The sequence below is a fragment of the Serratia sp. 201 genome (genome assembly GCF_037027545.1).
Classification (GTDB): Bacteria; Pseudomonadota; Gammaproteobacteria; order Enterobacterales; family Enterobacteriaceae; genus Serratia; species Serratia bockelmannii.
In genome coordinates this window covers 1-57,103 of record NZ_JAXCHC010000005.1, presented here as the reverse complement: position 1 = coordinate 57,103, position 57,103 = coordinate 1, and the positions used below count along the sequence as shown (strand labels likewise).

Genomic DNA, 57,103 nt, shown 5'->3' with positions numbered 1-57,103 from the left:
GGCGGCACCGTGGAATTGGTGCCGGGCGATGCGCTGAACGCCGAACTGGCGGGGGAGCAGGCCGCACGCGAACAGGGAAAAACCTATATCTCGCCGTATAACGACGAGCAGGTGATCGCCGGCCAGGGCACCTGCGGCATGGAGCTGGTTGAACAACTCACCGATCTGGACGCGGTGTTCGTGGCGGTGGGCGGCGGTGGCTATATCGCAGGTATCGGCACCGTTCTGCGGCAACTGTCGCCGAACACGCAGCTTATCGCCTGCTGGCCGGAAAACGCCACCAGCCTGTACAGCGCGTTGGAAGCGGGCCATATCTTCCCGGTGGAAGAGCAAGAAACCCTGTCCGACGGCACCGCCGGCGGCGTCGAGCCGGGCGCCGTGACCTTTCCGCTGTGCCAACAGCTGATCGACCGCAAAGTGCTGGTTAGCGAGGCAGAGATCAAACACGCGATGCGCCGGATCGCCGCCAGCGATCGCTGGATTATCGAAGGCGCGGCCGGCGTGGCGCTGGCGGCGGCGATCAAACTGGCGCCGGAATACCAGGGTAAAAAGGTGGCGGTGGTACTGTGCGGCAAGAACATCGTGCTGGAGAAATACCTCAAGGCCATCGCCGATGCACATCCTTAATCGGCAGCAAATCCTCGCCGCGTTCGACGCCGAGACCATAACGCCGCTGCTGAAGCAGGGTTTTATCGCCTACTCGCAACAGCGAGTGCAACAACCGCCGGTGCAGCATTTCCTGTTCGAGCGTGCCGCCGGCGACTGCTGCATCAAGTCCGCCTGGCTGGAAGGTGACGAACTGTTCGTGGTCAAGATCTCCGCCGGTTTCTATCGCAACGCCGAACACGGTCTGCCGAGCAATCAGGGGCTGGTGATGGCGTTCTCCGCCCAGACCGGCGAACCGCAGGCGCTGCTGCAGGATGAAGGTTGGCTGACCGCGTTGCGCACCGCCCTGGCCGGCCGCATCGCCGCCGAGCTGTGCGCACCGCCGCATATTCAGGCGATCGGCATGGTCGGCACGGGTCTGCAGGCGCGGCTGCAGCTGCAATGCCTGAAACCGGTGACCGATTGCCGAGACGTATGGGTGTGGGGACGAGACGAACAGGCGCTGGCGGCGTATCGGCGCGATGCCGAAGCCGAGGGTTTTCGGGTGCGGGTTACGCAGAATGCGGCGGAACTGGCAGCGCACTGTCGGCTGATCGTGACTACCACGCCCAGCCGCGAACCGATATTGCAGGCGGCGGATATTCGGCCCGGCACGCACATCACCGCCGTGGGCGCCGACGCGCCCGGCAAGCAGGAACTGGCGACCGATTTGGTGGCCAACGCAGACGCGCTGCTGGTCGATGCCCTGACGCAGTGCGCGGACTATGGCGAGATCGCGACGGCTTATCGGCAAAACAGGCTGATTTCAACGCCAATCGTCGAAATGGGCGCCGTCTTGGCGCAGGGAGGGCGGGTACGACGCGAGCCGCAGCACATCACCATCGCCGATCTCACCGGCTTGGCGATTCAGGATCTGCAGATCGCCAAAGGGGTGTTGGCGAAAGTATAAAGGGGCGCCGCAGCGCCCACGCGTTATCAGGCGTTGAGCACGAACTTCTCGATAGCGCGCGCCACGCCGTCCTCTGTATTGGCGCTGGTGACAAACTGCGCCACCGCTTTCAGTTCGGGAATGGCGTTGCCCATCGCTACGCCGACGCCGGCATATTCGATCATCGCCGTATCGTTGGCCTGATCCCCCAGCGTCATGATGTTTTCCCGCGCCACGCCCAAATGCTCGGCCAGCATTCTCACCCCGGCGCCCTTATCGACGTTCTTGTGCAGGATCTCGAGGAAATAAGGCGCGCTTTTCAGGATGGTATAACGCTCGCGCGTTTCCGCCGGGATGCGCGCGATAGCGCGGTCCAACAGCTCCGGCTCGTCGATCATCATCACTTTAGGGAAACGCATCTGGCGATCCATCTCTTCCACGCTGCGGTATTTCAGCGGAATACCGGTCATTTCCGCCTCGTGTATGGTGTACTTGCCGATATCCTTGTTCGGGGTATACAGGGTATCGAAATCAAACGCCTGGTAGTGAACGCCGAACTCGCGCGCCATCTGCTCAAAGTGCAGATAATCCTCAAAGCCCAGCGTTTCTTGCAGAATGCAGGCGCCGTCAACCGCACGCAGCACCAGCGCGCCGTTATAGGTGATACAGAAATCGCCGGGGCCCTGAATGTCCAACTGGCGCAGATAATCCTGCACGCCGACATAAGGCCGCCCGGTGGCCAACACCACGTGCACCCCTTTGCGCCGCGCCGCCGCGATAGCCTGCTTTACCGCCGGCGTGATTTGGTGCTGCGGATCCAGCAACGTGCCGTCCATGTCGATCGCAATCAGTTCAATAGCCATTCAACGCTTCTCCCAGTGGTTTTTTCCCATGCTAACGCGTTTCAGCCTCGGCTGTCAGCGCCAAAAAAGGCGCAAAAAAAATCCGCGCGGGTCGCCCGGCGCGGATTTTCACAGCCATTAACGCATCAGATATCGATGTTCGCCGCTTTCAGGGCGTTTTCTTCGATAAAGGCGCGGCGCGGTTCAACCGCATCGCCCATCAGCGTGGTGAACAGCTGATCGGCAGCGATGGCATCCTTGACGGTCACGCGCAGCATACGGCGGCTTTCAGGATCCATGGTGGTTTCCCACAGCTGCTCCGGGTTCATCTCGCCCAGACCTTTATAACGCTGCACCGACAGGCCGCGGCGCGACTCTTTCACCAGCCACTCCAACGCCTGCTCGAAGCTGTCTACCGGCTGACGGCGTTCGCCGCGCTCGATGAACGCGCCCTCTTCGACCAGCCCGCGCAGCTTCTCGCCCAGCTGACAGATCTTGCGGTATTCGCCGCCGTGGATGAAGTCGAAGTCCAGCTTATAGTCGGTATCCACGCCGTGGGTGCGGATGCGCAGCGCCGGCTCGAACATCTGGCGCTCGCGGTTCTCGAAGATAACGAAGTCATAGCTGCTGCCGTGCTGCTCTTTGTCGTTCAGCGCCTGCACCAGCGAAGCAATCCAGGTTTTCACCTTGGCTTCATCGCTGAGATCGCCTTCGTTCAGCGTCGGCTGATAGATCAGGCTGTTCAGCAGCGCGCGCGGGTAGCGGCGCTCCATGCGGCCGATCAGCTTCTGCACGCCATAGTGCTCAGCCACCAGTTTTTCCAGCTGTTCGCCACCCAGCGCCGGTGCGCTGGCATTGGTGTGCAGCGTAGCGCCGTCCATCGCAATAGCGATCTGGTACTGATCCATCGCCTCGTCATCTTTGATGTACTGCTCTTGCTTACCTTTCTTCACCTTGTACAGCGGCGGCTGTGCGATGAACACGTGGCCACGCTCGATGATTTCCGGCATCTGGCGATAGAAGAAGGTCAACAGCAGCGTACGGATGTGCGAACCGTCGACGTCGGCATCGGTCATGATAATGATGCTGTGATAACGCAGCTTGTCCGGGCTGTACTCGTCGCGGCCGATGCCGCAACCCAGCGCGGTGATCAGCGTCGCCACTTCCTGCGAGGAGAGCATTTTGTCGAAACGCGCTTTCTCGACGTTGAGGATTTTCCCCTTCAGCGGCAAGATAGCCTGGTTCTTGCGGTTGCGCCCCTGCTTGGCAGAGCCGCCCGCGGAGTCCCCTTCCACCAGGTACAGTTCGGACAACGCCGGGTCGCGTTCCTGGCAGTCCGCCAGCTTGCCCGGCAGGCCGGCCAGATCCAGTGCGCCTTTGCGGCGGGTCATCTCACGCGCTTTACGCGCCGCTTCGCGCGCGCGCGCCGCGTCGATGATTTTGCCGACCACGATTTTCGCGTCGCCTGGATTCTCCATCAGGTAATCCACCAGCTTCTCGTTCATCAGCGTTTCAACCGCGGTTTTCACCTCGGAAGAGACCAGCTTGTCCTTGGTCTGAGAAGAGAACTTCGGATCCGGCACCTTCACCGAGACCACGGCGATCAGGCCTTCACGTGCGTCATCGCCGGTGGCACTGACCTTGGCCTTCTTGCTGTAGCCTTCCTTCTCCATGTAGCTGTTCAGCGTACGGGTCATCGCGGTACGGAAACCGACCAGGTGCGTGCCGCCGTCGCGCTGCGGGATGTTGTTGGTGAAGCAGTAGATGTTTTCCTGGAAACCGTCGTTCCACTGCAGCGCCACTTCCACGCCGATGTCGTCTTTCACGGTCGAGAAGTAGAACACGTTCGGGTGGATCGGGGTTTTGTTCTTGTTCAGGTACTCGACAAACGCCTTGATGCCGCCTTCGTAATGGAAGTGGTCTTCACGGTCGGTACGCTTGTCCTTCAGGCGGATAGACACGCCGGAGTTGAGGAAGGACAGCTCGCGCAGACGCTTGGCCAGAATGTCATACTCGAACTCGGTCACATTGGTGAAGGTCTGGTGGCTCGGCCAGAAGCGCACCATGGTGCCGGTCTGCTCGGTTTCGCCCACCACGTTCAGCGGCGCCTGCGGCTCGCCGTGGCTGTAAGTTTGTTCGTGCACTTTGCCTTCGCGGCGGATCACCAGCTCCAGTTTCTCCGACAGGGCGTTAACCACCGAGACGCCCACGCCGTGCAGGCCGCCGGAAACTTTATAGGAGTTGTCGTCGAATTTACCGCCGGCGTGCAGCACGGTCATGATGACCTCTGCGGCTGAAACCCCTTCTTCAGGGTGAATGCCGGTCGGAATGCCGCGGCCGTCATCCTGCACCGATACCGAGTTGTCGGCATGGATGGTGACCTGAATGTCACTACAGTGGCCCGCGAGCGCTTCGTCGATAGCGTTGTCCACAACCTCGAATACCATGTGGTGCAGACCGGTGCCGTCATCGGTATCGCCGATATACATGCCCGGGCGCTTGCGCACCGCATCCAGCCCTTTTAATACCTTGATACTTGAGGAGTCATAAGAATTCGACATCAACGTTTCTCGCTCATTTTAGTCCTGTGGTTGAACCTCTATTTTACCCTGTTCCACGCGGAACATCTTGCCCTTTTCACCGGCCATGTCGGTCACTTGTTCAGCGCTGACTGCGCTGACAAAAACCTGGGCCTGGGTGGCTTTCAGGCGATCGGCCAGCAACCGGCGACGGCCGGTGTCCAGCTCAGAGGCAAAATCATCAATCAGATACAGGCAACGCCGCCCGCTCTGCCGGGTGAGAAACTCACCCTGCGCCAAGCGCAACGCGCACATCAGCAGCTTAAGCTGACCGCGCGATAACAAATCCTCTACCGGCGTGCCGTCGGCACGAATGCGAAAGTCCGCTTTATGCGGCCCCACCGCGGTATAGGTCAACGCCCTGTCGCGCTCAAACTGGCGCTCCAGCAGCTCGCCGTAGTCGCTCTCTTTGTCCCAGCCGCGTTGGAAGGAGAAGCTCAGGCCGAATTCAGGCAGAAACTGCGCACAGGTCGCGGTGATATCCGCGGCGATCGCGTCGCTGTATTCCGCCCGCCATTCGCTGATGCGCTCCGCGAGCGGGATCAGTTCCTGATCCCAAGCGCGGATCTGCGCATAGCGACTCACCTGGCGCAGCGCGGCATTGCGCTGCTTCAGTAACCGTTTCAGGTTGCTCCAGGCGGTGAAAAAACCGGGTTCGTTATGAAAACAGCCCCAGTCCAGGAAGGCGCGCCGGAATTTCGGCCCGCCGTTCAGCAGGGTAAAACCTTCGGGGGTGATCAGCTGCATGGGCAGCAGCTGCGCCAGCTCGGCCACCTTGTGGCCGTCGCTGCCATCGATGCGTACTTTGCTGTCACCCTGACGGCTCTTACTCAATCCTACCGACAGCTCGCGCTCCGCACCTTCGATGCGGCCATGCAACACGAACTCCGGTTGGTCGTGGCGAATCACCCGACCAGCCTGCAGGCTGCGAAAGGCACGGCCGTGGCCGAGCGTATACACCGCTTCCAGCACGCTGGTCTTGCCGCTGCCGTTGGCGCCAACCAGGAAGTTGAATCCCGGCGCTAGCGCCAAATCCGCCGCCTCGATATTGCGGAAATCTTTAATCAATAAACGCGTCAGAGCCATGCAATCTCTTTACCGATGACGGTGCTGTAATTCAAGGTAACGAGACTACAACCGCATTGGCATGACAACGTAGGCCGCCGCCTGGCTGGCGCCGTCTTCGATCTGCACGCTGGAGACCGAGTCGGTCAACAGCAGGCGCACGTCTTCACACTTGAGCGCGTTCAACACATCCAGCACGTAGCTGACGTTGAAACCGATCTCCATCTCCGCGCCGTCGTAGCTGACGTCGAGGATCTCTTCCGCCTCTTCCTGTTCGGGGTTGTTGGCGGTGATCTTCAGCTGGTTCTGGCTGACGTACAGCCGCACGCCGCGGAATTTCTCGTTCGAGAGAATGGCCGCACGGGCAAACGCCTGCTTGAGCAGATCGCAGCCGGCTTCCAGCGTTTTATCCGGGTTCTTCGGCAAGACGCGACGATAGTCCGGGAAACGGCCGTCAACCAGCTTCGACGTGAAGATGAAATCGCCGACGTGGGCGCGAATGTTGTTGCTGCCGATCTGCAACTGCAGCAGCGAATCGCCGCCGTCCAGCAGGCGCACCAGCTCCATCACCCCTTTACGCGGCACGATCACCGAATGCGACGGCAGCTGCTGGCCGATCGGCATCGAGCACACCGCCAGGCGGTGGCCGTCGGTCGCGACGGTGCGCAGCTCTTCGCCTTCGGTTTCAAACAGCATGCCGTTCAGGTAGTAACGCACGTCCTGATGGGCCATCGAGAACTGGGTAGCTTCGATCAGGCGCTTCAGCGTCGCCTGCGGCAAGGTGAACTCCACCTCGCTCTGCCAGTCGTCCAGGTTCGGGAAGTCCGCCGCCGGCAGCGTAGACAGTGAGAAACGGCTGCGGCCGGACCGCACCAGCATGCGCTCGCTCTCCAGCGTGACGGCGATCTCCGCCCCTTCCGGCAGGCCACGGCAGATATCAAAGAATTTGCGCGCAGGCACGGTGGTCGCGCCCGGCTCATGCGGTTGGGACAGGGCGACGCGCGCCACCATCTCCATCTCCAGATCGGTGCCAGTCAGCAGCAGGGAGCCTTCCGTCACCTGCAACAGCAGGTTGCCCAGGATCGGCAAGGTCGGGCGGCCGCCCAGCGGGCTGCTCACCTGTTGCAGCGGTTTTAGCAGATGCTCACGTTCAACGATAAATTTCATAGCGCTATGAAGATAATGTTCTGATTAAATTGGAGAAATCTTCTTTGATGTCGTGACTTTCCTCACGCAGCTGCTCGATCTTCCGGCAGGCGTGCAACACCGTGGTATGGTCGCGGCCACCAAACGCATCGCCGATTTCCGGCAGACTGTGGTTGGTGAGTTCCTTCGCCAGCGCCATCGCCATCTGGCGCGGGCGGGCAACGGATCGCGAACGCCGCTTGGACAGCAAATCCGCGACTTTAATCTTGTAATACTCCGCCACCGTCTTTTGGATATTGTCGATGGTGACCAGCTTTTCCTGCAGCGCCAGCAGATCGCGCAGCGCTTCGCGCACGAAATCAATGGTGATAGCCCGGCCGGTAAAGTTGGCGTTGGCGATCACGCGGTTCAATGCCCCTTCGAGCTCACGCACGTTGGAACGCAGGCGCTTGGCGATGAAGAACGCCACTTCGCCCGGCAGGCGAATGTCGTTTTCGTCGGCCTTTTTCATCAGGATCGCCACGCGGGTTTCCAGCTCCGGCGGCTCGATCGCCACCGTCAGCCCCCAACCGAAGCGGGACTTCAAGCGATCTTCCACCCCGTTGATCTCTTTAGGGTAGCGATCCGAGGTCAGGATGATCTGCTGATTGCCTTCCAACAGGGCGTTAAAGGTATGGAAGAACTCTTCCTGCGAACGCTCCTTGTTGGCGAAAAATTGGATGTCATCGATAAGTAAGGCGTCGACCGAACGGTAGTAGCGCTTAAACTCTTCGATGGCATTATTTTGCAACGCTTTGACCATGTCCTGCACGAAGCGTTCCGAGTGCATGTAGACCACTTTGGCGTTGGCCTTGCGCGCCATGATGCCGTTGCCGACCGCGTGCAGCAGGTGAGTTTTACCCAGGCCGGTACCGCCATACAGGAACAAAGGGTTGTAGGCGCCGCCCGGATTGTCCGCCACCTGGCGAGCCGCCGCGCGCGCCAGCTGGTTGGACTTACCCTCGACGAAGTTGTCGAAGGTGTGTTTAGGATTGACGTTGGAGCGGTAAGAGAGCTCGGGCTGCGCCGCCGCGTTGTCCCAGCTCGGGCGCAAAGGTGCAGCCGTACGCGCCGCCGGGGCCGCAGGGGCGCTGCTGACGCTGGCGGTCACGGTCTGGCTGATCACCTGCGTGATCGGCTTGCTGCCGACCTCAAAACGCAGCAAAGGCGCGTCCGTGCCGCAGAAATCATTCAGCAGACCATTGATGTTGTTTAAGTACTTATCGCGAACCCAATCCAGCACAAAACGGTTAGGCGCGTACAGCGCCAGGGTGTTGTCACTCAGTTCCGCCTGCAATGGGCGAATCCACATACTAAATTCTGTGGCAGGTAACTCATCCTGCAATCGGGCAAGACACTGCTGCCAAAGCGAAAGTGACACGGCGGACTCCACTCGAACAAGATCAATAAAGAAAAGAAACGGGCAACTTTTTTATAACTCATGATTTTTGACACATACCCGGCATCGGCTGTTTGCCTGTGGGGGATGCGAACCGCCTTTCACGGTTTGTGTCCCTCACGATCCCGGCATGAGGGATCGCGATCGGAATGACGGATCATAGCGCAATCCGAGCAAGAGATCCTCCCCTTCCTCACAGATTAGATCCATTTTATCCACAGGCCGCGGCCGGCGGCGATCTTTTCACCGCCAACGCCGAATGACCGCGCAGATCCCGGCCGCTGCGCCGCGTTTTTTACATTGTCAACCGGTTATACCCTGTTATCCACGTCGGATCCTGGGATCGCGCGCAAAGGATCTCACGGGGATCCTTGCGATTTCACCCCGAGTCCGTATAATCTTCGCCCTACGTGTGATACCTGGTTCCTTATGGTGCGTCATTAGCCAGACAGGATTCTGCGGTGACCACGGGCCAAGACCGGATTTTGTTCCGTTATTGGCAGACAACCAGGTAGGCTGGCGCGATGCGAATTGACTCAGGACTGTACAATTATTACAATCCCGCTTCTTTATGTATTGCGATTGAGGCGTCGGTCATCTTCACGCCGAGTAGCCAAACGCGTTTACTGATCAGTAATTATTTTAAGTTTAGGTAGAAATCGCTATGAAACGCACTTTCCAACCGTCCGTATTGAAGCGCAACCGTAGCCACGGTTTCCGTGCTCGTATGGCCACCAAAAATGGTCGTCAAGTTCTGGCCCGCCGTCGTGCGAAAGGCCGTGCTCGTCTGACTGTTTCTAAGTAATAAAGCTAACCCGCTGAGTGGTTAAGCTCGCTTTTCCCAGGGAGTTACGTTTGTTAACTCCCACTCATTTCACTTTCGTCTTCCAGCAGCCACAACGGGCTGGCACGCCGCAAATCACCATCCTCGGCCGCCTGAACCAGCTGGGGCATCCCCGCATCGGTCTTACCGTCGCCAAAAAACACGTCAAACGCGCGCACGAGCGTAATCGGATCAAACGCCTAACCCGCGAAAGCTTCCGCTTGCGTCAGCACGAATTACCGGCGATGGATTTTGTCGTGGTGGCCAAAAAGGGGATAGCGGATTTGGATAACCGCGCGCTGACGGAAGCTTTGGATAAATTATGGCGTCGCCACTGTCGCCAGGCTCCCGCATCCTGATCGGGCTGGTGCGGGCCTATCAGCTCGTCATCAGTCCGCTGCTAGGGCCTCGTTGTCGCTTCCAGCCGACATGCTCTCATTACGCAATTGAGGCATTAAGCAGGTTTGGCATGATAAAAGGCAGTTGGTTAGCATTGAAACGCGTATTAAAATGCCACCCTTTGAACCCAGGTGGCGATGATCCGGTGCCGCCAAAAACCGACGATAACAGAGAACACTAACGATGGATTCGCAACGCAATCTTCTCCTCATCGCTCTGCTGTTCGTGTCTTTCATGATCTGGCAGGCATGGCAAACGGACAATGCTCCGCAGCCGGCCGCACAGACCACGCAACAGACTTCGAACGCAGTAGCCGGTGATGCCGCCAGCCAGGCCGTGCCAGCCAGTGGTCAGGGTAAGCTGATTACCGTGAACACCGACGTGCTGTCACTGACCATCAACACCCGTGGTGGCGATATCGAGCAGGCTAAACTGTTGGCCTACCCGGATACCCTGGGTTCATCGACTCCGTTCCAACTGCTGGAAACCACTCCGTCGTTCGTCTATCAGGCACAAAGCGGCCTGACCGGTAAAAACGGCCCGGACAACCCGGCCAACGGCGAGCGCCCGCTGTATCAGGCGGCGCAGGACAGCTACACCCTGCCGGAAGGCCAGGACGAGCTGCGCATCCCGCTGACCTACACCGATAAAGACGGCGCGATCTACACCAAGACCTTCGTGCTCAAACGCAATCACTATGCGGTCGGCGTGGATTACAGCATCGACAACAAAGGCGCGACGCCGCTGGAGCTGACCCTGTTCGGCCAGCTGAAGCAGACCACCGAATTGCCTAAGCACCGCGACACCGGCAGCAGCAACTTCGCGCTGCACACCTTCCGCGGCGCGGCGTACTCGTCCAGCGAGGACAAGTACCAGAAATACGCGTTCGACAAAGACGAAAACCTGAGCGTCACCACCAAAGACGGTTGGGTCGCCATGCTGCAGCAGTACTTCGCCACCGCGTGGGTACCGGCGACCAAGGGTGACAACACCTTCTACACCGCCAAACCGGGTGACAACCTGTCCACCATCGGCTTCAAATCTACCCCGGTCGTGGTGCAGCCTGGCGCTCAGCAGCAGCTGAACGCGACCCTGTGGGTCGGACCGGAGCTGCAGGATCAGATGGCCCAGTTGGCGCCGCACCTGGACCTGACCGTGGATTACGGCTGGCTGTGGTTCATCTCCCAGCCGCTGTTCAAACTGCTGAAGTTCATCCACGGCTTTATCGGTAACTGGGGCTTCTCCATCATCATCATCACCTTCATCGTGCGCGGCATCATGTACCCGCTGACCAAGGCGCAGTACACCTCGATGGCGAAAATGCGCATGCTGCAGCCGAAGCTGCAGGCGATGCGCGAGCGCATCGGCGATGACAAACAGCGCATGAGCCAAGAGATGATGGCGCTGTACAAGTCGGAGAAAGTGAACCCGCTCGGCGGCTGCCTGCCGCTGATCATTCAGATGCCGATCTTCCTGGCGCTGTACTACATGCTGATGGGCTCGGTCGAGCTGCGCCACGCGCCGTTCGCCCTGTGGATCCATGACCTGTCGGCGCAAGACCCGTACTACATCCTGCCAATCCTGATGGGCGTGACGATGTTCTTCATTCAGAAGATGTCGCCAACCACCGTGACTGACCCGATGCAGCAGAAAATCATGACCTTCATGCCGGTGATCTTCACAGTGTTCTTCCTGTGGTTCCCGTCCGGTCTGGTGCTGTATTACATCGTCAGTAACCTGGTGACCATCCTGCAGCAGCAGCTGATTTACCGTGGTCTGGAAAAACGCGGTCTGCACAGCCGCGACAAGAAAAAAAGCTAAGCGTATTGTAGGGGTTCGGCGCGCCGACCCTTGCAGTCACCCCAAAGGCGGTCATTAGACCGCCTTTTTGCATCTTAATCGTCAGAGAGAACCGTTATGAGCACCACCGATACCATCGTTGCCCAAGCCACCCCGCCGGGACGCGGCGGCGTCGGCATTCTGCGCATTTCCGGAAGCAAGGCCAAAGACGTCGCCCAGGCGTTGCTCGGCAAGCTGCCGAAGCCGCGCTACGCTGACTATCTGCCGTTCCGCGACGCCACGGGCGCCACCCTCGATCAGGGCATCGCGCTGTGGTTCCCGGGGCCGAACTCCTTTACCGGCGAAGACGTGCTGGAACTGCAGGGCCACGGCGGGCCGGTGATCCTCGATCTGTTGCTCAAGCGCGTGCTGGCGCTCCCTGACGTGCGCATCGCACGGCCCGGCGAGTTCTCCGAGCGCGCATTTCTCAACGACAAACTCGATTTGGCGCAGGCCGAAGCGATTGCCGATCTGATCGACGCCAGCTCCGAGCAGGCGGCACGTTCGGCGATGAACTCGCTGCAAGGCGCGTTTTCCACCCGCATCCACCAGCTCGTGGAAGCGCTCACTCACCTGCGAATCTACGTGGAAGCGGCAATCGACTTCCCGGACGAAGAAATCGACTTCCTGTCCGACGGTAAAATCGAGGCGCAGCTCAACGACGTAATGGCGGATCTGGACAACGTGCGCGGCGAAGCGCGCCAGGGCAGCCTGCTGCGCGAAGGGATGAAGGTGGTGATCGCCGGGCGCCCCAACGCAGGTAAATCGAGCCTGCTCAATGCGTTGGCCGGGCGCGAGGCGGCGATCGTGACCGATATCGCCGGCACCACTCGCGACGTCTTGCGCGAACATATCCATATCGACGGCATGCCGCTGCACATCATCGACACCGCCGGCCTGCGCGACGCCAGCGACGAAGTGGAACGCATCGGCATCGAACGTGCGTGGAACGAGATTGAACAGGCCGACAGAGTGCTGTTTATGGTTGACGGCACCACCACCGCCGCCACCGAGCCGGCGGCGATCTGGCCGGAGTTTATGGCGCGCCTGCCAGGCACGCTACCTATCACCGTGGTGCGCAACAAGGCCGACATCACCGGTGAAGCGCTGGGTCTGACGGAAGTGAACAACCACTCACTTATTCGCCTGTCGGCCCGCACCGGCGAAGGCGTCGATGTGCTGCGCGATCATCTTAAACAGAGCATGGGCTTCACCAGCAATATGGAAGGCGGCTTCCTGGCGCGCCGTCGCCACCTGCAGGCACTGGAACTGGCGGCACAGCATCTGGTGCAGGGTAAAGAACAGTTAGTGAGCGCTTACGCGGGGGAGCTGCTGGCCGAGGAACTGCGCCAGGCGCAGCTGGCCCTAAGTGAAATCACCGGCGAATTCACCTCCGACGATCTGCTGGGCCGTATCTTCTCAAGCTTCTGTATCGGGAAATAATCGACTGCGAGCGCCGTATCCTACTCGGCGCCCGCATGTTACTTCTCCCGGCGGCATCAAAACTCACCTAAGCTTATCTCATCAATTTTGCTGCGTGAGAGATAAGCTTACATGAACGAACCTTTAGACTTGATCGGCGTGGGGTTGGGGCCTTTCAATCTCAGTCTAGCCGCTCTGGCCGCCGAAAGCGGCGCCGTCAATTATACCTTTCTCGATCGTAACGCCAGCTTCCGTTGGCATCCCGGTATGCTGTTGCCCTCAGCTTATATGCAAACCTATGTACTTCAGGATCTGGTTACCGCCATCAGCCCACGCAGCCAATTTTCATTTATTAATTACTTGGTCGAACAGAAAAAAATTTATCGTTTTTTAATCACCGAGCAGCAAATTATCAGCCGGGAAGAATTCTCCGACTACCTGAGTTGGGCCTGCGAAAGGTTAGACGGGCTACAGTTTTCACAGTCCGTAGAGCGTATTGATTTCGACGATGAAAAAGGTTTGTTCAAGGTATGTACCCACAACCAGACCCTGTGGGCGAAAAATATCTGTCTGGGTACCGGACATGACCCTTGGTTGCCGGAAGCATTTTACCCGGCGCTGGGTGAAAACTGCATGCATGCCGCCGAAATAGCCCTGCGCAATCCAGACTTCAGCGGCAAGCGGGTTATGGTGGTGGGCGGCGGCCAAAGCGGCGCCGATGTTTTTTTGAACGCGTTGCAGGGACACTGGGGCGAGCCGGCACAGCTGGATTGGCTCTCGCGTCGTCCCAATTTTCAGCCGCTGGACGAGTCCCCCTTCACCAACGAATATTTCACTCCTGAATACGTCGACTATTTCTATACGCTGCCGGCCGAGATCCGCGCACGTGAAATCAAAACACAGAAATTGCCGGCAGACGGCATCAGCAATCATACGCTGCGAACCTTGTACCGTGAGCTTTATATGCGTTTTGACGTGATGCGCCAGACACGCAATGTGCGTTTACTGCCCCATCGTACTCTACTGACCGTCGAATCAATGGATGAGGCTTTTCATCTGCGCACGCTTCACGGTCTGGAAAATCGCCGGGAAAGTTTCAGGGCTGATATCGTCATTCTCGCCACCGGCTATCGCGCCTCTCTGCCCGCGTACCTGAAACCCTTGGTGCCACGCATCCCGCTCGATTCGAAGCAGCATCTACCGCTGCTGCCGAATTTTAATCTTGAATGGCTCGGGCCGGAGCAAAATCGAATTTATGCGGTAAATGCCGGGATACACAGCCACGGCAGCGCAGAAGGCGGACTGAGCCTGATGGCCTGGCGTTCAGCGCGCATCCTCAATCACTTGCTGGGCAAGCCATACTTTGATTTGGCACCGAACGCATCAATGATCCAATGGTGGAGCGATGCCGCGTCGGACGATACCTCTTCCATCGTTAATAAATAGGATAATCCGCATAGTGTTTTTTGATGATAAATCCTCAACTTAGTCTTAATCTAACACCCCTGCGTTCTTAGCGACCCTCTGTCATGGAGTGAACAATGGCGTGTCATTTTGCCCGATGGACCCCGGCCTCCGCTGTCCTGGATACCCAGAGACTCTCCGACGAAGTGATAGCCGCCACCCGCACCTTTTCCGTTAAGCGCCGCACGCGCTACCTGCAAGGGCGCATTCTGCTCGCCGAAATGATGTTCTACCTGTACGGCTTGCCGACGCTCCCCCCTATAGCCACCACGCCGACCGGCCGCCCCTGTTTCGCCGATCATCAGCTGCCCGATTTTAGCCTCGCCTACGCCAGCAACACCGTGGGCGTACTGCTTAGCGACGAGGGCAAGGTCGGACTGGATATCGAAGTGATGCGGGCGCGCGGCACCCGGCAAAGCGCGCTGCAACACGCGCATCAGACACCGGCAGAAAGTGCCTGGATCGGTGCGCAGGACGATCGGCTGGAGGCAGAAACTCAGCTGTGGAGCATCCGGCAAAGCGTGCTGAAAATTTCCGGCCTCGGTAACAGCGGCCAGTCTACGCTGCGTCTGCATCCCTTCTCCGGCCACCTGCGCTCCAGTGCCACGCCGGACGTTCAGGTGATGAGCGACGCCGACGAATACCTGAGCTGGGCCTGCGCCGGCAGCCCTGGGCTGGATCGCCTGCTGTGCTGGCGCTACGAAGAGCGCGGTGGACTGCACAAAGACGGGGAAATCTCACCGCGCAGCCCGGCGGCGTCCTCGCGCTTCGTTAAACTGACGGGCCTGAAGACGCCCGGTTAACGCGGCGCAAAGCGGATAACGCTGTCTTTACCGCTCGAGTCGCTGGATTAAATTGTAAAGACAGCTAAATGTTGAGCAATCGCCTATTCTCGACCCGCGCTTTAGCCTACTATTCGCCCATGTTGTACGCTGAATCTGCTCATTCGAAAGGGAGAATCATCATGTCAGACCAAGCCTTAAAAATCGTCACTCTGCTCGGCAGCCTGCGTAAAGGCTCTTACAACGCCATGGTGGCCCGCGCCCTGCCAGGGCTGGCTCCGCAGGGCGTCACCATTGAAGCGCTACCTTCCATCCGCGATATCCCACTGTACGACGCCGACATGCAACAGGGTGAAGGCTTCCCTGCCGCTGTCGAGGCGATCGCCGAACAGATCCGCCAGGCCGACGGCGTGATCATCGTCACCCCTGAATATAACTATTCCGTGCCCGGCGGGTTGAAGAACGCCATCGACTGGCTGTCTCGCTTGCCGAATCAGCCGCTGGCCGGCAAGCCGGTCGCCATTCAAACCAGCTCGATGGGGCCGATCGGCGGCGCGCGCTGCCAATACCATCTGCGCCAGATCCTGGTATTCCTCGATGCGATGGTAATGAACAAGCCTGAGTTTATGGGCGGCGTGATCCAGAGCAAGGTCGATGAACAGGCCGGTGAACTGAGCGATCAGGGAACGCTGGACTTCCTGACCGGCCAGCTGTCCGCGTTCAGCGATTTTATTCGCCGCGTGGAGTGACCGTCTCGCGGCGCCCACCGGGCGCCGCAACAGGACATGAAGTCCGTCAATTCATTGAAAATTAAAGCCATAGCATCATGTATTTTTTCATTTTAGCGTTATTTTTTGTTTCCATCACCAGTCCCGCTTTCGCCGCAGACATGCGTTATCCCGCCGGTGAAGAACCGCTGGAGCTGCCGGCACACAGTGCGCTCAACGCCCAGCTGTCGCGATCCGCGCAAAACCAGGAAGACAAAAAGCTGGGCGCCATGTCGCTGTACCTGACGCTGATGCGCGAAGACGGCCGCAATGTCTGGGCGCCCTACCAGTTGGCGGTGTCGTCGGCAGAGAAAGGGCAAACCGAGCTGGCGGAACGCTACCTGCAGCTGAGCGCCGACCGCGGCCTGTGGTACTACTACAACCTGCTGGAGGACGACGCCTTCAACAGCATTCAACATTCCGCCACCTACCAATCCATTTTGGCCGCCACCAAAGCGCGCTATCTGCAGCACGCTCGCCGCTATGAAGGCAAAGCCAGCTACGCGATGCCGGACGGCGAAGCACCGCCCGAAGGCTGGCCAACGGTGATCTTCCTGCATACCTACGGCAAAGCCGCCGCTATCAGCCCCGAAGAACGGCTGCTGTTCGGCGAAATGGGCGTAGCCTACATCGAGATCAACGGCACGCAGATGCTGTCGGAAAACAGCTTCCGCTGGTCGAATTACAGCGATGAGAGCACCCAAACCGCCATTCAGCGTACGCTGCAACAGCTGGCTCCGCAGCTAAAGCTGAATACCCAACGGATTTACCTCAGCGCCCGCGGCCAGGGTGCACTGCACGCCGCCAACCTGATCGCGAAGTACCCGCAGTTTTACGCCGGCGCGCTCCTGATCGCCCCCAACGGGGAGATCAAGCCGGCCCAGCAGTCGCTGGCGGCGCAAAAGAAAATCGTGATGGCGTATTACGATCGGCAGAACTTCAGCGAGCAGGCGCTGGCGTTGCACTTCGCCAATCTGTTTGGAGAGGATAACCAGGTAGAGACGCTGCACTTCGCCCAGGGGGAGGATGCCGCCGGCAGTTGGCAGGCGCGCTTCAGGCGGCCGTTGCAATGGGTGCTGGATCGGGCGCCGGATGCGACGCCGGGAGTCTAGGGTTTCAGGGCCGACGGACGTCGGCCCTTTGGCTGTCAATGGCCGTCGACGAAGACGATCTTCAGCACGAACAGCAGCGCCACGACCACCACGCACGGGCTGATTTCACGCCAGCGGCCGGTGCCGAGCTTCATCACGCAGTAGGAGATAAAGCCGAGCGCAATGCCTTCGGTGATCGAGAAGCTGAACGGCATCATCACCGCGGTGACAAACGCCGGTACCGCTTCGGTCAGATCGTCCCATTTCACCCGCGCCAGGCTGGAGGTCATCAGCACGCCGACGTAGATCAGCGCGCCAGCGGCGGCATACGCCGGCACCATACCCGCCAGCGGCGACAGGAAGATCACCAGCAGGAACAGCAGGCCGGTGACCACTGCCGTCAAACCGGTGCGGCCGCCCACGGCGACGCCGGATGAGCTTTCGATGTAAGCGGTCACGGAAGAAGTGCCCGCCAGCGAACCGGCCACCGAGCTGATGCTGTCAACGTACAGCGCCTGCTTCATGCGCGGGAACTTGCCCTGATTGTCGGTCAAACCGGCTTTATCGGTGACGCCGATCAGGGTGCCGGAGGAGTCGAACAGGTTCACCAGCATAAACGAGAAGATGACCCCGGCCAGCCCGATGTTCAGCGCGCCGGCCACGTCGACCTGGCCCACTACCGAGGTGATGCTCGGCGGCAAGGAGAACAGGCCGCCGTATTTCACGTCGCCCAGCATCCAGCCGATCAGGGTAGTGACCACGATCGATACCAGCACCGCCGCGTGGAAGTTACGCGAAGAGAGCACGGCGATGATGAAGAAGCCGAGCGCCCCCAGCAGCACGTTGTGCGAGGTCAGGCTGCCGATGGTCACCAGCGTGTCCGGGTTAGCCACCACGATGCCGGCGTTTTTCAGCCCCATCATGCCGATGAACAGACCGATGCCGCTGGTAATGCCGACCCGCAGGCTGACCGGAATGTTAGCGATCATCCAATAGCGAATGCGGAAAATGGTCAGCAACAGCAGGCCGACCGCCCCCCAGAAGATGGCGCCCATGCCCACCTGCCAGGAGATGCCCATCGCGCCAACCACCACGAAGGCGAAGAAGGCGTTCAGGCCCATCGCCGGCGCCAGCGCCACCGGCAGGTTCGCCAGCAGGCCCATAAAGATGCTGCCGAAGGCGGCGATCAAACAGGTGGTGACAAATACCGCCTGGGTATCCATGCCCGCCGCGCCCAAAATTTGCGGGTTAACGAACACGATATACACCATGGTGAGAAAGGTGGTGATACCGGCAATCGTTTCCGTACGCGCCGTCGTGCCATGTTGCTTGAGTTTAAACACGCGCCCAAGCAAGCCTTGCTCAGCGTCAAGGCCAGATACTGGTTTGGTCATTATCAGAATTCCGAAAATGGGAATGGACAGTCGCCGGCTATCCTATAACAAAAAGTGGGGCTTTTGATGTCGGTCACAGGTTTTTTTCGCCGTCTTTACGGCTAAACGCATCAACGGCTTGTATTTACAGGCATTCATCCCCCTTGCCGCCCGCTGCGTTGCCGTTTGCCGGCACGGCCGATAAAATGGCCTATCGCCCCTCTATCCCTATCCGTTAAAAACAGGAGCCCGCATGTCTTCGACCTTTATCGATAAGCTGGCGTTGATCGCGCTGAAAGATGACAAAGTGGCGCTGGTGCGCTCACACAATAAGACGCTGTTTTATATGCCGGGCGGAAAGCGCGAAGCGGGCGAAACCGACGAACAGGCGCTGTGCCGCGAAATCGACGAAGAGCTGACCGTTGCGCTGCTGTCGCAATCCATCGCGTTTTACGGCGAATTCACCGGCCCGGCGGACGGCAAGCAGGACGGCACCCAGGTGCGCATTCGCTGCTACCAGGCCGACTTTACCGGGCAGCTGCAGCCGGCCGCCGAAATCGCCGAGCTGAAGTGGTGCGACAGTCGCGATCTGCCGCAGTGCTCACACGTCGCCGCGCTGATTTTGCACGATCTCAAGGCGCGTAACCTGATCAAGTGATCGCTGAGCGGCCTCAGCGGCGTTAACCCGAAGGAACCTGTCCCGCATGAATCAGATTGACTGCATTTTGTTCGACTGCGATGGCACACTGGTAGACAGCGAAGTGCTGTGCAGCAAAGCCTATGTGCACATGTTCGCCCACTACGGCATTCATCTGTCGCTGGAAGAGGTATTCAAGAAATACAAAGGGGTGAAGCTGTACGAGATCATCGATCGGGTCAACGCCGAGCAGGGCACTGACCTGGCCAAAGAGACACTGGAGCCGCTGTATCGGCAGGAAGTGGCGCGGTTGTTCGACAGCGAACTGCAACAGATTGCCGGCGCCCGTGAGCTGCTGGCGCAGATAACGGTGCCTGTCTGCACCGTCTCCAACGGGCCGGTCAGCAAGATGCAGCATTCGCTCGGCCTGACCGGCATGCTGCCTTATTTTGATGACCGGTTATTCAGCGGCTATGACATTCAGCGCTGGAAGCCGGATCCGGCGATCGTGTTTCACGCCGCCGAACAGATGCAGGTGCCGGTGACGCGCTGCATCCTGGTGGACGATTCGCCCGCCGGCGCGCAGGCCGGCATCCATGCCGGCATCCCGGTCTTTTACTTCTGCGCCGATCCGCATAACCCGCCGATTGACCACCCGCTGGTGACCACGTTTGACGACCTGGCCCAACTGCCCGCGCTGTGGCGCGAACGAGGCTGGCGGCTCACGGCCGATTAACTGGCCGGCAACGGCGGCTTGTTGCGCCACCAGCGCCAGGACCGTTTCAGCGCGCGGGTTTGCGCGCCGAAGCGGCGGTTGACCGCGTTGGCCAACAGATCGAGCGCCAGGCAGAACACGAAATAAACCAGCGCCACAAACAGGAACACTTCCATCGGATAGACCATGCTGCGGTTGTTGACCTGGGTCGCCAGGAAGGTCAATTCGCCAACGCCGACGATATAAGCCAACGAGGTGTCTTTGATCAGAGAAATCCACTGGTTGATGAACGACGGCACCATCATGCGCAGCGCCTGCGGCAGCACGATCATGCGCAGCGTCTGCCAGCGCGTCAGCCCCAGAGAAAGCCCGGCCTGCCACTGGCCGGGGCCGATCGCGGCGATGCCGGCCTTCACCGCATGGGCCAGATAGGCCGAGGCGATCAACGCCAGCGCGCACACCACGGTGGTGATTTCCGGGATCTCGACGCCAAACACCATCGGCAGCAGGAAATAGGTCCAGAAGATCAGCATGATGACCGGAATGGCGCGGAAAAAGCCCAACACCGCCGCCAGCAGCCCGGCGGCGACGCCGCGCGACATCGCCAGCGCCACGCCGAGTAAAGTGCCGAGCACCGCTGAGGCCACGCCGGCCATCAGGCTGATCGCCAACGTCAGCGCCGCGCCGCCCAGCGGCCCGTCCGGCCAGGTGCCCCACAGCAGGTAACCCAGGTTGTCGTGAATCACGCTGAAATCCATCTCAGTGTCCTCCCAGCGGTTTACGCTGTTGTCGCCACATGCCCCAGCCTTCCAGCAGCGCGATGATGGCGATATACAGCACCGTCGCCACGCCGAACGCCTGGAAGGTGCGCAGGGTTTCGGTTTCGACCTGACGCGAGGCGTAAGAGAGTTCGGCCACGCCGATCGCCATGGTCAGCGACGAGTTCTTGATCACGTTCATGTATTGCCCCAGCAGCGGCGGCAGCGCGATTTTCAGCGCCTGCGGCAGCACCACGTAGCGCATCGCCTGCCAGCCGGTCAGCCCCAGCGCCTGAGCGGCATATTTCTGCCCGCCGGCGACGCCGCGAATGCCGGAGCGGATCTCTTCGGCGATAAAGGCGGTGGAGTAGAGCGTCAGGCCAAAAAAACCGGCGAGAAACTCGAACGACGGCCACTCAAGCGGGCCGACCTGATGTGAGCTGTTCAGCCACTGCATGGCGGCGGACGGCAGGATCTGCCCGGCGGCGAAGTACCAGAAGAACAGCTGCACCAGCAGCGGCGTATTGCGAAACAGCGAGCTGTACCCCATCGCCAGCCAACGCAACGGCCGCAGGCTGCTGTCGCGCATCGCCGCCAGCACAAAGCCCAGCAACGTGGCCGCCAGGCCCGCGCAGGCGGAAAGCCACAGCGTCAGCAGAAAGCCATGCCACAGCCAGCTCAGGTATTGCGGCGCCAGCAGCCAGTCCAGGTTCATGTTCAATCCTTGTCTTGCAGAATGCATCAGGGGCGCAGCAAGCTGCGCCCCTCCGTGCCTATCTCACCGCAAGCGGTTAAGTCAGGCTTTTGGTTGCTGATCCAAAGGCGCGATTTTGAAATCGCCGCGCGGTTGAGCGGATTTGGTTTCCGGCCCGAACCAGCGATCGTAAATCTTAACCGCTTCGCCGTCTTTTTCCAGCTTGATCAGCGTCTCGTTCACCGCAGCGGTCAGGCGATCTTCGCCCTTGGGAATGCCCACGCCCTGATACTCTTTGGTCAGGCTGAACGGCGAAATTTCAAACTCCGCCTTTTGCGCCGCCGGCAGGTTACCGAGCAGGCCGACCAGCTTGGCGTCGTCCTGAGTGATCGCCTGCACGTTGCCGTTACGCAGCGCCACGAACGCCAGCGGGGTATCATCGTAGGAGATCACTTTCGCCGTCGGGAAACGCTCGCGCAGGGTGATTTCCTGCACCGTGCCCTTATCCGCGCCGATGCGCAGTTTCTTGATGTCTTCCGGCGTTTTCAGCACGCCTTTGCGGGCGATGAATTTCTGCCCAGTGGCGAAGTACGGCACGCTGAAGTTCACTTCCTTGGCGCGCTCGTCGGTAATGGTGAAGTTGGCGGCAATCAGGTCAACCTTCTTCGACACCAGCAGCGGAATGCGGTTGGCCGGGTTGGTGGCGCGCAGCTCCACTTTCACCCCCAGCGCTTTGCCGATCGCGTCGGCGACGTCCACATCGTAGCCCACCAGCTTCTTGCTCTGCGGATCGATGTAGCCGAACGGCGGGTTACTGTCGAACACCGCGATGCGCACCACGCCGGCTTGCTTGATATCGTCAAGTTTGTCCGCGTGCGCGGCGCCGGCGGCGAAACCGGTCAGACTGGCTAACAACGTTAAGGCCAAAGCGCGATGTTTCATAGAAAGCTCCTAAGTGGTTGATGTCCTGCTGGCGGATAAGCTAGCAAGCGCCACATAGGTCAGGAAATAATATAAAAAGCTATATTTATAACCTTTTTATCTTTACGCGTTTAAGATGGAATAAAGGCGCGGGAAACCGCGCCTTTGAAGGATATTACCCGGAAAGGGTTAGTCGGCTTTGTCGTCTTTACCGCCCGGGGAGAGCAGCTTTTCCAGGGCATCGCCACCCAAATGACGGAAATCCTGCCCTTTGACGAAATAGAAGATAAATTCGCAGATGTTCTGGCAGCGGTCGCCGATACGCTCGATAGAACGGGCGCAGAACAGCGCGGTCAGCACGCTCGGAATGGTGCGCGAATCTTCCATCATGTAGGTCATCAGCTGACGCACGATGCCTTCGTATTCCTGGTCGACTTTTTTATCTTCCCGGTAAATACGGATCGCCTCGTCCAGATCCATGCGCGCGAAGGCGTCCAGCACGTCGTGCAGCATCTGCACGGTGTGGCGCCCCAGCGACTCCAGGCTGACCAGCAGCGGCTGGTGCTGGTGCGAGAACTTCTCCAGCGCGGTGCGGCAGATCTTGTCCGCCACGTCGCCGATGCGCTCCAGCTCGGAAATGGTTTTGATGATCGCCATCACCAGACGCAGATCGCTGGCGGTCGGCTGGCGCTTGGCGATAATGCGCACGCAAGCTTCATCGATCGCCACTTCCATCATGTTGACCTTGGCGTCGCCTTCGATCACGCGCTTGGCCAGCTCGCCATCCTGATTGTGCATCGCGGTGATGGCGTCGGTCAGCTGCTGCTCCACCAGCCCGCCCATGGTCAGCACCTGGGTGCGGATATGCTCGAGCTCTGCGTTGAACTGGCCGGAAATGTGTTTGTTTAAATTCAGGTTATCCATGATGCTTCCTATCAACCATAACGGCCAGTGATGTAGTCTTCAGTCTGCTTTTTCTGCGGCGCAGTGAACAGGTTATCAGTATCACTGAACTCGATCAGCTCGCCCAGATACATAAATGCGGTAGAGTCGGAGCAGCGCGCCGCCTGCTGCATGTTGTGCGTCACGATCACCACGGTGTAATCAGCCTTCAGCTCGCTGATCAGCTCTTCAATCTTGCCGGTGGAGATCGGATCCAGCGCCGAGCAAGGCTCATCCAGCAACAACACTTCCGGACGAATGGCGATGCCGCGGGCGATGCACAAACGCTGCTGCTGGCCGCCGGAGAGGCTGTAGCCGCTCTGGTGCAGCTTGTCCTTGGTTTCATTCCACAGCGCCGCCTTGGTCAGCGCCCACTGCACGCGCTCGTCCATATCGGCGCGCGACAGCTTTTCAAACAGGCGAACGCCGAAGGCGATGTTGTCGTAAATCGACATCGGGAACGGCGTCGGCTTCTGGAACACCATGCCGACCTTGGCACGCAGCAGCGCGATATCCGAGTTGTCGGTCAGGATGTTCTGGCCGTCCAGCAGGATGCCGCCTTCCGCACGCTGTTCCGGGTACAGCTGGTACATCTTGTTGAAGGTGCGCAGCAGGGTAGATTTGCCGCAGCCGGACGGGCCGATAAACGCGGTGACCTTGTTCTTGGCGATATCCAGCGTGATGTTCTTCAGCGCATGGAATTTGCCATAGTAGAAGTTCAGATCGCGTACCTGAATTTTGCTGCTGGAAGCGTCAGTAACCATACTCATCAAGACTTCTCTCTTTTCATCAGCGCCGCCAAAGCGGCGCTCAAAATTTTATGAATGCTTTTTCTTGGCGAAAACCACGCGCGCCAGGATATTCAGTAACAGTACGCACAGGGTGATCAACAGCACCCCGGCCCAGGCCAGCTGTTGCCATTCGGCGAACGGGCTCATGGCGAATTTGAAGATGGTCACCGGCAGGTTGGCGATCGGCTGCATCAGGTCGGTGCTCCAGAACTGGTTCGACAGCGAAGTGAACAGCAGCGGTGCGGTTTCCCCCGCGATGCGTGCAATCGCCAGCAGCACGCCGGTGATGATGCCGGACACCGACGCCTTCAGCGTGATGGCGGAAATCATGCGCCATTTCGGCGTACCCAGGGCATAAGCGGCCTCGCGCAGCGTATCCGGTACCAGTTTCAGCATGTTCTCGGTGGTACGAATGACGATCGGCACCTGCAGCAGCGCCAGCGCCACGATGCCGGCCCAGCCGGAGAAGTGTTCCATCTTCGCCACCACGATGGTGTAAACGAACAGGCCCACCACGATCGACGGTGCGGACAAAAGAATGTCGTTGATAAAGCGGATCACTTCCGCCAGCCAGGATTTACGGCCGTATTCCGCCAGGTAGATGCCGGCCATGATGCCCAGCGGCGTACCGAAAAGGGTCGCCCACAGGATCAACAGGCCGCTGCCGGCGATAGCGTTGGCCAAGCCGCCGCCTGCGGTATTCGGCGGCGGGGTCATCTCGGTGAACAGCGCCAGCGACATGCCGTCGAAGCCTTTGGTGACGGTGGCGATCAGGATCCAGATCAGCCAGAACAACCCGAACGCCATGGTCGCCATCGACAGGAACAGCGCGAGGCGGTTTTTCTGCCGGCGCCAGGCCTGCATTTTGCGGCGGCTTTCCGCCAGAACGACTGCGTTTTGCATATCCATCGTCGCCATGTTAACGCCCCTCATTCTTGGCCAGACGCATGATCATCAGTTTCGACAGCGCCAGCACGATAAAGGTGATAACAAACAGAATCAGGCCCAGCTCCATCAACGCGGCGGTGTGCACGCCGGACTCAGCTTCGGCGAATTCGTTGGCCAGCGCCGAGGTGATGCTGTTGCCCGGCATATACAGCGAAGCGCTGTCGAGCTGGTAGGTGTTGCCGATGATAAAGGTCACCGCCATGGTTTCCCCCAGCGCACGGCCCAGGCCCAGCATCACGCCGCCGATGACGCCGTTTTTGGTGAACGGCAGCACGATGCGCCAGATGACTTCCCAAGTGGTGCAGCCGATGCCGTAGGCCGACTCTTTCATCATTACCGGCGTCTGTTCGAACACGTCGCGCATCACCGCAGCGATGTAAGGAATGATCATGATCGCCAGGATCACCCCGGCAGCCAGGATACCGATGCCGAAGGCCGGGCCGGAGAACAGCTCGCCGACGATAGGAATGCCCGACAGCACGTCGCCCACCGGCGTCTGGAAGTATTCGGCGAACAGCGGGGCGAACACAAACAGGCCCCACATGCCGTAGACGATGCTCGGGATGGCCGCCAGCAGCTCAATGGCGATGCCCAGCGGCCGCTTCAACCAGTTCGGCGCCAGTTCGGTCAGGAACAGCGCGATGCCGAAACTCACCGGCACGGCGATGATCAGCGCGATGAGCGAGGTGACCACGGTACCGTAGATAGGCACCAGCGCGCCGAACTGCTCCGCCGGTGCGTCCCACTCTTTGGTCCACAGGAAGGCGAAGCCGAATTTCTGCATGCTTGGCCAGGAGGCGAAGATCAGCGAAACGATGATGCCGCCCAGCAACAATAGGGTAATCAGCGCAGCCAGTCTCACCAGCGCGCTGAAAATGATGTCACCGTTTTTGCCCGGTGCTTTGATGGTCGGCTTGTACTCAGCCATAGATTACTCTCTGTTTGAACCCTGGCAGCCCCAACCGGGATCGGAGCCTGAAGAACTGTGTGGGGCGCGGCGAACCCGCGCCCCTGCGTTGTTAGTACAGCGCTTTACCTGAACTGTCTTTTACGTTGGTTTTCCAGGCCGCGCGCACCTGCTCAACCACTTCTGTCGGCAGGGTGGCGTAATCCAGCTCGTTCGCCTGCTTGGCGCCGGTTTTATAAGCCCAGTCGAAGAACTTCAGCACTTCGGCACCCTGAGCAGGGTTTTTCTGCTCTTTGTGCACCAAAATGAAGGTGGTGGAGGTGATTGGCCACACGTTGTCGCCTTTCTGGTCAGTCAGATCCTGAGCGAAGGTCTTGCTCCAATCCACGCCTTTGGCCGCGTTGCTGAAGCTCTCTTCGGTCGGGCTAACCGGTTTGCCGTCGGCGGATACCAGCTTGGTGTAAGCCAGGTTATTCTGTTTGGCGTAAGCGTATTCTACGTAGCCGATAGAGCCAGGCAGACGCTGAACGAAGGCGGCGATGCCGTCGTTGCCTTTGCCGCCCAGACCGGTCGGCCAGTTAACGGTAGAACCGGCGCCAATCTTCTCTTTCCACTGCGCGTTGGCCTTGGACAGGTAGCTGGTAAACACGAACGAGGTGCCGGAACCGTCGGCGCGGCGCACTACGGCGATGTTCTGGTCAGGCAGTTTCACGCCAGGGTTCAGCTTGGTGATAGCCGGATCGTTCCACTTTTTGACGTTGCCCAGGTAGATATCGCCCAGGGTTTTACCGTCCAGCGTCAGTTCGCCGGATTTGATGCCCGGGATATTCACCGCCAGTACCACGCCGCCGATCACGGTCGGGAACTGGAACAGGCCATCGGCCGCCAGTTTGTCGTCAGACAGCGGAGCATCGGAAGCGCCAAAGTCAACGGTGTTGGCCACGATTTGCTTCACGCCGCCAGAGGAGCCGATGCCCTGATAGTTAACTTTGTTGCCGGTTTCTTTCTGATAAGAATCTGCCCACTTAGCGTAAACCGGAGCGGGGAATGTCGCACCTGCACCGGTCAGGCTGGCAGCAGCGAACGCGGACACGGCGGTCAGGGAGAAGGTCGCTGCCACAATACTGGCGACGGTGGTACGCATCAGTTTCATAATCCCTCCTAATGGGATACTTAAAATCGACTTCGAGTCGTTTTAATCAGAGTAAGTATTGCTGCAGGAGGGAAAATAGGACAGTTTGGTGACAGAAAAATGTACGCAATATGACAGTTATATTACAGTGCGTTTGATGGGTATTGTTTTATCTATAAATCAAAAAGTTAGTTGTGAAACAGCACATTTGCCAAGCAATAAAAAAACCGTTTTGGCGCGGCCTATCCGCTTGAATATGACAACGTTTATCGCCGAATCGGTCGCGCTGTCATCTTTAAGGCCGCTCATGAAAAAAGCCGGCGCGAAGGCCGGCTTTTGCAGTTTACCTGCGGCAAATTACTCTACGGTGACAGACTTCGCCAGGTTGCGTGGCTGGTCAACGTCGGTGCCTTTGATCAGCGCCACGTGGTAAGACAGCAGCTGCAACGGCACGGTGTAGAAGATCGGCGCGACGATTTCCTCGACGTGCGGCAGAGGAATGATGGTCATGCCTTCGCTGCTGACAAAGCCGGCGTCCTGATCGGCGAACACGTACAGCTGGCCGCCGCGCGCGCGTACTTCTTCAATGTTGGACTTCAGCTTTTCCAGCAGTTCGTTGTTTGGCGCCACCACGATCACCGGCATATCGGCGTCGATCAGCGCCAGCGGGCCGTGTTTCAACTCGCCCGCCGCATAAGCTTCGGCGTGAATATAGGAGATCTCTTTCAGCTTCAGCGCCCCTTCCATGGCGATCGGATACTGATCGCCGCGGCCGAGGAACAGCGCATGGTGCTTGTCGGAGAAGCCTTCCGCCAGCGCTTCGATCTCTTTATCCATCGACAGCATCTGCTCGATACGCGCCGGCAGCGCCTGCAGGCCGTGCACGATCTCCTGCTCCACGCTTTCCGCCATGCCTTTCAGGCGGCCCAGGCGCGCCACCAGCATCAACAGCACGGTAAGCTGGGTGGTGAAGGCTTTGGTCGAGGCTACGCCGATTTCCGTGCCCGCTTTGGTCATCAACGCCAGATCGGATTCACGCACCAGCGAAGAGCCCGCAACGTTACAAACGGCCAGCGAACCAAGATAACCCAGCTCTTTGGACAGGCGCAGCGCCGCTAACGTGTCGGCGGTTTCGCCGGACTGCGACAGGGTGATGATCAGGCTACCCGGACGCACCGCCGATTTGCGGTAACGGAATTCGGACGCGATCTCGACGTCGCACGGCACGCCGGCCAACGCTTCAAACCAGTAGCGCGCCACCATCCCGGAGTGGTAAGAAGTCCCACAGGCGATGATCTGCACGTGTTGCACCTTGGCCAGCAGCTCGTCGGCGTGCGGGCCCAGCTCGCTCAGGTTGATTTGGCCATGGCTGAAACGCCCTTCCAGGGTGTTTTTCAGCGCCAGCGGCTGTTCGTAGATCTCTTTTTGCATGTAGTGACGGTAAGCGCCCTTGTCGCCGGCGTCATACTGCACCTGGGATTCGATCTCAGGACGCTCGATGGCGTTGCCCTGCTTGTCGAAGATGTTGACGGTGCGGCGAGTCACTTCCACCACGTCGCCTTCTTCCAGGAAGATGAAGCGGCGGGTGACCGGCAGCAGCGCCAGCTGATCGGAGGCGATGAAGTTTTCCCCAACGCCGCGGCCGATAACCAGCGGGCTGCCGGAGCGCGCCGCGACCAATACGCTCGGATCGCGGCTGTCCATCACCACGGTGCCGTAAGCGCCGCGCAGCTGTGGGATCACGCGCTGAACCACTTCCAGCAGCGTACCGCCCTGCAACTGTTCCCAGTGCACCAGGTGCGCGATCACTTCGGTGTCGGTTTCGGAGCTGAAACGGTAACCACGTTCGATCAGCAGCTCGCGCAGCGGTTCGTGGTTTTCGATGATGCCGTTATGCACCACGGTAATGTAGTCGGAAACATGCGGGTGCGCGTTCGCTTCGGTCGGTTCACCGTGCGTTGCCCAGCGGGTGTGAGCGATGCCGGTACCGCCGTGCAGATCGGTTTGCTCCGCCGCTTCGGCCAGTTTTTGTACCTTGCCTACGCGACGCAGGCGACTGACGTTGCCTTTTTCATCGACCACCGCCAGACCGGCGGAGTCATAACCGCGGTACTCAAGACGACGTAAACCTTCCAACAGGATTTCTGCGATATCACGTTGCGCTACTGCGCCTACAATTCCACACATCAGTTATATTCCTAATGAACGCCCTTCATGGGCGCTTTCGATGCCCTTGACCTGATTTTTGCCGGTTTTTACCGTGCGTCCCCCGAGCCTGTAGATGGTGGGGGTTATTATGTTTTGTATTGGGCTCGTGAACAGAGCCCAACGCAAAACACACTATGACTTCTTCTTCACCGGACGTTGCCAGCCCTGAATGTGCACCTGCTTGACGCGGCTCAGCACCAATTCGTTCTCGGCAATATCGCGCGTCACCGTGGTGCCTGCGGCGATGGTGGAGCCTTTGCCGACCGATACCGGCGCCACCAGCTGAGTATCGGAACCGACGAACACCCCATCGCCGATCAGCGTCTTGTGCTTGTTGGCGCCATCGTAGTTACAGGTGATGGTGCCGGCGCCGATATTCACGTCATCGCCGATTTCGGCATCGCCCAGGTAGCTGAGGTGGCCGGCCTTGGAGCCTTTGCCCAGACGCGCCTTTTTCATTTCCACGAAGTTGCCGACGTGGGCCCCTGCCGCCAGCTCCGCGCCTGGGCGCAGGCGGGCAAATGGCCCCACGGTGCAGCCGACTTCCAGCACGCTGTCTTCCAGCACGCTGTAAGGACTGATCTCGCAATCATTACCGATCACGCAGTTTTTCAGCACGCAGCCGGCGCCGATTTTCACCCGATCGCCCAACTTGACGTGACCTTCGATAATCACATTCGCATCAATAGTGATGTCGCGGCCGTGAACAAGTTCCCCGCGCAAATCGAAACGCGCCGGATCCAGCAGCATCACGCCGGCCAACAGCAGCTTTTCAGACTGTTCCGACTGGAATACGCGTTCCAGGGTCGCCAGTTGCAGGCGGTTGTTCACACCTTCCACTTCACTCAGGCGCGACGGGTGTACAGCCTCGATTTTCTTGCCGTCGGCATGGGCCAACGCAATGATATCGGTGATGTAAAACTCGCCCTGTGCGTTGTCGTTGTTCAGCATCCCCAGCCAGCGCTTCAGATCGCGCCCGTTCGCCACCAGGATGCCGGTATTGATCTCATTAATCTGACGCTGTGCCTCGCTGGCGTCCTTGTGTTCAACGATGCCCACCACGTTGCCCTGCTCGCGCACGATGCGGCCGTAACCGCTCGGATCGTCCAGTTTCACCGTCAGCAGACCGATGCCGCCCTGCGGCTTGGCCGCAATCAGGCGTTGCAGCGTATCCACGGAAATCAAAGGCACGTCACCGTACAGCATCAGCACGTCTTCATCGTCGGCAAAATGCGGCGCCGCCTGCTGCATTGCATGGCCGGTGCCCAATTGCTCCGCCTGCAGCACCCAGTTCAGCGCGCCGTCCGTCAGCGTGCTTTTCAATAAATCGCCGCCGTGGCCGTATACCAGGTGAACATGTTGCGCGCCCAGTTTCATCGCGGCATCAATGACGTGCTGCACCATCGGCTTACCGGCCAACGGATGCAACACTTTGGGAAGATCGGAATACATGCGCGTACCCTTGCCCGCGGCGAGGATGACCACGCTCATTGCGCTGTTCGACATAAGCAACCTGATAACTCCATTTTGATAGACGAAAGTAAAACCGTTTAGCGACGATATTACTACATATTTCTCATCACGAACCCGGCGCAGGCCGCGCGCCTCTTGGCCTGCCGCCATCATGGCCGATTCGGCTTCAGGACGAAAAAACTGTCGGCGTTCGGCGACGTTTCTTTCCCGATATCAGGGGTTATACACCACACCGCCCGCCGGGCTGAAATGCTTATTTTAAAGTAAAAAAAAAGCGACCCTATAGGCCGCTTTCTTAAAGTTGGGTGCAGAGCACCCAAACATTACATCGCTTTTCTGGTGAGCTCGATAACGCGCAGTTTTGCGATCGCTTTCGCCAGTTCAGCGGATGCCTGAGCATAGTCGACATCGCCATGAGAGCTGCGAATGTGTTCTTCAGCTTTACGCTTAGCTTCCAACGCTCTCGCTTCGTCGAGGTCAGTACCACGGATAGCAGTGTCCGCCAGCACGGTAACCACGCTCGGCTGCACCTCGAGGATGCCGCCGGACAGGTAGATGAACTCTTCTTCACCGTGCTGCTTAACAATACGCACCATGCCAGGCTTGATGGCAGTCAGCAGCGGCGCATGGCCAGGGAAGATCCCCAGTTCACCTTCGCTGCCTGTCACCTGGATCTTCTGCACCAGGCCGGAAAACATCTGTTTTTCCGCGCTGACTACATCCAGATGGTAAGTCATAGCCATATCACCCTCCTCTCAAGGCGTTACAGTTTCTTGGCTTTTTCCACTGCTTCTTCAATGGTGCCAACCATGTAGAACGCCTGCTCCGGCAGGTGGTCATAGTCGCCGTCCATAATGCCTTTGAAACCACGGATGGTGTCTTTCAGCGATACGAACTTGCCCGGAGAACCGGTGAAGACTTCTGCCACGAAGAACGGCTGAGACAGGAAGCGTTGGATCTTACGCGCACGGGATACGACCAGTTTGTCTTCTTCAGACAGCTCGTCCATACCCAGGATCGCGATGATATCTTTCAGTTCCTGGTAGCGTTGCAGAATGGACTGCACGCCACGCGCTACGTCGTAGTGCTCCTGGCCAACAACCAGCGGATCCAGCTGACGGCTGGTAGAATCCAGCGGGTCAACGGCCGGGTAGATACCCAGAGAAGCGATGTTACGGCTCAGTACCACGGTTGCGTCCAAGTGCGCAAAGGTGGTGGCTGGTGACGGGTCAGTCAAGTCATCCGCAGGAACGTAAACGGCCTGTACGGAAGTGATGGAACCGGTCTTGGTCGAGGTGATACGTTCTTGCAGAACGCCCATCTCTTCCGCCAGCGTTGGCTGATAACCTACCGCGGATGGCATACGGCCCAGAAGTGCGGACACTTCGGTACCGGCCAGGGTGTAACGGTAGATGTTGTCAACGAACAGCAGAACGTCACGGCCTTCGTCACGGAATTTCTCCGCCATGGTCAGACCGGTCAGCGCAACGCGCAGACGGTTACCTGGTGGCTCGTTCATCTGGCCGTAAACCAGGGATACTTTGTCCAGAACGTTGGAGTCGGTCATTTCGTGGTAGAAGTCGTTACCCTCACGAGTACGCTCGCCCACGCCCGCAAACACGGAATAACCGGAGTGCTCGATCGCGATGTTACGGATCAGCTCCATCATGTTTACGGTTTTACCTACGCCCGCACCGCCGAACAGACCAACTTTACCGCCCTTGGCGAACGGACAAATCAGGTCCATTACCTTGATACCGGTTTCCAGCAGTTCCTGGGAGCTGGACAGCTCTTCGTAGCTTGGCGCCGCGCGGTGAATAGCCCAACGCTCTTCTTCGCCGATGTCGCCTTTCATGTCGATCGGTTGGCCCAATACGTTCATGATACGGCCCAGGGTAGCTTTACCCACCGGCACTTCAATCGGGTGGTCCAGGTTGTTCACTTTCAGACCGCGACGCAGACCGTCGGAGGTCCCCATTGCGATACAGCGAACCACGCCACCGCCCAGCTGTTGCTGAACTTCCAACACCAGTTTTTCGGTGCCGTTTTCTACCTCAAGGGCATCGTACACTTTTGGTACGGCATCCTGAGGGAACTCGACGTCCACCACGGCGCCGATTACCTGGATAATCTTTCCAGTAGCCATCTTGAATCCTCTACGTAATTCGTAAACCTAGCTTAAACCGCGGAGGCTCCCGAAACGATCTCGGTGAGTTCCTGAGTGATGCTGGCCTGACGCGCCTTGTTGTATACCAACTGCAGCTCTTTGATCAGGCTACCGCCGTTATCGGTTGCGGCTTTCATCGCGACCATTCGTGCGGCCTGCTCGCTGGCCAGGTTTTCCACGACGCCCTGATAAACCTGCGACTCCACATAGCGGCGCAGCAAGGTATCAAGCAGCACTTTTGGATCGGGTTCATACAGGTAATCCCAAGGCGTTTTCTTCAGCTCTTCGTCATCGGCTGGCGGTAACGGCAGCAGCTGAAGCACCTGTGGCTCTTGGGACATCGTATTAACAAATTTGTTGCTGACAATGTACAGCTTGTCCAAACGACCTTCGTCGTAGGCCTGCAGCATCACTTTCACCGGCCCGATCAGATCCGACAGGGAAGGTTTGTCCCCCATGCCGGTCACCTGGGCAACCACGTTGCCGCCCACGGAACCAAAGAAAGAGGCCGCTTTAGAGCCAATCAGCGCCAAATCGGTTTCGACGCCTTTTTCGGACCAGGCTTTCATCTCCGCCAGCAGCTTTTTGAACAGGTTGATGTTCAAGCCGCCGCAGAGACCACGGTCAGTAGACACCACCAGATACCCGACGCGCTTAACGTCACGCTCATCCAGGTACGGGTGCTTGTACTCCAGATTCCCTAACGCAAGGTGACCAATCACTTTGCGCATGGTCTCTGCATAAGGACGGCTGGCCGCCATGCGATCCTGCGATTTACGCATTTTGGAGGCGGCGACCATTTCCATCGCTTTAGTGATCTTTTGCGTGTTTTGCACGCTAGCGATCTTACTACGTATCTCTTTTGCGCCGGCCATCTCTGCTTCTCCTCAGTGCCAGACGGCCTGCTGTCTTTCAACAGCAGGACCGTTCGGCGTTACCAGGACTGGGTTTTCTTGAAGGTCTCGAGGACGTCTTTCAACTTGCCCTCGATCTCATCATTGAAGTTGCCAGTTTGGTTGATGTGGTTCAGCAGTTCGGCGTGCTCGCGGTCCGCATAGGCGACCAGCGCGGCTTCGAAGCTCACCACTTTGGCGACTTCGACGTCGTTCAGGTAACCGCGTTCTGCGGCAAACAGCACCAGAGACTGTTGTGCAACCGACATCGGCGCATACTGTTTCTGTTTCAGCAGCTCGGTCACTTTCTGACCGTGGCTCAGCTGTTTGCGGGTCGCGTCGTCCAGATCGGAGGCGAACTGGGAGAACGCAGCCAGCTCACGATACTGTGCCAGCGCGGTACGGATACCACCGGACAGTTTCTTCATGATCTTGGTCTGCGCGGCGCCACCAACACGGGATACGGAGATACCCGGGTTAACTGCCGGACGAATACCGGAGTTGAACAGGTTGGATTCCAGGAAGATCTGACCATCGGTAATCGAGATTACGTTGGTCGGAACGAACGCGGAAACGTCACCCGCCTGGGTTTCAATGATCGGCAGAGCGGTCAGTGAACCGGTTTGGCCTTTAACTTCACCTTTGGTGAAGGCTTCAACGTATTCGGCGTTAACGCGCGCTGCACGCTCCAGCAAGCGGGAGTGCAGGTAGAATACGTCGCCTGGGTAAGCTTCACGACCTGGCGGACGACGAAGCAGCAGGGAAATCTGGCGGTAAGCAACGGCCTGTTTGGACAGGTCATCGTACACGATCAGCGCATCTTCACCGCGGTCACGGAAGTATTCGCCCATTGCGCAACCGGCGTATGGCGCCAGGTATTGCAGTGCAGCGGATTCGGAAGCGGTCGCCACAACCACAATGGTGTTGGCCAGTGCGCCGTGCTCTTCCAGTTTGCGCACCACGTTAGCGATGGTGGACGCTTTCTGGCCGATAGCCACGTAAACGCATTTGATGCCGGAGTCGCGTTGGTTGATGATCGCATCGATCGCCAGCGCGGTTTTACCGGTCTGACGGTCACCGATCACCAGCTCACGCTGGCCACGGCCGATTGGAATCATGGCGTCAACGGATTTGTAGCCAGTTTGAACCGGCTGATCAACGGACTGACGCTCGATAACGCCTGGCGCGATAGCTTCTACCGGAGAGAAGCCGTCGTTTTCAATCGGGCCTTTGCCGTCGATAGGTGCGCCCAGGGTGTTAACTACGCGGCCCAGCAGACCACGACCGACTGGAACTTCCAGGATACGGCCAGTACATTTAACCTTCATGCCTTCGGCCAGATCCGAGTACGGACCCATGACCACGGCACCGACGGAGTCGCGCTCCAGGTTCAATGCGATTGCGTAACGGTTGCCAGGCAGCGCGATCATTTCGCCCTGCATAACTTCGGCCAGGCCGTGTACGCGGATGATCCCGTCGCTGACGGAAACGATAGTACCTTCATTGTGAGCTTCGCTCACTACATTGAACTGAGCAATGCGCTGCTTGATCAGTTCGCTGATTTCGGTGGAATTCAGTTGCATGCTCCAGTCCCCTTAAGACTGCAAGACGTCTGTCAGGCGTTCAAGACGACCGCGAACGCTGCCATCAATCACCATATCGCCGGCGCGAACAACGATGCCGGCCAGTACAGACTTGTCAATTTTGCAATTCAGCTTAACTTTGCGTGACAGACGTTTTTCCATCGCAGCGGCGATTTTCGCCTGCTGTTCGTCGCTCAGCGCGCTCGCAGAGAGCACTTCGACTTCGACGGTGGATTCCAGCGAGGCGCGCAGTTCGATGAACTGCTGCAGCACGGCAGGAAGAACCAGTAAACGTCCATTTTCGGCCATTACACGGATAAAGTTCTGGCCATGTTCGTCGAGCCGATCGCCACAAACCGCGATGAACGTCTTGGACAGCGTTTCTGGCGCAACCGCGCCAGACAGCAGTTCAGAAATCTGTTCATTGCGAGTGACTTCAGCCGTAAACGCCAGCATCTCCTGCCAGCGCTCTACGCTTTGGTGCTCAACGGCAAAGTCAAAAGCTGCTTTGGCGTAGGGGCGAGCTACAGTTACAAATTCAGACATCAGCCCCTCCCTCCTTACAGTTCAGCGACCAGTTTATCAACGATGTCGCTGTTAGCAGCTTCATCCACGGAACGTTCGATGATCTTCTCGGCGCCGGCAATTGCCAGCATCGCGACTTGCTTACGCAACTCTTCACGAGCGCGCTTACGTTCGGCTTCGATCTCAGCCTGAGCCTGCGCCACGATTTTGTTACGTTCCTGCTCGGCTTCGGCTTTCGCTTCATCCATGATCTGAGCTTTGCGTTTGTTCGCTTGCTCGATGATCACCTGAGCTTCTGCTTTAGCAGTTTTCAGCTGGTCGGTCGCATTGGCTTGCGCTAAGTCCAGATCTTTTTTGGCACGCTCTGCAGAAGCGAGGCCGTCAGCGATTTCTTTCTGACGTTTCTCGATGGCAGCCATGATCGGCGGCCATACGTACTTCATGCAGAACCAGACAAACAGAACGAACGCGATGGCCTGGCCGAGGATTGTTGCGTTAAGATTCACAGCACAATGCCTCTTTAAAAGTTAATAGTTTGGTTACGTCGTAGAGGGTTACTCTACTTACGCGACGGCGAACATCACGTACAGACCCAGACCTACAGCGATCATCGGGATGGCGTCGACCAGACCCATAACGATAAAGAACTGTGTACGCAGCAGAGGAATCAGGTCAGGCTGACGAGCAGCGCCTTCCAAGAATTTACCACCCAGGATGCCGATACCGATCGCAGCACCGATTGCCGCTAAACCCATCATCACAGCGGCAGCCATGTACAGCAGATCCATACTCAGGTTTTCCATGACAGTCTCCAGTTTGTTTCAGTTTAAAAGTGCAAGTGTTTTAAGAAAATCAGTGCTCTTCAGACGCCATCGACAGATAGACGATCGTCAGAACCATGAAAATAAAGGCTTGAAGCGTAATGATCAGGATGTGGAAGATAGCCCAAGGCAAGCTCAGGACCCACTGTGACCACCACGGCAACAGGCCGGCAATCAGGATGAAGATCAACTCACCCGCATACATGTTGCCGAACAGTCGCAGACCCAGTGAAACAGGTTTGGACAGCAGGCTGACACCTTCAAGAATCAGGTTGATAGGAATGAATACAGGGTGGTTGAACGGCTGCATGGTCAACTCTTTAACGAACCCGCCAACGCCTTTCATTTTGATGCTATAGAACAGAATCAGGATAAACACGCCCAGCGCCATAGACAGCGTGACGTTCACGTCAGCGGTAGGCACCACGCGCAGCGCAGGCAGACCGAGATGCGCCCCGATGAACGGCAGGAAGTCTACCGGAATCAGGTCCATCAGGTTCATCAGGAACACCCAGACGAACACGGTCAGCGCCAACGGCGCAATCACCTTGCTCTTGCCGTGGTACATGTCGCGCACGCTGCTGTCGACGAAACCAACCACCAGCTCCACGGCGGTTTGCAGTTTACCCGGCACGCCGCTGGTGGCGTTTTTAGCCACTTTGCGGAAAATCACCAGGAACAAAACCCCGAGGACGACGGAGAAAAACATCGAGTCGAGGTTAATCGACCAAAACCCAGTCCCGACCTGAAGCTGCGTCAGGTGGTGACCGATATACTCCTGTGGACTGTTGTATCCCTCTGCAGACATGATGCCTCTACCCTTTATTTAGTTAATTTCGGTAACTGTTAATCACGGCCGGTGCCACTATCTGCACCACTAACACCGCTAAATAGGTCAGGCCAAGCGGTATAAACTCCGCCTTGAACACCCCCAGCGCCACGATCAGCAAAACGATGGTGATCACGACCTTTAGCCCCTCGCCGATGGCGAACGACCAGGCAACCCTACCGGGCGCCGGCGTTTGCGCCTGATGGCGCAAGGCAAACAGCATAAACATTGCACTCGGCAACCAGGCGGCGAGACCGCCTGCCAGCGCCGAAGCGCTCCATTCCGGGCTTTTCAGCCAGAAAGCAACGCTGATCAGAACAAAAGTCATTAACTGCAAAAACAGCAGTTTGCGTGCGACTTTCCCGCTGTAAAGGGACACAGACATGACGTTTGTTCTCTCCGTACCCCTGAGGGGGTATGCTGAGTGACGTATACAACTGTTTTTGCTGTCCTGAGTCAAGCAGCAAAAAACGAGCAAATTATACGGGGCATACCAACGAATTCAATCGATAAGTAGCGAAAAGGTGAACAATTATTTAAATTTCCCTATTCCAGCCTATTTTCACAAGAAAACGGTCGGAATAATAGGACGCATTTAATTGTCTGATTATTCCAGCGTTGCGTTTAGAAACGCGAAGCCGATCACAGTAATACCCCTTCCTGATTTATAGCCGATGGTCAACCAAACCGTCTTTAGCAATTTGAGCGATCAAAAGATTATATAAATCAAAACATTATCAGTTAACTGTTCAAAAACAATCCGTATACCCGACGAAAACCTTTTATTGACAAGCAGCGAGGCAATATTCCAACAGCCAATTAACATTAGCAGCAAAGGCCAATCTTTCGCACATGATTGCTAACGTGACTATTTCCAAATGCAATTACTCTATTGTCGCTAATTAGCCGCGTTTTTTGTGTTAATAGAAAGTAAATTAACTAAAAAAAGCGACCAATTAATTAGCCTGCTTATCTTTACGCTTAGTACTACCTTTAATTCACGCTTGTTTGATCAAAAACAAACTCAGTTTGCCTTAAGCACCACCAGATGGCGTTCACCTTCCAATTCAGGCACCTGAAGCCGCACGATGGATTCCAGGCTGACGCCTTCCGGCAAGTGCGCCAGTTCTTCATCCGGGCGCACGCCTTTCAACGCGTAAAAACGCCCCTGCCCTTTCGCCGGCAGGTGATGACACCAGGACAGCATATCCTGCAACGAAGCGAACGCCCGGCTTATCACGCCGTCGAACGGCGGCTCGGCGGGGAACGCTTCGACGCGGCTCTGCACCGGCTCGATATTGTTCAGACCCAGCTCATGCTGCACCTGGCGCAGGAAACGCACGCGCTTGCCCAGGCTGTCGAGCAGCGTGAAATGCGCGTCCGGGCGCACGATCGCCAGCGGAATGCCCGGTAAACCGGGGCCGGTGCCGACATCGATGAAACGCGAGCCTTGCAGATGCGGGTTGACCACGATGCTGTCGAGAATGTGGCGCACCAGCATTTGCTGCGGATCGCGCACCGACGTGAGGTTATAAGCCTTGTTCCACTTATCCAGCATGCCGACATAGCCCAGCAGCTGCTGTTTCTGCTGATCGGGCAGCTCAATGCCAGCTGCCGCAAGCAGCGAGTCTAATTTTTTTTGCACAACGGATCCTCTGGCAGGCGCTGAACGACCAGCGGATGGTTAGCTGGCGCAATGAGGCGACTATGATAATTCAGGGCGCAAGTGATGTCAGCGGCCGTTTGGCTACGGGATGAACAAACGGCCGCCTGGATGCAAGATTTATGCGCTGCGGCGCAGCAGTCCCTGCTTTTTCAGCCAGATCAGCAAAATCGAGATCGCCGCCGGCGTAATGCCGGAGATGCGCGAAGCCTGGCCGATGGAGTTCGGTTTGTGATCGTTCAACTTGGCGATCACCTCGTTCGACAGTCCCGAAACCTGACGGTAGTCGAGATCCAACGGCAGCAAGGTATTCTCGTTGCGCTGCTGTTTTTCGATCTCTTCCTGCTGACGAGCGATGTAGCCCTCGTATTTGACCTGGATCTCGACCTGTTCAGCCGCTTGTACGTCGCCCAGCGGCGGCGCGAAGGCGTCGGTGCCGGTTAACTGCGCGTAATCCATCTCCGGACGGCGCAGCAGCTCTTCGCCGTTCGCTTCACGCGACAGCGGCGCTTTCAGCAGCGCATTGACCTGTTCGACGTTCTCGGCGTGCGGGTGCATCCAGATGTCGCGCAGGCGCTGGCGTTCGCGTTCGATTCGCTCCAACTTCTCGCTGTAACGTGCCCAACGCACGTCGTCCACCAGGCCCAGTTCACGGCCTTTTTCCGTCAGGCGGAGATCGGCGTTGTCTTCGCGCAGCATCAGACGATACTCGGCGCGTGAGGTAAACATGCGGTACGGCTCTTTGGTGCCGAGGGTGCTGAGATCGTCCACCAGCACGCCCAGGTAAGCCTGATCGCGACGTGGCGCCCAGCCTTCTTGTTCGTCGGCGAAGCGCCCGGCGTTTAAACCGGCCAGCAGGCCCTGCGCAGCGGCTTCTTCATACCCGGTGGTGCCGTTGATCTGACCGGCGAAGAACAGCCCCTGAATGAATTTGCTTTCCAGCGTCGGCTTCAGATCGCGTGGATCGAAGAAATCGTACTCGATAGCATAACCAGGGCGAATAATACGCGCGTTTTGCATTCCTTCCATCGAACGGACGATCTGCATCTGCACGTCGAACGGCAGGCTGGTGGAAATCCCGTTAGGGTAAATCTCGTTGCTGGTCAGGCCTTCCGGCTCGAGGAAGATCTGGTGCGCATTGCGATCGGCAAAGCGCATGACCTTGTCTTCGATCGACGGGCAGTAACGTGGGCCGATCCCTTCGATGATCCCGGCATACATCGGGCTGCGATCGAGGTTATTGCGGATCACGTCATGGGTTTTTTCATTGGTGTGGGTGATGTAGCACGCCATTTGTTCCGGGTGTTGGCTGGCATCGCCCAGGAACGAAAATACCGGTACCGGCGTATCGCCGTGTTGCGGCGCCAGTACGCTGAAATCGATAGTGCGGGCGTCGATGCGCGGTGGCGTACCGGTTTTCAAGCGGTTAACGCGCAGCGGCAGTTCTCGCAAACGTTGCGACAGCGAGATCGAAGGTGGATCCCCGGCGCGGCCGCCGCTGTAGTTTTCCAGACCGATATGGATCTTGCCATCCAGGAAGGTGCCTACGGTCAATACCACCGCCTTGGCGCGGAATTTCAGGCCCATTTGGGTGACGGCGCCGACTACGCGATCGTTTTCGACGATCAGATCCTCAACAGGTTGTTGGAAGATCATCAGGTTGGGCTGGTTCTCCAACGCGGTACGGATCGCCTGGCGATACAGTACGCGATCCGCCTGAGCGCGTGTGGCACGAACGGCTGGGCCTTTGCTGGCGTTTAGTATCCTAAACTGGATGCCGGCGTGGTCGATCGCCGTCGCCATCAGGCCGCCGAGTGCATCAATTTCCTTAACCAGATGCCCTTTACCAATACCGCCAATCGCCGGGTTACAGGACATCTGTCCCAGCGTATCGATATTGTGTGTCAATAATAAAGTCTGACGTCCCATGCGTGCCGCGGCCATGGCGGCCTCGGTACCTGCATGGCCACCACCGATGATGATGACGTCAAATTGATCTGGATAAAACATGGAACTGCACCTCGCCGTATTGCGAACGATCGTATTTGCCCTGGGGTCGGGGATTCTACTCAAGTTTAGACGATCGACCAAGTGGTCAGGATCGTCGGTAATTAAAAGAAGATCTTTTTTATTTAAAGATCTCTTTATTAGATCTCTTATTAGGATCGCGATCCTCTGTGGATAAGTGACTATTCACGATGAAGATCAGCGGATTAAGGAGGATCGTTTGCTGTGAATGATCGGTGATCCCGACGCAGATAAGCTGGGATCTAAAAGGCTTGTTATGCACAGGACAAAAAGCGCACTACGGTTGTTATTGGGATAACTACGGCTTTTACCCTGCTTTTAAGCTTAGTTATCCACAATCGTTCGCGCGATCTTTAGACGAATTAGAGTAAATTAATCCAGGTTTTTACCCATTCCTCGGCCGGATCCTCGGGAATTTCATGCTCGGTCACGTCGATCTCGAGACGATCGCCGATCCTTTTAGCGCCTCTGGCGATCAACAGATCGTCGATCTGTTTGATCGCGCCGCAGAAGGTGTCGTATTCCGAACTGCCCAAACCGACGGCGCCGAACTGCACCTCGGAAAGATCCGGCTGCTGCTCTGCGATCTGTTCCAACAGCGGCTGAAGGTTATCCGGCAGTTCGCCGGCGCCGTGCGTGGAAGAGACCACCAGCCAGCGGCCGGTCAACGGCAGTTCATCCAGTTCAGGGCCGTGCAGCATCTCGGTAGAGAAACCCGCGTCTTCCAGCTTTTCAGCCAAATGTTCAGCCACGTATTCGGCGCTGCCAAGCGTACTGCCACTGATCAGAGTAATGTCTGCCATGAACCAACGATCCCAACCTTCTCACTCAAAGTGGCTGCATTGTACGCTGTGAATCGGCTGGGATCTACCTGTGGATAATGTGGGTATGCAATTTGGCGGGTTACGGCACGATGGTGCGCATAATGGGGTTCTGCAGCGAGATCAGCGTTTCGGTAGACTGGATCTCGTCGATGGTCTGGATCTTGTTGATAAGTACCTGTTGCAACGCGTCGATCGATCGGCACATTACCTTAATAAAGACGCTGTAGTGGCCGGTGGTGTAATAGGCTTCTACCACTTCTTCCAGGCTTTCCAGCTTCTTCAGGGCCGAAGGGTAGTCCTTGGCGCTCTTTAATATGATGCCGATAAAGCAGCACACGTCGTAGCCCAGTTGTTTGGGGCTGACGTCGATGCGCGCGCCGGTGATGATCCCGGCCTGTTTCATCTTCTCCACCCGCACATGAATGGTGCCGGGGCTGACGGCGAAGTTTTTCGCCAGTTCGGCGTACGGTGTGCGCGCATTGTCCATCAGGGCGTTGAGGATGCCGCGATCGAGATTATCGATCTGATAAATTTCCGCCATTTAATCCCCCATTAATTAACGATTGTTGAATTCTGTCCGGGTAAAAATGAACGATTAAAAGTGAAAAGGCAATATTGATTAATGGATATTGAATTGACGTGTCATTTTGTTGCTTAATCGATGTCAACAGAGACAGGTTTACAAGAGATACGGCAATGAAAAAACAGTTTATCCAAAAACAACAACAAATCAGCCAGGTCAAATCCTTCTTCTCCCGCCAGCTGGAGCAACAGCTCGGCCTGATCGAAGTGCAAGCGCCGATCCTCAGCCGTTTGGGCGACGGCACGCAGGATAACCTCTCCGGCAGCGAGAAAGCGGTGCAGGTTAAGGTCAAAACTCTGCCTGACGCCACCTTCGAAGTGGTGCATTCACTGGCGAAATGGAAACGCAAAACCCTGGGCAGCTACGATTTCGGCGCCGGCGAGGGCCTGTATACCCATATGAAGGCGCTGCGCCCGGATGAGGACCGCCTGACGCCAATCCACTCGGTGTACGTCGATCAGTGGGACTGGGAGCGGGTGATGGGCGACGGTGAGCGCAGCCTGGACTACCTGAAAAGCACCGTGCGCAGCATTTACGCCGCGATCAAGGCGACGGAAGCGGAAGTCAGCCGTGAGCATGGCCTGACCCCGTTCCTGCCGGAACAGATCCACTTCGTACACAGCGAAACCCTGCTGCAGCGCTATCCGGATCTGGACGCCAAAGGGCGTGAGCGGGCGATCGCCAAAGAATTGGGCGCGGTGTTCCTGATCGGCATCGGTGGCAAGCTGTCGCACGGCAAATCGCACGATGTGCGGGCGCCGGATTATGATGACTGGACCACGCCGGCGACGGATGGACTGGCGGGCCTGAACGGCGATATCGTGGTGTGGAACCCGGTGCTGCAGGACGCTTTCGAGCTGTCTTCCATGGGCATCCGCGTCGACGCCACGGCGCTGAAACATCAGCTGGCGCTGACCGGCGATGAAGAACGCATGAAGCTGGAATGGCACCAGTCGCTGTTGCGCGGCGATATGCCGCAGACCATCGGCGGCGGCATCGGTCAGTCGCGTTTGGTGATGCTGCTGTTGCAGCTGTCGCATATCGGCCAGGTGCAGTGCGGCGTGTGGTCGCCGGAAGTGCGCGGGGCGGTCGAAGGCCTGCTCTAACCGCCTAGCGCCGCCAGCGGCGCATCAAACGGCTTTTCAGCCCGGTATCGAAGCGCCAGATATGATCGAAGATGCGCATGATGCCGGGTTTGCCGTAGGCGGACATCGCCACCGCATGGAAACGCTGCTGGTGGCTTTGCTGCTGTTGTTTCACCTTCTTTATTACCTCCTCCGGCAACCGCTGGGCGATAAAATCGGAAATGATCACCGCATCGGCGTCGAACCAGCCGCTCTCCGCCATTTTGGTGACGGTGGCGTTCAAGCAGGCCGCCAGATCGGTGCCGCCGCGAAACTGCTGACCGAGAAAACGCACGGCCTGCTCGATGCCGCTGGCGGTGGTGAGCTCGTAATGCACGATCTGGTTGGCGAACAGCATGATGTAGCAGCGGCGGTTGTCCGCCAGCGCAATGCGCAGCAGCGCCAGACAGAACGCCTTGGCGCACTGTTCGTTGAAGCCGCCCATCGATCCTGAGGTGTCCACGCAGACGATAAACGGCCCGCGCGGCTGCTGATCCTGCTGCTGGTGGGTGACCTGACGGATCAGGATCTGTTCCTGCCAGACGTCGCCCTGCAGACGGTAGCTCAGCAGTCGCTTTTCCAACAGACGGCGATAAAACTCGAATTCCAGCTCTTCAATCCCCAGCGTCGCCAGCTCCGGCGGCAGCAGACGCAGGATGTCGTCGCTCTGATGAATGCCGCTCACTTCTTCCGGCAGCGTGGCCGGCACCTGCACCATGACCCTGAACGGCTCCGGCTGCGCGTCCTGTTGCTGCACCGCCTTGGCCTGATAGCTGCGGCCCAGCTGCTGCGCCAGCTTTTTCAGCTCCGGCTGCTGCTGCAAAAAGTTGCCATACTCCACCAGCCGCTGGTAATCGCCGCGCTGCAGCTGGCCTTTGCTCATGTCCCACAGCCTGCCGGCGGCGGTGTCGTTTTCCGACAGCAGCGGCTCCAGCGCGCCGCTCAGCGCCAGGCGCTCCTGCAGTTCCGCCATCAGCTGCTCGCGCTCTTGTTCCAGCAACTGGTGGTGCAGCATAGTGGCCTGCAGCGTCAGGCTGATGCGCCAGCGCTGCAAGAACAGGGTTTGGAAGCTGTCGTCCAGCGGGTGATTGGGCAGATCGGCGGCGTCCACCAGCGCGCGTGCCTGTTCATAAAACGGCGAGACCAGCTGACGCAGAAGCTCCATCGTGTCATTGAGGTTGTGATAGAACTGGGTGTTGTTCTCCAGCTGGCACTGCTGGTAGCGGTAAAACTCCTGCGCCAGCGCCGGCGGCACCATAGCCTCCTGCAGACGCTCCTTGAGCTGCAGTTTCCAGCGTGGCAGATCGCGATCCAGCGCCCGGCGAAGGGCCGGAAACTTTTTAAAGAACACCGACAGCTGCGGCGCCGCCAGCATGCCGACGATCATCTCCTCGATCATCTCGCCTTCGGTGATCGCCAGAAGCAGATCGAGCGTCTCCAGACTGAGCATGGTTACTGGCCGCGCATTTGCTGCTGTTGCTGTTTAACCTGTTCCGCCACTTGCAGCAGACTGGCTTCGATCTTGGCCAGGCCAGCGGCAGGCGTGAACAGACAGGGCTGATGTTGGCTGAAGGCGCGGCGCTGCTCCGCCAGGCGCTGGGCCAACGCGTCCATTTCATCCAGCAGCGCCTGCGGCGTGGCGGTGGCCTGTTTGCCCGGCAGCGCCAGCAGCGAAGGCTGGCGGCTGACGTCCAGCACCGTCAGGTGCAGTTGGTCATCGACGTCCAAATCGATCGGCTGCGCGAAGCCAATGCCGTTCAGCTTGGCGCGCACGTCGCCGCCTTTTTGCAGCCAGTTATCCAGCACGCTGCTCTCAATGCTCAGATGGTTGACCTGAATGTCATGCAGCTGCAGCGGTTTTTGCAGCAGCAGGGTGAGGGTGCCGCCGGCGAACGGCGTGGCCGGCGCATATTGCGGTTTGCGGCTGAACATGCCGCCCTTTTTCACCAGGCTGATGGCCTGCCGATCGCTTTGCTGCTGCTGGTCCTGCAGCCAGCGGGTATGGATCTGTTGCAACTGGATCAGCATCGACTGCTGCTGATAGGCCGACTCGGTCAGCAGCTGATCGATCTGCTGTTGCAGCAGCTTCAGCGAGGTGAGATCGTGCCACAGGCAGTCTTTCAATAGCATCAGGTCGAGCGGGGCGATGGCATCGCGCCCGCTGAAGAAGGCGCAGGCCTGCAGCAGACGCAGGGCTTTTTTCCAGCGCCGATCGGAGACGTATGGCGCCTGCTCCAGCGCGTCCAGCCGCTGACGCAGCTGGAAAATCAGCTCAAAGCAGGCTTCCGGCAGCGCCACCTTGTCGATCTGCGGCTGCCACTGCAGAAACTCTTCGTCGCTGATGCTCAGCGCCGCCGGCACCGGGTTTTGGCTTTCGCTCTGGCGGTTGACCAGCAGCGAGCGGAAATTCTGTTTATCCTGCACCTTGTCCAGCCACAGGCGGATAAGCATGCGGTCATATAAGGCTTCGAGGCTGTTGTCCGCTTCGGGCAGTTCGTTGGAGGCGGTGACCAGCAGGCGCAGCGGGATCGGTTCTTCGCTGTTGCCGTTGCGAAAGCGCCGTTCGTTGATCGCCGTCAGCAGGGTGTTGAGGATCGCCGGGCCGGCCTTCCAGATCTCGTCCAGAAACACGATCTCCGCTTCCGGCAGATAGCCGGCGGTCAGACGCTGATAGCGCCCTTCGTCTTTCAGCGCCTGAATCGAGAGCGGGCCGAAGACCTCTTCCGGCGTGGAAAAGCGCGTCATCAGGTATTCAAAGGAGCGGGCGTTGCGGAAGGCAAACTTCAGCCGGCGCGCGATCAGGCTCTTGGCGATGCCGGGCGGGCCGAGCAAGAATACGCTTTCGCCGCTCAGCGCCGCCAGCAGGCACAGGCGGATTGCCTCTTGCCGCTCATAGAGGCCGCTCTCCAGCGCGCTGCTGAGGCGGGAAATTCGTTCTGCCAGAAGGGATGATGGCGTCATATAATCGTCGTATTGTCCGAGAGTTAGCCAATCTTGGTCGATAATTCGATGATAAACCACCATTATTTTTAATGGTATAGCTTATTGATTAGTAAAATTTTTCTCAGTTGAGTCGGATATCCGGTTCACATTTTGTTTATTTTTCGGCTCTGATATAAGGGTAGGCAAGCCGTATAAATGGTGCATACTGTGCGGCTTTCTGGTGGGCGTGACGGATCTTTGAGCCCGTATTTTGCCTGATGCGGATGCATCGCTAACGGATGTTCTGATAAAGAAACGAATTATGAGCGCAGAGCATAAGCAGTCCCTATCGGCGGTAACCCTGGCTGCCATCGGCGTGGTCTACGGTGATATCGGCACCAGTCCTCTCTATACGTTGAGAGAGTGTTTCTCCGGCCATTACGGCTTCGATGTTCGTCCAGACGTGGTTTTCGGCTTCCTGTCGCTGATTTTCTGGATGCTGATCGTGATCGTTTCCCTCAAATATCTTACCTACGTGATGCGGGCGGACAACGCCGGCGAAGGCGGCATTTTGACGCTGATGTCGCTGGCCGGGCGAAATACCTCGGCGCGCACCACCGCAGTGCTGGTGATACTGGGCCTGATCGGCGGCAGCTTCTTCTATGGCGAGGTGGTGATCACCCCGGCGATCTCGGTGATGTCGGCGATAGAGGGGTTGGAAATCGCCGCGCCTGCGCTCGACGCCTATATCGTCCCGCTCTCGATTCTGGTGCTGACCCTGCTGTTCGTTATCCAAAAACACGGCACCGGCAGCGTCGGCAAGCTGTTCGCCCCGGTAATGCTGCTGTGGTTCATCGTGTTGGCGGTGCTGGGCGCGCGCAGCATCATTTCGAACCCGGAAGTGCTGCAGGCGCTGAATCCCAAATGGGCGCTCAACTTCTTTATGGAATATAAGAAGGTGTCGTTCTTCGCGCTGGGGGCGGTGGTGCTGTCCATCACCGGCGTCGAGGCGCTGTATGCCGATATGGGGCACTTCGGCAAGTTCCCGATCCGCCTGGCCTGGTTCACCGTGGTGCTGCCTTCGCTGGTGCTCAATTACTTCGGCCAGGGGGCGCTGCTGCTGAAAAACCCTGAGGCGATCAAAAACCCGTTCTTCCTGCTGGCGCCCGACTGGGCGCTGATCCCGCTGCTGATTTTGGCGACTCTGGCGACGGTTATCGCTTCGCAGGCGGTGATTTCCGGCGTCTTCTCGCTGACCCGCCAGGCGGTGCGCCTGGGGTATTTGTCGCCGATGCGCATCATTCACACCTCGGAAATGGAATCTGGCCAGATCTACATTCCGGTGATCAACTGGACGCTGTACATCTCGGTGGTGCTGGTGATCATCGGGTTCGAGCACTCCAGCAACCTGGCGGCGGCTTATGGCATCGCCGTCACCGGCACCATGGTGCTGACCAGCATTCTGGTCACTTCGGTGGCGATTAATAACTGGCACTGGAACCGCTTCCTGGCGATCGGCATCGTGACCATATTGCTGATCATCGACGTGCCGATGTTCTCCGCCAACGCCCTGAAGCTGTTCTCTGGCGGTTGGTTGCCGCTGACCTTGGCGCTGGTGATGTTCATCATTATGACTACCTGGAAGAGCGAGCGCTTCCGCCTGTTGCGCCGTCTGCATGAGCACGGCAACTCGCTGGAGGCGATGATCGCCTCGCTGGAGAAATCGCCGCCGGTACGGGTGCCGGGCACCGCGGTCTTCTTGTCGCGCGCCACCAATGTCATTCCTTTTGCGCTGTTGCATAACCTGAAACACAATAAGGTGCTGCATGAGCGCGTGGTGCTGCTGACGCTGCGCACCGAGGATGCGCCTTACGTGCACAACGTGCGCCGGGTGACCATCGAGCAGCTGTCGCCGACCTTCTGGCGGGTGGTGGCCAGCTACGGCTGGCGCGAAACGCCGAACGTGGAGGAAGTGTTCCACCGCTGCGGGCTGGAAGGGTTGCCGTGCCGCATGTCGGAGACGTCGTTCTTCATGTCCCATGAATCGCTGATCCTCACCAAGCGGCCATGGTACCTCTACCTGCGCGGCAAGCTGTTCGTCGCTCTGAGCCGCAACGCGCTGCGCGCGCCGGATCAGTTTGAGATCCCGCCGAACCGGGTCATCGAGCTCGGCACGCAGGTCGAGATCTAACCCACCTGACAGGGGTTCAGCATGGCTGAGCCCCTTTTGTTTGCGCTTTTTCCGCGCGCGAACGAAACGTTTCGATAGCGATCACACTTCTGCATTGTCCCGGTTGCCTTCCCCTGCCGTTTTTTTAAACTCCTCCAGAGAGCGAAACGTTTCGCTAGCGGAGTGAGAAGATGAAAAAAGGCGTATTACTGAATTCCGACGTGTCTGCCGTGATTGCCCGGCTGGGGCACACCGATCAGCTCACCTTGTGCGATGCGGGCCTGCCGATACCGGCGGCGACGCAGCGCATCGATCTAGCGCTGACGCAGGGCGTGCCGACCTTCATGCAGGTGTTCGCGGCGGTCACGCAAGAGATGCAGGTAGAAAACGCCATCCTGGCGGAAGAGATCGTGAAACAAAATCCGTCGCTCCACGAGGCATTGTTGGCTGAACTGACCGCACTGGGCCAACGCCAGGGCAATACCATCAGCGTGCGCTATATCAGCCATCAGGCGTTTAAAGCGCAAACCGAGCACAGCCGGGCGGTGATCCGCAGCGGAGAGTGTTCGCCTTACGCGAACGTGATCCTGTGCGGCGGCGTAACTTTCTGAGGCGCGTATGCAACCTTTACTGCAACTGAAAGGGATTGATAAAGCCTTTCCCGGCGTGAAGGCGCTTTCCGGCGCCGCCCTCAGCGTCTATCCCGGCAAGGTGATGGCGCTGGTGGGGGAAAACGGCGCCGGGAAGTCCACCATGATGAAAGTGCTGACCGGCATCTACCAGAAAGACGCCGGCAGTCAGTATTTTCTCGGTAAAGAGGTGGTATTCAACGGGCCTAAAGATTCGCAGGAAGCGGGCATCGGCATTATTCATCAGGAGCTGAACCTGATCCCGCAGCTGACGATTGCGGAAAACATCTTCCTCGGCCGCGAGTTCGTCAACCGTTTCGGCCGCATTGACTGGAAGCGCATGTACGCCGAGGCCGATCGCTTGTTGGCGCGCCTCAACCTGCGCTACAGCAGCCACCGGCTGGTGGGGGAGCTGTCGATCGGCGATCAGCAGATGGTGGAGATCGCCAAGGTACTGAGCTTCGAATCGAAAGTGATCATCATGGACGAACCGACCGATGCGCTGACCGACACCGAAACCGCCTCGCTGTTCAAGGTGATCAACGAGCTGAAGGCCGAAGGGCGCGGCATCGTTTATATCTCGCACCGCCTGAAAGAGATTTTTGAAATCTGCGACGACGTGACCGTGTTCCGCGACGGGCAGTTCATCGCTGAGCGGCCGGTGAGCGAGCTGCAGGAAGATTCGCTGATAGAGATGATGGTCGGCCGCAAGCTGGAAGAACAATACCCGCGCCTTGATTTGCCGCGCGGGGAAAAGCGGCTGGACGTCAGCCACCTTTCCGGACCCGGCGTTGAAGACGTCAGCTTTACGCTGTACCGCGGCGAGATCCTCGGCGTGGCCGGGCTGATGGGCGCCGGGCGCACTGAATTGATGAAGATCCTGTACGGCGCCGCGCCGCGTAAGGCCGGCACCGTCAGCCTGGACGGCCGCGACGTGGTCACCCACTCGCCGCAGGACGGGTTGGCGAACGGCATCGTCTATATCTCGGAAGACCGCAAGCGCGACGGCCTGGTGCTGGGCATGTCGGTGAAGGAAAACATGTCGCTGACCGCGCTGCGCTACTTCAGCCGCGCCGACGGCAGCCTGAAACAGGCCGACGAGCGGCAGGCGGTGGGGGATTTCATCCGCCTGTTCAATATCAAAACGCCGTCGATGGAGCAGCCGATCGGCCTGCTTTCCGGCGGCAACCAGCAAAAAGTGGCGATCGCCCGTGGTTTGATGACCCGGCCGAAAGTGCTGATCCTCGATGAGCCGACGCGCGGTGTCGACGTCGGGGCCAAAAAAGAGATCTATCAGTTAATCAACCAGTTCAAGCAGGAAGGGCTGAGCATCATTCTGGTGTCTTCGGAAATGCCGGAGGTGATGGGCATGAGCGATCGCATTCTGGTGATGCACGAAGGGCATCTCAGCGGCGAGTTCCCGATTGAACAGGCCACCCAGGAAGCGTTGATGGCGGCAGCCGTCGGCAAGCAATACGGCGTAAAGCAGGAGTAATCAGATATGAGTTCCCAGACTATCGCAGCCAAGCGCTGGTTCAGTAAAGAGTGGCTGTTAGAGCAGAAGTCGTTGATTGCGCTGCTGGTGCTGATCGCCGTGGTCTCTTCCATGAGCCCGAACTTCTTCACCCTGAACAACCTGTTCAATATTCTGCAGCAGACTTCGGTGAACGCCATCATGGCGGTGGGGATGACGCTGGTGATCCTCACGTCCGGCATCGATCTGTCGGTAGGATCGCTGTTGGCCCTGACCGGCGCGGTGGCGGCGTCGATCGTCGGCTTTGAGGTCAACGCGCTGGTGGCGGTGGCGGCGGCATTGGCGCTGGGCGCCGCGATTGGCGCCTGCACCGGGGTGATCGTCGCCAAAGGCAAAGTGCAGGCCTTTATCGCCACGCTGGTGATGATGCTGCTGCTGCGCGGCGTCACCATGGTGTACACCAACGGTAGCCCGGTCAATACCGGTTTCACCGACGTGGCCGACACCTTCGGCTGGTTCGGTATCGGCCGCCCGCTGGGCGTGCCTACACCGATCTGGATCATGGCGATCGTGTTCATCGCCGCCTGGTATATGCTGCACCATACGCGCCTGGGCCGCTATATTTATGCCCTGGGCGGCAACGAAGCAGCGACCCGCCTGTCCGGCATCAGCGTCGATAAAGTGAAGATTATCGTCTACTCGCTGTGCGGCCTGCTGGCGGCGCTGGCCGGGGTGATCGAAGTGGCGCGCCTGTCGTCGGCGCAGCCGACCGCCGGCACCGGCTATGAGCTGGACGCCATCGCCGCCGTGGTGCTGGGCGGCACCAGCCTGGCCGGCGGCAAGGGGCGCATCGTCGGCACGCTGATCGGGGCGCTGATCCTCGGCTTCCTGAACAACGGCCTGAATTTATTGGGTGTTTCTTCCTACTACCAAATGATCGTGAAGGCAGTGGTGATACTGCTGGCGGTTCTGGTAGATAACAAAAGCAACAAGTAACCTCCCCCTACAGGAATCACGATGATGAAAATGAAAAAACTGGCAACCTTAGCTTCCGCCATCGCGCTGAGCGCCACCCTGAGCGCCAATGCCATGGCCAAAGACACCATCGCGCTGGTGGTGTCCACCCTCAACAACCCGTTCTTCGTCTCGATGAAGGATGGGGCGCAGCAAGAGGCCAACAAGCTGGGCTACAACCTGGTGGTGCTGGATTCCCAGAACAACCCGGCGAAAGAGCTGGCCAACGTGCAGGATCTGATGGTGCGGGCGCCCAAGCTGCTGTTGATCAACCCGACCGACTCCGATGCGGTGGGTAACGCCATCAAGATGGCCAACCAGGCTAAGATCCCGGTCATCACGCTGGACCGCGTGGCGAGCAAGGGTGACGTGGTGAGCCACATCGCTTCGGATAACCGCGTGGGCGGCAAAATGGCCGGTGATTTCATCGCCAAGAAAGCGGGCGCCGATGCCAAGGTGATTCAGCTGGAAGGCATCGCCGGCACCTCTGCCGCGCGTGAACGCGGTGAAGGCTTCAAGCAGTCGCTGGATCAGAATAAATTCAAACTGTTGGCCAGTCAGCCGGCCGATTTCGATCGCACCAAGGGCCTGAACGTGATGCAGAACCTGCTGACCGCGCACCCGGATGTGCAGGCGGTGTTCGCCCAGAACGATGAAATGGCACTGGGTGCGCTGCGCGCGCTGCAAACCGCCGGTAAAACCGACGTGATCGTGGTAGGCTTCGACGGCACCGCTGACGGCGTGAAAGCGGTCGAAGGCGGCAAGCTGGCGGCGACGGTGGCGCAGCGTCCCGATCAGATCGGCGTGATCGGCGTGGAAACCGCCGATAAAGTGCTGAAAGGCGAAAAAGTGCCGGCGACCATCCCGGTCGATTTGAAACTGGTCACTCAGTAAGTCATACCAGCGCCATCGGAACGGGGCGTTTACGATGGCGCGCAATTCAGGAATCAATGCGATGGAAACAGGTAAGCTGGTGGTTCTTGGCAGCATCAATGCCGACCATATCCTCAATATTGAACAGTTCCCTCACCCGGGCGAAACGGTGATCGGGAAACAGTATAAGGTGGCGTTTGGCGGCAAGGGCGCGAATCAGGCGGTGGCGGCCGGGCGCAGCGGGGCGAAGATCGCCTTTATCGCCTGCGTGGGCGCCGACGATATCGGCGAACGTGTCCGCCGGCAGCTGGCGAGCGATCGCATTGATACCCAGCCGATTGAAGCCATCGCCGACAGCACCACCGGCGTGGCGCTGATCTTCGTCAACGCCGAAGGCGAGAACGTGATCGGCATTGATGCCGGCGCCAACGCCGCGGTGACGCCGGATTACCTGGCGCGCTACCAACAAAAAGTGATCGACGCCGATGCCCTGCTGATGCAGCTGGAGTCGCCGCTGGAGACGGTGATTGCCGCCGCCCGCCTGGCGAAGCAACATCACACGCAGGTGATCCTCAACCCGGCTCCGGCGCGCGAGCTACCTGACGAGCTGCTGGGCATGATCGATATGATCACCCCGAATGAAACCGAAGCCCAGCGCCTGACCGGCATCGCCGTGGACAACGACGTCGATGCGGCGCGTGCGGCGCAGGCGCTGCACGACAAGGGCATCGCGACGGTGATCATCACCCTCGGTAGCCGCGGCGTGTGGCTGAGCGAAAACGGCAACGGCAAATTGGTGCCCGGTTTCAAGGTGCAAGCGGTGGATACCATCGCCGCCGGCGATACCTTTAACGGCGCGCTGGTGACCGCCCTGCTGGAAGGCAAGGTCATGGCCGACGCGGTGCGTTTCGCCCATGCGGCGGCGGCGATCGCCGTGACCCGCCCCGGCGCGCAGCCTTCGGTGCCGTGGCGTGAAGAGATCGACGCCTTCTTGCAGCAGCAGGGGTGATCCTTTGGCCACCATGAAAGATGTCGCCCGCCTGGCGGGCGTTTCAACCTCTACCGTTTCGCATGTGGTCAACAACAATCGCTTTGTCAGCGACAGCGTGCGCGACAAGGTCATGGCGGCCGTGGAACAGCTGAACTATGCGCCTTCTGCGCTGGCGCGCAGCCTGAAGCTCAATCAGACGCGCACTATCGGCATGCTGGTGACCGCCAGCAACAACCCGTTTTATGCCGAAGTAGTGCGCGGCGTAGAGCGCAGCTGCTATGAACGCGGCTACAGCCTGATCCTGTGCAACACCGAAGAAGACGCCGCGCGCATGAACCGCAGCATGGAGACGCTGCTGCAAAAGCGCGTCGACGGTTTGCTGTTGATGTGCACCGAAAACCACCGGCCATCGCAAGATGCCCTGAGCCGCTACCCGTCATTGCCGATCGTGATGATGGACTGGGCGCCGTTCGAGGGCGCCAACGACATTATTCAGGATAACTCGCTGCTGGGCGGCGAGATGGCGACCGATCATTTGATCGCCCGCGGCTACCGCAAGATTGCCTGCATTGCTGGCCCGGAGGATAAAACCACCGCTCGTCACCGACTGGAAGGCTATCGCAACGCAATGCGTCGCGCCGGATTGCCGGTTTCGCCAGGGTATGAAGTGCATTGCGATTTTGAGTTTGAGGGCGGGGTAAACGCCATGCGCCAACTGCTGGCGCTGGACGAGCCGCCGCATGCGGTGTTCGCTGGCAACGACGCGGTGGCGGTAGGCGTTTATCAGGCGCTGTATCAGGCCGGGCTTTCCGTGCCGCAGGATATGGCGGTGATGGGCTACGATGACATTGAGTTGGCCCGTTATCTGGCGCCGCCGCTGAGCACCATTCATCAGCCGAAGGATTCGCTGGGCGAACTGGCGATCGATGCGCTGATCAACCGCCTGCAAAACCCGGAGCGCGCGCCCCAGGTGCTGGTGCTGACGCCCGAGCTGGTGGAACGCGCCTCGGTGGGCCGCCGTTAGCTCGCCACCTTCGCTTCTTTCTTGCTTTCCTGGCCGCTGATCAAATTGCGGCCATCTTTCCTTCTCAGCAACATAAACACCAGCGCCGACGCCACGGTGACGATCCCCATGGTGATAAAGGTGTAATGGAAGTGGTCGATCATGGTGCCTAACGACAGGGATTCGTAAAAACGCAGCACCGCTGCGCTGATCGCCACGCCGAAGCTGATGGACAGCTGCTGGGTGACCGCCAGGACGCTGTTGCCGGCGCTGGCGTTGGCGTCGTTCAAATCCGCCAGGCTGATGGTGTTCATGGCGGTAAACTGGGTGGACATCGCCATGCCCAGCACGAACAGCGGCAGGATCATTAGCCACAGCGGCATGCCCGGGCTTTGCAGGGCGAACTGGGCGATCAGCACTCCGATGATAACGGTAATGCCGACCAGCGTTTTACGGTAGCCGAACCAGCGCAGCACCTGAGTGACGGTGGATTTCGCCATCAGCGAGCCGATGGCGGTTGGCGCCATCATGCAACCGGCGACGATCGCCGTATAGCCGAATCCCACCTGCAGCATGAGCGGCATTAAAAATGGCACGCAGCCGGTGCCCAGCCTGGAGGCGACGTTGCCAGCGATACCGACCGAGAAGGTACGGGTTTTGAACAGGTCGAGACCGATCAGCGGCTGAGGGTGACGGCGGGCGTGCGCGATGTAGCCGAACAGCATCACAAAGCCGCTGAGCAGAATACCCAGCGAAACGTAGCTTGCCAGTACCCGCTCGCCAAACAGCTCCAGCCCGGTGGAGATCAGCACCAGGCTCAGGCCGAACAGCATGAAGCCAAGAAAATCGAAGCGGCGTTTGGGCGTAGTGAAGTCCGGCATGTATTTGCGCGCATAGAAGATGCCGAGCAGGCCGATAGGGATATTGATCAGGAAAATCCAGTGCCAGGTGGCGTAGGTGACCAGCCACCCGCCCAGCAGCGGCCCCAGAATCGGCCCGACCAGGCCGGGCATGGTGACGAAGTTCAGCACCGGCAGCAGTTCGCTGCGCGGGTAGGCGCGCAGCAGCGCCAACCGCGCGACCGGCATCATCATCGCGCCGCCGATGCCCTGCAGCACGCGAGAGGCGACCAGCGCGCTCAACGTGGGGGAGAGGGCGCACAGCAGCGAGCCGAGGGTGAATAGCGTGACGGCGAAGATGAACACGCGCCGGGTGCCGAAGCGGTCCGCCAGCCAGCCGCTGACCGGGATCAGCATTGCCACCGTCAGCGTGTAGCTGATGACGGCCGATTGCATCGCCAGCGGCGATCGCCCCAGGCTTTGGGCGATCGCCGGTAGCGCCGTGTTGAGGATGGTGGCGTCCAGCGCCTGCATAAAGAACGCCATTGCGGCGATCCACGGTAGCCCTGCCATACTGCGCGCGGATTGGGTCATGGTCGGTCCTGGTTAAATGGTCGTCTGTCCCTCGTCTCTTTCTTCTATATATAAGCGGGGAGCGTGTCTAGTCTTTCTCTTTCAGCAGCACCTGGCAGGCGACGAGCGCGCCGGCGCTGTCCCCGGCGAGTATCGCATCGACGATAGCCTGATGATGGCGCAGCTTAATGACTTCATTGCCGGTGATGGCGCGGAAGTAGCTTTGGTACACCGAACTGAACAGGTTGGCGAACGAGGTCAGGAACGGGTTGCCGCTGGCCTCATAGATGAGCTGGTGGAATTGGGTATCGACCTGGATCCAGCGCTCGCGGTCAAACTGGGTATGCAGCGCGCGCATTTCCGCCATCAGTTCCGCCAGCAGCTTGGTTTGCTGCGGGCTGGCGTGGTCTGCCGCCAACGCGCAGGCCTGTGGCTCCAGCGAGGTGCGCAAGATAAGGAAGTGTTGCATCACCTGATCGAAGTTTTCCCGCGTCATCCACCAGGTCAGTAAATCCTGATCGAGGAAATTCCATTGGCTCTGCGGCATCACGCGGGTGCCGATGCGCGGGCGCGGTAGCAACATGCCTTTGGCGGCTAACATCTTTACCGCTTCGCGTACTGCGGTGCGGCTGACGCCGAATTGCTCGCCCAGTTCCATTTCACCGGGCAGGATGCTGCCGGCCTGATAATCGCCCGCCAGAATTTGTTGGCCGAGTTTCTCTGCAAGCAGATAAGAAAGATTGCGTTGGGCGGCCTGTTGTTGTGCATTTAACGGCATGGCTGCGGGTCCTTACTGACATCGTTATTTCTATTTTACTCCAGCGATCGCCAGCTTTTATGGCTGTTTGCCTGAAAAAGTGACATAAATTCGTCGCTTTTTCGCCC

54 protein-coding genes (1 of these 54 cut by a window edge) are annotated in these 57,103 nt (G+C 58.6%); 21 read left to right on the top strand and 33 right to left on the bottom strand.

Translation table 11 applies throughout. The features are described from left to right. Positions 1–627: the 3' portion of a threonine/serine dehydratase gene (locus tag WA302_RS21915; protein WP_049295018.1), read on the top strand. The gene continues 342 nt to the left of window position 1, outside the view; only the last 627 of its 969 coding nucleotides appear in the window; its start codon lies beyond the left edge, outside the window; its stop codon occupies positions 625–627. Then, entirely contained in the window at positions 614–1,555 is a 942-nt protein-coding gene (locus tag WA302_RS21910; protein WP_025304761.1) for an ornithine cyclodeaminase family protein, read from the top strand. Before WA302_RS21915 ends, WA302_RS21910 begins: the two co-directional genes overlap by 14 nt. 26 nt (positions 1,556–1,581) lie before the next feature. Here the strand turns inward: WA302_RS21910 and yidA are convergent, their stop codons facing one another. The 5 genes from yidA to dnaA all read right to left on the bottom strand — a co-directional run bounded on the left by yidA (position 1,582) and on the right by dnaA (position 8,586). Further along, complete coding sequence (yidA, locus tag WA302_RS21905; protein WP_025304760.1) at positions 1,582–2,397, bottom strand: sugar-phosphatase; 816 nt, start codon at positions 2,395–2,397, stop codon at positions 1,582–1,584. 125 nt (positions 2,398–2,522) lie between these two features. Next, positions 2,523–4,937, bottom strand: a complete 2,415-nt coding sequence (gyrB, locus tag WA302_RS21900) for a DNA topoisomerase (ATP-hydrolyzing) subunit B (RefSeq protein WP_025304759.1) — start codon at positions 4,935–4,937, stop codon at positions 2,523–2,525. A gap of 18 nt (positions 4,938–4,955) precedes the next feature. Then, the gene (recF, locus tag WA302_RS21895) at positions 4,956–6,041 is read right to left on the bottom strand and encodes a DNA replication/repair protein RecF (protein WP_025304758.1); all 1,086 of its coding nucleotides are present in this window, start codon (positions 6,039–6,041) and stop codon (positions 4,956–4,958) included. A gap of 45 nt (positions 6,042–6,086) precedes the next feature. Next, positions 6,087–7,187 (bottom strand): DNA polymerase III subunit beta, encoded by a 1,101-nt coding sequence (dnaN, locus tag WA302_RS21890; RefSeq protein ID WP_004933892.1) that lies wholly within the window; start codon positions 7,185–7,187, stop codon positions 6,087–6,089. Positions 7,188–7,191: 4 nt separating this feature from the next. Then, complete coding sequence (dnaA, locus tag WA302_RS21885) at positions 7,192–8,586, bottom strand: chromosomal replication initiator protein DnaA (RefSeq protein ID WP_071826153.1); 1,395 nt, start codon at positions 8,584–8,586, stop codon at positions 7,192–7,194. Between the two features lie 682 nt (positions 8,587–9,268). On the opposite strand from dnaA, the gene rpmH reads away from it, so the two are divergent. The 9 genes from rpmH (at position 9,269) to WA302_RS21840 (ending at position 17,212) form a co-directional block, all read left to right on the top strand. Then, on the top strand, positions 9,269–9,409 hold the full coding sequence (rpmH, locus tag WA302_RS21880) for a 50S ribosomal protein L34 (RefSeq protein ID WP_000831330.1): 141 nt from the start codon (positions 9,269–9,271) through the stop codon (positions 9,407–9,409). A 17-nt stretch (positions 9,410–9,426) separates the two neighbouring features. Next, the gene (rnpA, locus tag WA302_RS21875; RefSeq protein ID WP_004933883.1) at positions 9,427–9,786 is read left to right on the top strand and encodes a ribonuclease P protein component; all 360 of its coding nucleotides are present in this window, start codon (positions 9,427–9,429) and stop codon (positions 9,784–9,786) included. Continuing rightward, the gene (gene yidD, locus WA302_RS21870) at positions 9,750–10,007 is read left to right on the top strand and encodes a membrane protein insertion efficiency factor YidD (protein WP_004933881.1); all 258 of its coding nucleotides are present in this window, start codon (positions 9,750–9,752) and stop codon (positions 10,005–10,007) included. Before rnpA ends, yidD begins: the two co-directional genes overlap by 37 nt. Positions 10,008–10,009: 2 nt before the next feature. Next, a complete protein-coding gene (yidC, locus tag WA302_RS21865) occupies positions 10,010–11,647 on the top strand; it encodes a membrane protein insertase YidC (RefSeq protein ID WP_025304756.1) in 1,638 nt (545 codons plus the stop codon). A gap of 96 nt (positions 11,648–11,743) precedes the next feature. After that, positions 11,744–13,108 (top strand): tRNA uridine-5-carboxymethylaminomethyl(34) synthesis GTPase MnmE, encoded by a 1,365-nt coding sequence (mnmE, locus tag WA302_RS21860; RefSeq protein WP_141999195.1) that lies wholly within the window; start codon positions 11,744–11,746, stop codon positions 13,106–13,108. Positions 13,109–13,219: 111 nt separating this feature from the next. Beyond that, positions 13,220–14,533 carry a lysine N(6)-hydroxylase/L-ornithine N(5)-oxygenase family protein gene (locus WA302_RS21855; protein ID WP_043140728.1) on the top strand — a complete coding sequence of 438 codons (1,314 nt, stop codon included), beginning with the start codon at positions 13,220–13,222 and terminating at the stop codon, positions 14,531–14,533. Between the two features lie 95 nt (positions 14,534–14,628). Next, on the top strand, positions 14,629–15,354 hold the full coding sequence (locus WA302_RS21850; protein WP_025304753.1) for a 4'-phosphopantetheinyl transferase family protein: 726 nt from the start codon (positions 14,629–14,631) through the stop codon (positions 15,352–15,354). A 161-nt stretch (positions 15,355–15,515) separates the two neighbouring features. Continuing rightward, the gene (locus WA302_RS21845; RefSeq protein ID WP_025304752.1) at positions 15,516–16,082 is read left to right on the top strand and encodes an NADPH-dependent FMN reductase; all 567 of its coding nucleotides are present in this window, start codon (positions 15,516–15,518) and stop codon (positions 16,080–16,082) included. Between the two features lie 77 nt (positions 16,083–16,159). Beyond that, a complete protein-coding gene (locus WA302_RS21840) occupies positions 16,160–17,212 on the top strand; it encodes a hypothetical protein (protein WP_336064733.1) in 1,053 nt (350 codons plus the stop codon). 35 nt (positions 17,213–17,247) lie between these two features. Here WA302_RS21840 and WA302_RS21835 read toward each other — a convergent pair whose 3' ends face one another. Beyond that, positions 17,248–18,585 (bottom strand): NCS2 family permease, encoded by a 1,338-nt coding sequence (locus tag WA302_RS21835; protein WP_004933851.1) that lies wholly within the window; start codon positions 18,583–18,585, stop codon positions 17,248–17,250. Between the two features lie 232 nt (positions 18,586–18,817). On the opposite strand from WA302_RS21835, the gene WA302_RS21830 reads away from it, so the two are divergent. Continuing rightward, positions 18,818–19,222 (top strand): NUDIX hydrolase, encoded by a 405-nt coding sequence (locus tag WA302_RS21830; RefSeq protein ID WP_016929609.1) that lies wholly within the window; start codon positions 18,818–18,820, stop codon positions 19,220–19,222. 46 nt (positions 19,223–19,268) lie between these two features. Continuing rightward, on the top strand, positions 19,269–19,937 hold the full coding sequence (gene yieH / locus WA302_RS21825) for a 6-phosphogluconate phosphatase (RefSeq protein ID WP_025304749.1): 669 nt from the start codon (positions 19,269–19,271) through the stop codon (positions 19,935–19,937). Here the strand turns inward: yieH and WA302_RS21820 are convergent. From WA302_RS21820 to asnC, 23 genes are all read right to left on the bottom strand, one after another. Further along, positions 19,934–20,674, bottom strand: a complete 741-nt coding sequence (locus tag WA302_RS21820; protein WP_004933841.1) for an amino acid ABC transporter permease — start codon at positions 20,672–20,674, stop codon at positions 19,934–19,936. The genes yieH and WA302_RS21820 overlap by 4 nt on opposite strands. A 1-nt stretch (position 20,675) precedes the next feature. Next, on the bottom strand, positions 20,676–21,389 hold the full coding sequence (locus WA302_RS21815) for an amino acid ABC transporter permease (RefSeq protein WP_025304748.1): 714 nt from the start codon (positions 21,387–21,389) through the stop codon (positions 20,676–20,678). Positions 21,390–21,470: 81 nt separating this feature from the next. Further along, positions 21,471–22,310: an ABC transporter substrate-binding protein gene (locus WA302_RS21810; RefSeq protein WP_025304747.1), complete on the bottom strand. Its 840-nt coding sequence runs from the start codon at positions 22,308–22,310 to the stop codon at positions 21,471–21,473. 168 nt (positions 22,311–22,478) lie between these two features. Further along, positions 22,479–23,213: a phosphate signaling complex protein PhoU gene (gene phoU / locus WA302_RS21805; protein WP_033636521.1), complete on the bottom strand. Its 735-nt coding sequence runs from the start codon at positions 23,211–23,213 to the stop codon at positions 22,479–22,481. Positions 23,214–23,224: 11 nt separating this feature from the next. Continuing rightward, complete coding sequence (pstB, locus tag WA302_RS21800) at positions 23,225–23,995, bottom strand: phosphate ABC transporter ATP-binding protein PstB (protein ID WP_016929614.1); 771 nt, start codon at positions 23,993–23,995, stop codon at positions 23,225–23,227. A 54-nt stretch (positions 23,996–24,049) separates the two neighbouring features. Next, positions 24,050–24,940 carry a phosphate ABC transporter permease PstA gene (pstA, locus tag WA302_RS21795; protein ID WP_025304746.1) on the bottom strand — a complete coding sequence of 297 codons (891 nt, stop codon included), beginning with the start codon at positions 24,938–24,940 and terminating at the stop codon, positions 24,050–24,052. A 1-nt stretch (position 24,941) separates the two neighbouring features. Then, entirely contained in the window at positions 24,942–25,898 is a 957-nt protein-coding gene (gene pstC, locus WA302_RS21790; protein WP_016929615.1) for a phosphate ABC transporter permease PstC, read from the bottom strand. 91 nt (positions 25,899–25,989) lie between these two features. Then, the gene (gene pstS / locus WA302_RS21785) at positions 25,990–27,030 is read right to left on the bottom strand and encodes a phosphate ABC transporter substrate-binding protein PstS (RefSeq protein WP_043140725.1); all 1,041 of its coding nucleotides are present in this window, start codon (positions 27,028–27,030) and stop codon (positions 25,990–25,992) included. Between the two features lie 336 nt (positions 27,031–27,366). After that, positions 27,367–29,196, bottom strand: a complete 1,830-nt coding sequence (gene glmS, locus WA302_RS21780) for a glutamine--fructose-6-phosphate transaminase (isomerizing) (protein WP_043140722.1) — start codon at positions 29,194–29,196, stop codon at positions 27,367–27,369. Positions 29,197–29,349: 153 nt separating this feature from the next. Beyond that, entirely contained in the window at positions 29,350–30,723 is a 1,374-nt protein-coding gene (gene glmU / locus WA302_RS21775; RefSeq protein WP_336064732.1) for a bifunctional UDP-N-acetylglucosamine diphosphorylase/glucosamine-1-phosphate N-acetyltransferase GlmU, read from the bottom strand. Between the two features lie 290 nt (positions 30,724–31,013). After that, the gene (locus WA302_RS21770) at positions 31,014–31,433 is read right to left on the bottom strand and encodes a F0F1 ATP synthase subunit epsilon (RefSeq protein WP_004933814.1); all 420 of its coding nucleotides are present in this window, start codon (positions 31,431–31,433) and stop codon (positions 31,014–31,016) included. 20 nt (positions 31,434–31,453) lie between these two features. Beyond that, positions 31,454–32,836: a F0F1 ATP synthase subunit beta gene (gene atpD / locus WA302_RS21765; RefSeq protein WP_004933813.1), complete on the bottom strand. Its 1,383-nt coding sequence runs from the start codon at positions 32,834–32,836 to the stop codon at positions 31,454–31,456. Positions 32,837–32,868: 32 nt separating this feature from the next. Continuing rightward, positions 32,869–33,732 carry a F0F1 ATP synthase subunit gamma gene (gene atpG / locus WA302_RS21760; RefSeq protein ID WP_004933811.1) on the bottom strand — a complete coding sequence of 288 codons (864 nt, stop codon included), beginning with the start codon at positions 33,730–33,732 and terminating at the stop codon, positions 32,869–32,871. A 59-nt stretch (positions 33,733–33,791) separates the two neighbouring features. After that, positions 33,792–35,333 (bottom strand): F0F1 ATP synthase subunit alpha, encoded by a 1,542-nt coding sequence (gene atpA, locus WA302_RS21755; RefSeq protein ID WP_025304742.1) that lies wholly within the window; start codon positions 35,331–35,333, stop codon positions 33,792–33,794. Between the two features lie 12 nt (positions 35,334–35,345). After that, complete coding sequence (gene atpH, locus WA302_RS21750) at positions 35,346–35,879, bottom strand: F0F1 ATP synthase subunit delta (protein WP_025304741.1); 534 nt, start codon at positions 35,877–35,879, stop codon at positions 35,346–35,348. Between the two features lie 14 nt (positions 35,880–35,893). Beyond that, positions 35,894–36,364 (bottom strand): F0F1 ATP synthase subunit B, encoded by a 471-nt coding sequence (atpF, locus tag WA302_RS21745; protein ID WP_004933804.1) that lies wholly within the window; start codon positions 36,362–36,364, stop codon positions 35,894–35,896. 57 nt (positions 36,365–36,421) lie between these two features. Then, positions 36,422–36,661, bottom strand: coding sequence for a F0F1 ATP synthase subunit C (atpE, locus tag WA302_RS21740; RefSeq protein ID WP_004093904.1), 240 nt, complete (start codon positions 36,659–36,661; stop codon positions 36,422–36,424). Positions 36,662–36,710: 49 nt separating this feature from the next. Further along, positions 36,711–37,487 carry a F0F1 ATP synthase subunit A gene (atpB, locus tag WA302_RS21735; RefSeq protein WP_025304740.1) on the bottom strand — a complete coding sequence of 259 codons (777 nt, stop codon included), beginning with the start codon at positions 37,485–37,487 and terminating at the stop codon, positions 36,711–36,713. 22 nt (positions 37,488–37,509) lie between these two features. Continuing rightward, positions 37,510–37,893: a F0F1 ATP synthase subunit I gene (gene atpI, locus WA302_RS21730; protein ID WP_025304739.1), complete on the bottom strand. Its 384-nt coding sequence runs from the start codon at positions 37,891–37,893 to the stop codon at positions 37,510–37,512. A gap of 639 nt (positions 37,894–38,532) precedes the next feature. Then, positions 38,533–39,153 (bottom strand): 16S rRNA (guanine(527)-N(7))-methyltransferase RsmG, encoded by a 621-nt coding sequence (gene rsmG / locus WA302_RS21725; protein WP_025304738.1) that lies wholly within the window; start codon positions 39,151–39,153, stop codon positions 38,533–38,535. A 138-nt stretch (positions 39,154–39,291) separates the two neighbouring features. Continuing rightward, positions 39,292–41,181: a tRNA uridine-5-carboxymethylaminomethyl(34) synthesis enzyme MnmG gene (mnmG, locus tag WA302_RS21720; RefSeq protein WP_089181460.1), complete on the bottom strand. Its 1,890-nt coding sequence runs from the start codon at positions 41,179–41,181 to the stop codon at positions 39,292–39,294. 380 nt (positions 41,182–41,561) lie between these two features. Further along, positions 41,562–42,002 carry an FMN-binding protein MioC gene (mioC, locus tag WA302_RS21715; RefSeq protein WP_025304736.1) on the bottom strand — a complete coding sequence of 147 codons (441 nt, stop codon included), beginning with the start codon at positions 42,000–42,002 and terminating at the stop codon, positions 41,562–41,564. Between the two features lie 100 nt (positions 42,003–42,102). Beyond that, positions 42,103–42,564, bottom strand: coding sequence for a transcriptional regulator AsnC (gene asnC, locus WA302_RS21710; protein WP_004933786.1), 462 nt, complete (start codon positions 42,562–42,564; stop codon positions 42,103–42,105). 155 nt (positions 42,565–42,719) lie between these two features. On the opposite strand from asnC, the gene asnA reads away from it, so the two are divergent. Next, positions 42,720–43,712, top strand: coding sequence for an aspartate--ammonia ligase (asnA, locus tag WA302_RS21705; protein ID WP_099816899.1), 993 nt, complete (start codon positions 42,720–42,722; stop codon positions 43,710–43,712). Positions 43,713–43,716: 4 nt separating this feature from the next. Here the strand turns inward: asnA and viaA are convergent, their stop codons facing one another. Further along, positions 43,717–45,180, bottom strand: a complete 1,464-nt coding sequence (gene viaA, locus WA302_RS21700) for an ATPase RavA stimulator ViaA (protein ID WP_336064731.1) — start codon at positions 45,178–45,180, stop codon at positions 43,717–43,719. Between the two features lie 2 nt (positions 45,181–45,182). Beyond that, entirely contained in the window at positions 45,183–46,691 is a 1,509-nt protein-coding gene (ravA, locus tag WA302_RS21695) for an ATPase RavA (protein WP_025304733.1), read from the bottom strand. Positions 46,692–46,974: 283 nt separating this feature from the next. Between ravA and kup the strand changes: the two genes are divergently transcribed. From kup to rbsR, 7 genes are all read left to right on the top strand, one after another. Further along, positions 46,975–48,843, top strand: coding sequence for a low affinity potassium transporter Kup (gene kup, locus WA302_RS21690; protein WP_015379467.1), 1,869 nt, complete (start codon positions 46,975–46,977; stop codon positions 48,841–48,843). A 170-nt stretch (positions 48,844–49,013) separates the two neighbouring features. Beyond that, on the top strand, positions 49,014–49,433 hold the full coding sequence (gene rbsD, locus WA302_RS21685) for a D-ribose pyranase (protein ID WP_049295016.1): 420 nt from the start codon (positions 49,014–49,016) through the stop codon (positions 49,431–49,433). A 7-nt stretch (positions 49,434–49,440) separates the two neighbouring features. Next, the gene (gene rbsA, locus WA302_RS21680; protein ID WP_025304731.1) at positions 49,441–50,946 is read left to right on the top strand and encodes a ribose ABC transporter ATP-binding protein RbsA; all 1,506 of its coding nucleotides are present in this window, start codon (positions 49,441–49,443) and stop codon (positions 50,944–50,946) included. Between the two features lie 6 nt (positions 50,947–50,952). Beyond that, the gene (gene rbsC / locus WA302_RS21675) at positions 50,953–51,921 is read left to right on the top strand and encodes a ribose ABC transporter permease (protein WP_025304730.1); all 969 of its coding nucleotides are present in this window, start codon (positions 50,953–50,955) and stop codon (positions 51,919–51,921) included. Between the two features lie 24 nt (positions 51,922–51,945). Beyond that, positions 51,946–52,833, top strand: coding sequence for a ribose ABC transporter substrate-binding protein RbsB (rbsB, locus tag WA302_RS21670; RefSeq protein WP_025304729.1), 888 nt, complete (start codon positions 51,946–51,948; stop codon positions 52,831–52,833). A gap of 61 nt (positions 52,834–52,894) precedes the next feature. After that, complete coding sequence (gene rbsK, locus WA302_RS21665) at positions 52,895–53,821, top strand: ribokinase (RefSeq protein ID WP_099816896.1); 927 nt, start codon at positions 52,895–52,897, stop codon at positions 53,819–53,821. 4 nt (positions 53,822–53,825) lie between these two features. Next, complete coding sequence (gene rbsR / locus WA302_RS21660; RefSeq protein ID WP_025304727.1) at positions 53,826–54,827, top strand: ribose operon transcriptional repressor RbsR; 1,002 nt, start codon at positions 53,826–53,828, stop codon at positions 54,825–54,827. On the opposite strand, the gene mdtD is transcribed toward rbsR, so the two are convergent. After that, positions 54,824–56,239, bottom strand: a complete 1,416-nt coding sequence (gene mdtD, locus WA302_RS21655; protein WP_099816895.1) for a multidrug transporter subunit MdtD — start codon at positions 56,237–56,239, stop codon at positions 54,824–54,826. The genes rbsR and mdtD overlap by 4 nt on opposite strands. 67 nt (positions 56,240–56,306) lie before the next feature. Beyond that, positions 56,307–56,996 (bottom strand): FadR/GntR family transcriptional regulator, encoded by a 690-nt coding sequence (locus WA302_RS21650; RefSeq protein ID WP_033652336.1) that lies wholly within the window; start codon positions 56,994–56,996, stop codon positions 56,307–56,309. Positions 56,997–57,103: the final 107 nt, after the last annotated feature.

Bases quoted from the DNA above. Each gene is read 5' to 3' on its own strand.
- WA302_RS21910 (WP_025304761.1), top strand. From the start codon at position 614: ATGCACATCCTTAATCGGCAGCAAATCCTCGCCGCGTTCGACGCCGAG.
- yidA (WP_025304760.1), bottom strand. From the start codon at position 2,397: ATGGCTATTGAACTGATTGCGATCGACATGGACGGCACGTTGCTGGAT.
- gyrB (WP_025304759.1), bottom strand. From the start codon at position 4,937: ATGTCGAATTCTTATGACTCCTCAAGTATCAAGGTATTAAAAGGGCTG.
- recF (WP_025304758.1), bottom strand. From the start codon at position 6,041: ATGGCTCTGACGCGTTTATTGATTAAAGATTTCCGCAATATCGAGGCG.
- dnaN (WP_004933892.1), bottom strand. From the start codon at position 7,187: ATGAAATTTATCGTTGAACGTGAGCATCTGCTAAAACCGCTGCAACAG.
- rpmH (WP_000831330.1), top strand. From the start codon at position 9,269: ATGAAACGCACTTTCCAACCGTCCGTATTGAAGCGCAACCGTAGCCAC.
- yidD (WP_004933881.1), top strand. From the start codon at position 9,750: ATGGCGTCGCCACTGTCGCCAGGCTCCCGCATCCTGATCGGGCTGGTG.
- yidC (WP_025304756.1), top strand. From the start codon at position 10,010: ATGGATTCGCAACGCAATCTTCTCCTCATCGCTCTGCTGTTCGTGTCT.
- mnmE (WP_141999195.1), top strand. From the start codon at position 11,744: ATGAGCACCACCGATACCATCGTTGCCCAAGCCACCCCGCCGGGACGC.
- WA302_RS21855 (WP_043140728.1), top strand. From the start codon at position 13,220: ATGAACGAACCTTTAGACTTGATCGGCGTGGGGTTGGGGCCTTTCAAT.
- WA302_RS21850 (WP_025304753.1), top strand. From the start codon at position 14,629: ATGGCGTGTCATTTTGCCCGATGGACCCCGGCCTCCGCTGTCCTGGAT.
- WA302_RS21845 (WP_025304752.1), top strand. From the start codon at position 15,516: ATGTCAGACCAAGCCTTAAAAATCGTCACTCTGCTCGGCAGCCTGCGT.
- WA302_RS21840 (WP_336064733.1), top strand. From the start codon at position 16,160: ATGTATTTTTTCATTTTAGCGTTATTTTTTGTTTCCATCACCAGTCCC.
- WA302_RS21835 (WP_004933851.1), bottom strand. From the start codon at position 18,585: ATGACCAAACCAGTATCTGGCCTTGACGCTGAGCAAGGCTTGCTTGGG.
- WA302_RS21830 (WP_016929609.1), top strand. From the start codon at position 18,818: ATGTCTTCGACCTTTATCGATAAGCTGGCGTTGATCGCGCTGAAAGAT.
- yieH (WP_025304749.1), top strand. From the start codon at position 19,269: ATGAATCAGATTGACTGCATTTTGTTCGACTGCGATGGCACACTGGTA.
- WA302_RS21820 (WP_004933841.1), bottom strand. From the start codon at position 20,674: ATGGATTTCAGCGTGATTCACGACAACCTGGGTTACCTGCTGTGGGGC.
- WA302_RS21815 (WP_025304748.1), bottom strand. From the start codon at position 21,389: ATGAACCTGGACTGGCTGCTGGCGCCGCAATACCTGAGCTGGCTGTGG.
- WA302_RS21810 (WP_025304747.1), bottom strand. From the start codon at position 22,310: ATGAAACATCGCGCTTTGGCCTTAACGTTGTTAGCCAGTCTGACCGGT.
- phoU (WP_033636521.1), bottom strand. From the start codon at position 23,213: ATGGATAACCTGAATTTAAACAAACACATTTCCGGCCAGTTCAACGCA.
- pstB (WP_016929614.1), bottom strand. From the start codon at position 23,995: ATGGTTACTGACGCTTCCAGCAGCAAAATTCAGGTACGCGATCTGAAC.
- pstA (WP_025304746.1), bottom strand. From the start codon at position 24,940: ATGGCGACGATGGATATGCAAAACGCAGTCGTTCTGGCGGAAAGCCGC.
- pstC (WP_016929615.1), bottom strand. From the start codon at position 25,898: ATGGCTGAGTACAAGCCGACCATCAAAGCACCGGGCAAAAACGGTGAC.
- pstS (WP_043140725.1), bottom strand. From the start codon at position 27,030: ATGAAACTGATGCGTACCACCGTCGCCAGTATTGTGGCAGCGACCTTC.
- glmS (WP_043140722.1), bottom strand. From the start codon at position 29,196: ATGTGTGGAATTGTAGGCGCAGTAGCGCAACGTGATATCGCAGAAATC.
- glmU (WP_336064732.1), bottom strand. From the start codon at position 30,723: ATGTCGAACAGCGCAATGAGCGTGGTCATCCTCGCCGCGGGCAAGGGT.
- WA302_RS21770 (WP_004933814.1), bottom strand. From the start codon at position 31,433: ATGGCTATGACTTACCATCTGGATGTAGTCAGCGCGGAAAAACAGATG.
- atpD (WP_004933813.1), bottom strand. From the start codon at position 32,836: ATGGCTACTGGAAAGATTATCCAGGTAATCGGCGCCGTGGTGGACGTC.
- atpG (WP_004933811.1), bottom strand. From the start codon at position 33,732: ATGGCCGGCGCAAAAGAGATACGTAGTAAGATCGCTAGCGTGCAAAAC.
- atpA (WP_025304742.1), bottom strand. From the start codon at position 35,333: ATGCAACTGAATTCCACCGAAATCAGCGAACTGATCAAGCAGCGCATT.
- atpH (WP_025304741.1), bottom strand. From the start codon at position 35,879: ATGTCTGAATTTGTAACTGTAGCTCGCCCCTACGCCAAAGCAGCTTTT.
- atpE (WP_004093904.1), bottom strand. From the start codon at position 36,661: ATGGAAAACCTGAGTATGGATCTGCTGTACATGGCTGCCGCTGTGATG.
- atpB (WP_025304740.1), bottom strand. From the start codon at position 37,487: ATGTCTGCAGAGGGATACAACAGTCCACAGGAGTATATCGGTCACCAC.
- atpI (WP_025304739.1), bottom strand. From the start codon at position 37,893: ATGTCTGTGTCCCTTTACAGCGGGAAAGTCGCACGCAAACTGCTGTTT.
- mnmG (WP_089181460.1), bottom strand. From the start codon at position 41,181: ATGTTTTATCCAGATCAATTTGACGTCATCATCATCGGTGGTGGCCAT.
- mioC (WP_025304736.1), bottom strand. From the start codon at position 42,002: ATGGCAGACATTACTCTGATCAGTGGCAGTACGCTTGGCAGCGCCGAA.
- asnC (WP_004933786.1), bottom strand. From the start codon at position 42,564: ATGGCGGAAATTTATCAGATCGATAATCTCGATCGCGGCATCCTCAAC.
- asnA (WP_099816899.1), top strand. From the start codon at position 42,720: ATGAAAAAACAGTTTATCCAAAAACAACAACAAATCAGCCAGGTCAAA.
- viaA (WP_336064731.1), bottom strand. From the start codon at position 45,180: ATGCTCAGTCTGGAGACGCTCGATCTGCTTCTGGCGATCACCGAAGGC.
- ravA (WP_025304733.1), bottom strand. From the start codon at position 46,691: ATGACGCCATCATCCCTTCTGGCAGAACGAATTTCCCGCCTCAGCAGC.
- kup (WP_015379467.1), top strand. From the start codon at position 46,975: ATGAGCGCAGAGCATAAGCAGTCCCTATCGGCGGTAACCCTGGCTGCC.
- rbsD (WP_049295016.1), top strand. From the start codon at position 49,014: ATGAAAAAAGGCGTATTACTGAATTCCGACGTGTCTGCCGTGATTGCC.
- rbsA (WP_025304731.1), top strand. From the start codon at position 49,441: ATGCAACCTTTACTGCAACTGAAAGGGATTGATAAAGCCTTTCCCGGC.
- rbsC (WP_025304730.1), top strand. From the start codon at position 50,953: ATGAGTTCCCAGACTATCGCAGCCAAGCGCTGGTTCAGTAAAGAGTGG.
- rbsB (WP_025304729.1), top strand. From the start codon at position 51,946: ATGAAAATGAAAAAACTGGCAACCTTAGCTTCCGCCATCGCGCTGAGC.
- rbsK (WP_099816896.1), top strand. From the start codon at position 52,895: ATGGAAACAGGTAAGCTGGTGGTTCTTGGCAGCATCAATGCCGACCAT.
- mdtD (WP_099816895.1), bottom strand. From the start codon at position 56,239: ATGACCCAATCCGCGCGCAGTATGGCAGGGCTACCGTGGATCGCCGCA.
- WA302_RS21650 (WP_033652336.1), bottom strand. From the start codon at position 56,996: ATGCCGTTAAATGCACAACAACAGGCCGCCCAACGCAATCTTTCTTAT.